Annotated in this window: 52 protein-coding genes (1 of these 52 running past the window's edge); 21 read left to right on the forward strand and 31 right to left on the reverse strand. The window is 45.0% G+C overall.

Annotation, left to right across the window (positions count from 1 at the left end; translation table 11 throughout):
* Nucleotides 1-379 (forward strand): IS3 family transposase (locus GMES_RS08765; RefSeq protein WP_039987016.1); only part of this gene is annotated, 379 nt, incomplete at its 5' end.
* Nucleotides 380-447: 68 nt separating this feature from the next.
* On the opposite strand, the gene GMES_RS08770 is transcribed toward GMES_RS08765, so the two are convergent.
* Both GMES_RS08770 and mpl read right to left on the reverse strand, forming a co-directional pair.
* Complete coding sequence (locus tag GMES_RS08770; protein WP_006992289.1) at nucleotides 448-1218, reverse strand: S1/P1 nuclease; 771 nt, start codon at nucleotides 1216-1218, stop codon at nucleotides 448-450.
* A 60-nt stretch (nucleotides 1219-1278) separates the two neighbouring features.
* On the reverse strand, nucleotides 1279-2625 hold the full coding sequence (gene mpl / locus GMES_RS08775; RefSeq protein ID WP_006992290.1) for a UDP-N-acetylmuramate:L-alanyl-gamma-D-glutamyl-meso-diaminopimelate ligase: 1347 nt from the start codon (nucleotides 2623-2625) through the stop codon (nucleotides 1279-1281).
* 225 nt (nucleotides 2626-2850) lie between these two features.
* Between mpl and GMES_RS08780 the strand changes: the two genes are divergently transcribed.
* Nucleotides 2851-3822 (forward strand): class 1 fructose-bisphosphatase, encoded by a 972-nt coding sequence (locus tag GMES_RS08780; protein WP_006992291.1) that lies wholly within the window; start codon nucleotides 2851-2853, stop codon nucleotides 3820-3822.
* A 143-nt stretch (nucleotides 3823-3965) separates the two neighbouring features.
* Here the strand turns inward: GMES_RS08780 and GMES_RS08785 are convergent, their stop codons facing one another.
* The 13 genes from GMES_RS08785 to GMES_RS08845 all read right to left on the reverse strand — a co-directional run bounded on the left by GMES_RS08785 (nucleotide 3966) and on the right by GMES_RS08845 (nucleotide 16200).
* Nucleotides 3966-4709: a type II secretion system protein N gene (locus GMES_RS08785; RefSeq protein ID WP_006992292.1), complete on the reverse strand. Its 744-nt coding sequence runs from the start codon at nucleotides 4707-4709 to the stop codon at nucleotides 3966-3968.
* Nucleotides 4706-5185, reverse strand: coding sequence for a type II secretion system protein M (gene gspM, locus GMES_RS08790; RefSeq protein ID WP_006992293.1), 480 nt, complete (start codon nucleotides 5183-5185; stop codon nucleotides 4706-4708). Before gspM ends, GMES_RS08785 begins: the two co-directional genes overlap by 4 nt.
* A gap of 1 nt (nucleotide 5186) precedes the next feature.
* On the reverse strand, nucleotides 5187-6380 hold the full coding sequence (gspL, locus tag GMES_RS08795; RefSeq protein WP_006992294.1) for a type II secretion system protein GspL: 1194 nt from the start codon (nucleotides 6378-6380) through the stop codon (nucleotides 5187-5189).
* A gap of 79 nt (nucleotides 6381-6459) precedes the next feature.
* Nucleotides 6460-7464, reverse strand: a complete 1005-nt coding sequence (gene gspK, locus GMES_RS08800) for a type II secretion system minor pseudopilin GspK (protein WP_006992295.1) — start codon at nucleotides 7462-7464, stop codon at nucleotides 6460-6462.
* On the reverse strand, nucleotides 7461-8153 hold the full coding sequence (gspJ, locus tag GMES_RS08805) for a type II secretion system minor pseudopilin GspJ (protein WP_006992296.1): 693 nt from the start codon (nucleotides 8151-8153) through the stop codon (nucleotides 7461-7463). Before gspJ ends, gspK begins: the two co-directional genes overlap by 4 nt.
* Nucleotides 8146-8541, reverse strand: a complete 396-nt coding sequence (gene gspI / locus GMES_RS08810) for a type II secretion system minor pseudopilin GspI (RefSeq protein ID WP_006992297.1) — start codon at nucleotides 8539-8541, stop codon at nucleotides 8146-8148. The genes gspJ and gspI overlap by 8 nt, the downstream gene beginning before the upstream one ends.
* A complete protein-coding gene (gspH, locus tag GMES_RS08815) occupies nucleotides 8538-9146 on the reverse strand; it encodes a type II secretion system minor pseudopilin GspH (RefSeq protein ID WP_006992298.1) in 609 nt (202 codons plus the stop codon). Before gspH ends, gspI begins: the two co-directional genes overlap by 4 nt.
* 42 nt (nucleotides 9147-9188) lie before the next feature.
* Nucleotides 9189-9629, reverse strand: a complete 441-nt coding sequence (gene gspG, locus GMES_RS08820) for a type II secretion system major pseudopilin GspG (RefSeq protein WP_006992299.1) — start codon at nucleotides 9627-9629, stop codon at nucleotides 9189-9191.
* On the reverse strand, nucleotides 9629-10849 hold the full coding sequence (gspF, locus tag GMES_RS08825) for a type II secretion system inner membrane protein GspF (RefSeq protein ID WP_006992300.1): 1221 nt from the start codon (nucleotides 10847-10849) through the stop codon (nucleotides 9629-9631). The genes gspG and gspF overlap by 1 nt, the downstream gene beginning before the upstream one ends.
* A gap of 1 nt (nucleotide 10850) precedes the next feature.
* On the reverse strand, nucleotides 10851-12428 hold the full coding sequence (gene gspE / locus GMES_RS08830; RefSeq protein ID WP_006992301.1) for a type II secretion system ATPase GspE: 1578 nt from the start codon (nucleotides 12426-12428) through the stop codon (nucleotides 10851-10853).
* Nucleotides 12429-12430: 2 nt separating this feature from the next.
* Complete coding sequence (gene gspD / locus GMES_RS08835; RefSeq protein ID WP_006992302.1) at nucleotides 12431-14500, reverse strand: type II secretion system secretin GspD; 2070 nt, start codon at nucleotides 14498-14500, stop codon at nucleotides 12431-12433.
* Nucleotides 14501-14505: 5 nt separating this feature from the next.
* Nucleotides 14506-15408, reverse strand: coding sequence for a type II secretion system protein GspC (gene gspC, locus GMES_RS08840; protein WP_006992303.1), 903 nt, complete (start codon nucleotides 15406-15408; stop codon nucleotides 14506-14508).
* Nucleotides 15409-15504: 96 nt separating this feature from the next.
* The gene (locus GMES_RS08845) at nucleotides 15505-16200 is read right to left on the reverse strand and encodes an SDR family oxidoreductase (RefSeq protein ID WP_006992304.1); all 696 of its coding nucleotides are present in this window, start codon (nucleotides 16198-16200) and stop codon (nucleotides 15505-15507) included.
* 158 nt (nucleotides 16201-16358) lie between these two features.
* On the opposite strand from GMES_RS08845, the gene hslR reads away from it, so the two are divergent.
* Nucleotides 16359-16775, forward strand: coding sequence for an Hsp15 family ribosome-associated heat shock protein (gene hslR, locus GMES_RS08850; protein WP_006992305.1), 417 nt, complete (start codon nucleotides 16359-16361; stop codon nucleotides 16773-16775).
* A gap of 32 nt (nucleotides 16776-16807) precedes the next feature.
* On the forward strand, nucleotides 16808-17701 hold the full coding sequence (gene hslO / locus GMES_RS08855) for an Hsp33 family molecular chaperone HslO (protein WP_006992306.1): 894 nt from the start codon (nucleotides 16808-16810) through the stop codon (nucleotides 17699-17701).
* Between the two features lie 53 nt (nucleotides 17702-17754).
* Here hslO and envZ read toward each other — a convergent pair whose 3' ends face one another.
* On the reverse strand, nucleotides 17755-19053 hold the full coding sequence (gene envZ / locus GMES_RS08860) for a two-component system sensor histidine kinase EnvZ (RefSeq protein WP_006992307.1): 1299 nt from the start codon (nucleotides 19051-19053) through the stop codon (nucleotides 17755-17757).
* A 25-nt stretch (nucleotides 19054-19078) separates the two neighbouring features.
* Nucleotides 19079-19801, reverse strand: coding sequence for an osmolarity response regulator transcription factor OmpR (ompR, locus tag GMES_RS08865; protein ID WP_006992308.1), 723 nt, complete (start codon nucleotides 19799-19801; stop codon nucleotides 19079-19081).
* 381 nt (nucleotides 19802-20182) lie between these two features.
* Between ompR and GMES_RS08870 the strand changes: the two genes are divergently transcribed.
* Nucleotides 20183-21085: a phosphoribulokinase gene (locus GMES_RS08870; protein WP_049797709.1), complete on the forward strand. Its 903-nt coding sequence runs from the start codon at nucleotides 20183-20185 to the stop codon at nucleotides 21083-21085.
* A gap of 347 nt (nucleotides 21086-21432) precedes the next feature.
* On the forward strand, nucleotides 21433-22506 hold the full coding sequence (locus tag GMES_RS08875; RefSeq protein ID WP_006992310.1) for a hypothetical protein: 1074 nt from the start codon (nucleotides 21433-21435) through the stop codon (nucleotides 22504-22506).
* A 121-nt stretch (nucleotides 22507-22627) separates the two neighbouring features.
* Here GMES_RS08875 and GMES_RS08880 read toward each other — a convergent pair whose 3' ends face one another.
* Entirely contained in the window at nucleotides 22628-22849 is a 222-nt protein-coding gene (locus tag GMES_RS08880; RefSeq protein ID WP_006992311.1) for a hypothetical protein, read from the reverse strand.
* 377 nt (nucleotides 22850-23226) lie between these two features.
* On the opposite strand from GMES_RS08880, the gene GMES_RS08885 reads away from it, so the two are divergent.
* From GMES_RS08885 to GMES_RS08920, 8 genes are all read left to right on the forward strand, one after another.
* A complete protein-coding gene (locus tag GMES_RS08885) occupies nucleotides 23227-24321 on the forward strand; it encodes a YjiK family protein (protein ID WP_006992313.1) in 1095 nt (364 codons plus the stop codon).
* Between the two features lie 187 nt (nucleotides 24322-24508).
* Complete coding sequence (locus GMES_RS08890) at nucleotides 24509-25213, forward strand: spondin domain-containing protein (protein WP_006992314.1); 705 nt, start codon at nucleotides 24509-24511, stop codon at nucleotides 25211-25213.
* Between the two features lie 10 nt (nucleotides 25214-25223).
* Entirely contained in the window at nucleotides 25224-25943 is a 720-nt protein-coding gene (locus tag GMES_RS08895; protein WP_006992315.1) for a spondin domain-containing protein, read from the forward strand.
* A 106-nt stretch (nucleotides 25944-26049) separates the two neighbouring features.
* Nucleotides 26050-26769, forward strand: coding sequence for a winged helix-turn-helix domain-containing protein (locus GMES_RS08900; protein ID WP_006992316.1), 720 nt, complete (start codon nucleotides 26050-26052; stop codon nucleotides 26767-26769).
* On the forward strand, nucleotides 26769-28268 hold the full coding sequence (locus tag GMES_RS08905; protein ID WP_006992317.1) for a sensor histidine kinase: 1500 nt from the start codon (nucleotides 26769-26771) through the stop codon (nucleotides 28266-28268). Before GMES_RS08900 ends, GMES_RS08905 begins: the two co-directional genes overlap by 1 nt.
* 117 nt (nucleotides 28269-28385) lie before the next feature.
* The gene (locus tag GMES_RS08910; RefSeq protein ID WP_006992318.1) at nucleotides 28386-28511 is read left to right on the forward strand and encodes a DUF2065 domain-containing protein; all 126 of its coding nucleotides are present in this window, start codon (nucleotides 28386-28388) and stop codon (nucleotides 28509-28511) included.
* 81 nt (nucleotides 28512-28592) lie between these two features.
* Complete coding sequence (locus tag GMES_RS08915; RefSeq protein ID WP_006992319.1) at nucleotides 28593-29891, forward strand: adenylosuccinate synthase; 1299 nt, start codon at nucleotides 28593-28595, stop codon at nucleotides 29889-29891.
* A gap of 123 nt (nucleotides 29892-30014) precedes the next feature.
* Nucleotides 30015-30434, forward strand: a complete 420-nt coding sequence (locus GMES_RS08920) for a VOC family protein (protein WP_006992320.1) — start codon at nucleotides 30015-30017, stop codon at nucleotides 30432-30434.
* Here the strand turns inward: GMES_RS08920 and GMES_RS08925 are convergent.
* Complete coding sequence (locus tag GMES_RS08925) at nucleotides 30416-31117, reverse strand: YitT family protein (protein WP_006992321.1); 702 nt, start codon at nucleotides 31115-31117, stop codon at nucleotides 30416-30418. The two genes, GMES_RS08920 and GMES_RS08925, sit on opposite strands and share 19 nt — an antisense overlap.
* A 356-nt stretch (nucleotides 31118-31473) precedes the next feature.
* Here GMES_RS08925 and GMES_RS08930 point away from each other — a divergent pair, with 356 nt between their 5' ends.
* The gene (locus GMES_RS08930; RefSeq protein ID WP_039987036.1) at nucleotides 31474-32670 is read left to right on the forward strand and encodes a pyridoxal-phosphate-dependent aminotransferase family protein; all 1197 of its coding nucleotides are present in this window, start codon (nucleotides 31474-31476) and stop codon (nucleotides 32668-32670) included.
* 205 nt (nucleotides 32671-32875) lie between these two features.
* The gene (locus tag GMES_RS08935) at nucleotides 32876-33898 is read left to right on the forward strand and encodes a patatin-like phospholipase family protein (protein ID WP_006992324.1); all 1023 of its coding nucleotides are present in this window, start codon (nucleotides 32876-32878) and stop codon (nucleotides 33896-33898) included.
* 3 nt (nucleotides 33899-33901) lie between these two features.
* Here GMES_RS08935 and GMES_RS08940 read toward each other — a convergent pair whose 3' ends face one another.
* The 3 genes from GMES_RS08940 to GMES_RS08950 form a co-directional block, all read right to left on the reverse strand.
* Entirely contained in the window at nucleotides 33902-34780 is an 879-nt protein-coding gene (locus GMES_RS08940; protein WP_006992325.1) for an ADP-polyphosphate phosphotransferase, read from the reverse strand.
* Nucleotides 34781-34919: 139 nt separating this feature from the next.
* On the reverse strand, nucleotides 34920-35717 hold the full coding sequence (locus GMES_RS08945; protein ID WP_006992326.1) for a formyl transferase: 798 nt from the start codon (nucleotides 35715-35717) through the stop codon (nucleotides 34920-34922).
* A gap of 198 nt (nucleotides 35718-35915) precedes the next feature.
* Nucleotides 35916-36650: an SDR family oxidoreductase gene (locus tag GMES_RS08950; RefSeq protein ID WP_006992327.1), complete on the reverse strand. Its 735-nt coding sequence runs from the start codon at nucleotides 36648-36650 to the stop codon at nucleotides 35916-35918.
* Nucleotides 36651-36771: 121 nt separating this feature from the next.
* Between GMES_RS08950 and GMES_RS08955 the strand changes: the two genes are divergently transcribed.
* The 3 genes from GMES_RS08955 to GMES_RS08965 all read left to right on the forward strand — a co-directional run bounded on the left by GMES_RS08955 (nucleotide 36772) and on the right by GMES_RS08965 (nucleotide 40641).
* Nucleotides 36772-37368, forward strand: a complete 597-nt coding sequence (locus GMES_RS08955; RefSeq protein WP_006992328.1) for a TetR/AcrR family transcriptional regulator — start codon at nucleotides 36772-36774, stop codon at nucleotides 37366-37368.
* 354 nt (nucleotides 37369-37722) lie between these two features.
* Nucleotides 37723-38613, forward strand: coding sequence for a dienelactone hydrolase family protein (locus GMES_RS08960; protein ID WP_006992329.1), 891 nt, complete (start codon nucleotides 37723-37725; stop codon nucleotides 38611-38613).
* A gap of 291 nt (nucleotides 38614-38904) precedes the next feature.
* Complete coding sequence (locus GMES_RS08965; protein WP_006992330.1) at nucleotides 38905-40641, forward strand: FAD/NAD(P)-binding protein; 1737 nt, start codon at nucleotides 38905-38907, stop codon at nucleotides 40639-40641.
* Between the two features lie 67 nt (nucleotides 40642-40708).
* Here the strand turns inward: GMES_RS08965 and GMES_RS08970 are convergent, their stop codons facing one another.
* A complete protein-coding gene (locus tag GMES_RS08970) occupies nucleotides 40709-41206 on the reverse strand; it encodes a hypothetical protein (protein WP_039987019.1) in 498 nt (165 codons plus the stop codon).
* Nucleotides 41207-41280: 74 nt separating this feature from the next.
* Nucleotides 41281-42558: an MFS transporter gene (locus tag GMES_RS08975; RefSeq protein WP_006992332.1), complete on the reverse strand. Its 1278-nt coding sequence runs from the start codon at nucleotides 42556-42558 to the stop codon at nucleotides 41281-41283.
* A gap of 333 nt (nucleotides 42559-42891) precedes the next feature.
* Between GMES_RS08975 and GMES_RS08980 the strand changes: the two genes are divergently transcribed.
* On the forward strand, nucleotides 42892-44904 hold the full coding sequence (locus tag GMES_RS08980) for a TonB-dependent receptor plug domain-containing protein (RefSeq protein WP_006992333.1): 2013 nt from the start codon (nucleotides 42892-42894) through the stop codon (nucleotides 44902-44904).
* 395 nt (nucleotides 44905-45299) lie between these two features.
* Nucleotides 45300-46292: a LacI family DNA-binding transcriptional regulator gene (locus GMES_RS08985; protein WP_039987038.1), complete on the forward strand. Its 993-nt coding sequence runs from the start codon at nucleotides 45300-45302 to the stop codon at nucleotides 46290-46292.
* A gap of 2 nt (nucleotides 46293-46294) precedes the next feature.
* Here GMES_RS08985 and GMES_RS08990 read toward each other — a convergent pair whose 3' ends face one another.
* The 7 genes from GMES_RS08990 to fadB all read right to left on the reverse strand — a co-directional run.
* Complete coding sequence (locus GMES_RS08990) at nucleotides 46295-47518, reverse strand: oligosaccharide MFS transporter (protein ID WP_006992335.1); 1224 nt, start codon at nucleotides 47516-47518, stop codon at nucleotides 46295-46297.
* 33 nt (nucleotides 47519-47551) lie between these two features.
* The gene (locus GMES_RS08995; protein ID WP_006992336.1) at nucleotides 47552-49627 is read right to left on the reverse strand and encodes a glycoside hydrolase family 32 protein; all 2076 of its coding nucleotides are present in this window, start codon (nucleotides 49625-49627) and stop codon (nucleotides 47552-47554) included.
* A 13-nt stretch (nucleotides 49628-49640) separates the two neighbouring features.
* The gene (locus tag GMES_RS09000; RefSeq protein WP_006992337.1) at nucleotides 49641-50951 is read right to left on the reverse strand and encodes a sugar porter family MFS transporter; all 1311 of its coding nucleotides are present in this window, start codon (nucleotides 50949-50951) and stop codon (nucleotides 49641-49643) included.
* 63 nt (nucleotides 50952-51014) lie between these two features.
* The gene (locus GMES_RS09005) at nucleotides 51015-52736 is read right to left on the reverse strand and encodes a RagB/SusD family nutrient uptake outer membrane protein (protein ID WP_006992338.1); all 1722 of its coding nucleotides are present in this window, start codon (nucleotides 52734-52736) and stop codon (nucleotides 51015-51017) included.
* Between the two features lie 27 nt (nucleotides 52737-52763).
* Nucleotides 52764-55724, reverse strand: coding sequence for a SusC/RagA family TonB-linked outer membrane protein (locus GMES_RS09010; protein WP_006992339.1), 2961 nt, complete (start codon nucleotides 55722-55724; stop codon nucleotides 52764-52766).
* 607 nt (nucleotides 55725-56331) lie between these two features.
* Complete coding sequence (gene fadA / locus GMES_RS09015; protein WP_006992342.1) at nucleotides 56332-57492, reverse strand: acetyl-CoA C-acyltransferase FadA; 1161 nt, start codon at nucleotides 57490-57492, stop codon at nucleotides 56332-56334.
* Nucleotides 57493-57513: 21 nt separating this feature from the next.
* Nucleotides 57514-57671, reverse strand: the 3' end of a protein-coding gene (gene fadB / locus GMES_RS09020) for a fatty acid oxidation complex subunit alpha FadB (RefSeq protein ID WP_006992343.1). 2002 nt of this gene lie beyond the right edge of the window; only the last 158 of its 2160 coding nucleotides appear in the window; the start codon falls outside the window, past its right edge; it ends in the stop codon at nucleotides 57514-57516.

A 57671-nucleotide genomic window follows, 5' to 3' on the forward strand; every position in this document is an offset into this window, starting at 1 on the left:
AAGCACATCCGTCGCGCTACCATTAGTCACTGATATGCTCAAAGCCGCGACGAGTAAGCTAAAGCAACACGAGAAGCCACTGATACACTCAGACCAAGGGTGGCAATATCAAAATAAACAATACCAACGACACCTCAAAGAAAACGGACTACTCCAAAGTATGTCTAGGAAAGGAAACTGCTTAGATAATGCCGTAGCGGAGAACTTCTTCGGCCTATTAAAAACTGAGATGTACCACAACGAGACGTTCAAAGACGCCAATGAACTGATTGAAAACATCGCAGAATACATCGACTATTACAACAACGAACGCATTAAGCTGAAACTAAAAGGCCTGAGTCCGATACAATATCGACATCAGGCCTTGGTTGCCGCTTAGAAATGAGTCCAACTTTATGGGGTCACTTCAAATTGGCTGCCTTTTTACTGCCTGCTATTGACCAAGATTTATTTATAAATCTCGTTCAAGTACGCCGCGATCCGTATCCCTGCCATTTTCAATCTTTGCTTTGCTTGAGGTAAGTGATTGTATAAGTAATCCCAGGATATCTCCTCTTCCTTGGGATAGATTTCATCACGAATTTTAATGCTTTCCGCTATCCACACTTGCGGATCAGTCGTGCTCCAGTCATTTATATTTTGTGCGCTAATTTTGCGATTAAATTTTGCTGTCCATTCGGTATAAGAAAGCTTACGCTGCTCAAGAAGCTCGCTATCCCATACTCTGTGCAAGTTAGAGTCCTGCCAAAAAAAGTTTACTTTAAAATCATTACCACCGCGGTCGGTGCCATTTCCTGCATGTAAAGGCTGATGCAAATCTCCGATAATATGAACGATAAACCGCAGCGCGAGTTGCTTTTCTTCTTTGCTGGTCTGGCTACTTTTTAAGTTAGCTGTAAACATTTTTAAAGCCGATACGCTATCCCCCTGCTCAGGCGCCCCGACATCTGCATAAGTCTGACCTTCAGGAATAGTCACATAATGAAACGGACCAGCTTTTTTCTGCCAAAATTCATCTGGACTTGAGCGCATTTCATCGGGATAAGTCGAGGCTTCGGCCAAGTCTTCAGTTGGCAGCAGAGCACTTATAGCCGCTTGAGCCTGTGGCGTGAGATGTTGCTGCGCAATTGCACCTGTTACTCGATGTCCTATTTGCCCCCAAGCCAACGCATTGATACTAAACGAAGCCATAAGAAGGCCAACTATAAATTTATACATGAATGAAAACGTCCTAAAAGTTTACTTATATAAAAGCAGAGTGTTGATAATGATGCACTTCTACTGTGACAGCTTTTGTAATAGCCGCTGGTGTATACCACCGAATCCACCATTACTCATAATCAACACGTGATCGCCAGGCTTAACATAAGACAAAATAGATTTTTCTAATATGTTCAAGTCATTGTGCAGTAATGCCGTCACATCGCTTTGAGCCAATAGCGCATCCATAGACCAACTAAGGTTACTTGGCTCATAGATGAAAACTTGGTCTGCCGCTGACCAAGACTTCGCCAGCGTTTGTTTATGAACGCCCATCTTCATTGTGTTCGAGCGAGGCTCAAGCACCGCTAAAATACGTGCATCGCCTACTTTTGCTCGCAGCCCTTCCAAGGTTGTGGCAATAGCTGTCGGGTGATGAGCGAAATCATCGTACACTGTGATGCCATTGACTGTGCCCAATATTTCCATACGTCGCTTCGCATTCACAAAACCGCTTAACGCCTCTATAGCGACCTCTGGTAACACACCTGCGTGCCGCGCAGCAATGATGGCCATCATTGCATTTTGCACATTGTGTTGGCCTAACAACGGCCATTTCACCCTACCAAAAGACTTACCCTTATAGATCACATCAAATTCACTACCATCTGCAGAGCCGTTTTCTACTTTCCAATCGCTACCTACAAATTGCACGGGCGACCAACAGCCTTTATCTAACACTTGAGTAATCTGGTTATCTGTCTTTGGCGCAATCACTAATCCGTTCCCGGGTATCATTCGAATAAGATGATGAAACTGCTTTTGAATATCCGCGATGCTGTCAAAAATATCAGCGTGGTCGAACTCGATATTGTTAATCACTAAGGTACGCGGGCGATAGTGAACAAACTTCGAACGTTTATCGAAAAAGGCACTGTCGTATTCATCTGCTTCGATAACGAAAAACGGCGTTTCACCCAAACGAGCAGAAATATCAAAATTCTGTGGAATACCACCGATCAAAAAACCAGGTGACATTCCCGCAGATTCTAATATCCATGCCAACATACTTGACGTACTGGTTTTACCGTGAGTACCTGATACCGCTAATACCCAGCGGTCTTTAAGAACGTTTTCCAGTAACCATTGCGGGCCACTAGTATAGGGAATTCCCCTGTTGAGCACGTATTCAACTGCAAGATTGCCTCGGGAAAGCGCATTGCCGATCACCACCATATCAGGCTGTGGCTCAAATTGGTCTTCACCGAAACCTTGGGTTAGCTCGATACCTAGTGCCTCGAGCTGAGTGCTCATTGGCGGGTAAACATTATTATCAGAACCGGTAACTTTATGACCCATCGCTTTAGCTATTGCTGCAATGCCGCCCATAAACGTCCCGCAAATACCTAAAATATGTAGATGCATATAATCTTTTCTGGGATAAATAGGGAGGTAGATTACCAGATTCCTATACTAGTTCGCACTGACAAGATGACAAATTCATCAACAAGTCTACAAACAGGATTATTCGGTGCTGAGTTTTGCGAAAAATCCAGTTACACTGGTCTTTACGTACTTAGCGAGCATAAAAACAACAATATTCGCCGGTATTTCTGTCCCTACAATCATGATAAAAGGTCAAAATAACACATGAAAAGACTCAACTCGCAATTGCAAGAAGACGGCGCTCCTATGGAGCTCATCCTGCTACTGAGAACACTTTTAGCCGGGTGCAAGGAAATATCATTTAGGGTCAGCCAAGGGGCACTAGCTGGTGTATTAGGCTCAACACTAAGTGAAAACGTACAAGGCGAGACACAGAAAAAACTAGATGTTATCTCCAATCAAATTTTAAAAGACATACTCAGTGAATCTGGCTATGTAAAAGCCATCTCATCTGAAGAAGAAGACGACGTAGTGGCTTGTAACCCTAACGGGAACTATTTAGTCAGTTTCGATCCCCTTGATGGCTCATCAAACACTGATATCAACAGCTTGATCGGTACGATTTTTTCCATTACCCACGCTCCGCAGTGGATGGATGCCGATGACCCATCCGCATTTCTGCAGCCTGGTACGCAGATTGTAGCTGCTGGCTACGTGTTATACGGCCCAAGCGCCATGCTCGCGCTTAGCACAGGCCGCGGCACGCATTTATACACGCTTGATAAAACCCATGGTGGTTTTTTGTTAACTCAAAAAAATATTCAAGTACCAGCACAAACCTCTGAATTTGCTATCAACGCATCTAATCAGCGCCACTGGGAAGACCCAGTACAGAATTACATTGGCGATCTAATCGCCGGTGAAGACGGCCCTAGAGAGAAAGATTTCAATATGCGCTGGGTCGCGGCTATGGTAGGCGATATTCACCGGGTGCTTAGTCGTGGCGGCATTTTCATGTACCCATTTGATAGACGTAACCCTGAAATGCCGGGGAAGTTACGTTTACTATACGAAGCAAACCCAATGGCTTTTTTGATGGAGCAGGCCGGCGGCTTAGCCTCTACAGGTCAAGGGCGAATACTAGAAGTCATGCCCACTGAAATTCACCAACGAGTACCTGTTATTCTAGGCTCTAAAGAAGAAGTAGAGACCTGTTTGAGCTATTACAAAGCTTAATACCAATAAATTTTTGCTGAATGGCTAAGTGTTTAGAGGGCTTGGTATAAGTCTCGTTCAAACTGTCTTGTGAAATATGGCAAATAGCAAGGAGGCGCTTTTAAGCGCCTTCTTTATATTCGTTGCGCATCCTCGCCAGAGCACTAGAATTTTACAGGATAGTAGCCTTGAGCATCTTTCTTTCCAAAAAATTGCGCCGCTTGATGCACTTCTTCCGGTAAATTTTCATCTGGTTTAAAACGGCCATTGATGCGAAATGCCAAGTTGCTAGGAATATGCGCAACGGCACTTAACCCAAAGCTATTTGGCTCATTAATCGTCATCACCACTTCTTTGTTTTCACACTTTAGGCTAGCTTCAAAATTACCCAACTCTATATCTTGCTGAGTGCCCTGCACTTTCGCTTTAAGCCATAAACCTTGACCGGTAAGTACTTGGCATTGCTCTGTGTAATCCAATTCCTGCAGGGCTATTTTGAAACGCCCACTGGCATTCACTGGAATAGGTAAAGGCAAGCTAGTGATCACTAAACTGGTAGGCAAGAAAACTTGAATATCTTCACCTTGCAAATGTCCATTCGATATTGCTACATGACCATTGACCGAGATATCGTCCACTTCGCGAATATTACCTGCATCAACATCGATGGCGGCTGTGCCAGTGAGTAACGGCCAAAATGCCAACTGCCACTTAACATCTCGTATGGGTAAACCCTGCAATGTGACGGTTTCTGCTTGTCCATTCCAAATGGTGCCTGACACTCCGCTTACGGTAATATCAGGTGGCAACTGAACCTTAGCAATAACGTGTACTGCGGGGAGTTTAGCAATTAAAAAAACAACATAAATAATCAGGCAAGCAATTACCCACTTCACAACTAACTTCATGATTTACCTAATTTCAAACGGCGAATTTTTACTTGTCCTGGGGCATCGGCTTCAGCAATATCTAAATCCAAAATACTGACTCCCATCTCTTCAAGCGACTTAAGCCAATCTAGCACCCCGTTAAACGGCGCCTGATCGACCCACACTTGCAGCTCATCACCTTGTGGCTGCATGCGCGCAATAGGAATATTAGCGTTCGCAGCAGTCTGGTTTGCCGCTTGGGCAAGTGAACCATTAAATCCTGCACTTACCCCTTTAGCCGCCCGTAACTGTATTGCACGATTGGCATTTTTCTGAACCCAGCTTAATAAAGATTTTTGCGAATCAAGCGCCTTTTGGTCTCGTTCGATCGCTTGGTTCAACGGTGACCACACCAACCAATAAAACATTCCAACGACCACTACCACGGCTGAAATAAGCACCAAGCGCTGTTCTCGTTCGGTCAATTGACTAAATTTTTGCTTAAGGGTATTCATCTTAACTCCTTACCAACAATGAACCATAAACCAGATCATTGCGGTTATTGATGGCGCCCTGCTCTACTTCAAAACCTTGCGCTTCGGCTAAACGCTTGAACAGCTCTAAAGACTCAAAGTTAGCTGCCATCGCTTGCATGCGCAGTTCTCTTCTTGATGCATCGAACTTTACGCTAGAGGGCTTTACTTGGCTTTTAGCAAAGGCATTTGCAAGCTGGTCCATCATCACCAGCATAGATGAGCCACCTGTGCCTTGCTCAAGTGCAGCGAGCTTGGCGCGCATAGTTGCGCGAACATCACGATAAGCCCCTGCGTTTGGGAAGGCCCGCGTAAATTCCGTCTTTATCTGACTGGAAACCAGCGCTCTTTCGCTACTTAATTGCTGTTGTAAAGCAACCTTGTCTATCAACGTTGTGCACAGCGCGACAATCGCCAATACCGCGGCTAAACGCCATTTCTTGAACTCCCCACCTTGCTTTTTACGCGATTTAAATTCGCCTTGCAGCAAGTTGAACTGCGTTGTTTGTAAACCACTTGCCAGTATTTTCATCGGCATATCAATATGCTGCTCTTGCAGCAGCACGTTATTTAATTCTTGCGAAGACAAACTACTGAAGTTGTCTAGCGGCAAGGGAGCTGGCAGCTGTTTTGCGTGATGGTTAATAGCCTGAACCAACCAGTTTTTCTCGCCTTGAATACCGGCCCACTGATCTTGTCGAATAAGTAACTGCTCACCCAATTCGAGCGCTGCCCAGCCTGATGTAGGTTCAGGCACGGCCAAGATATCAGGTACAATCCGCTCACAGTGTAACCCTGCATCAGCCAATTGAGTTTGCCACGCTTGCAGACGTGCTTTACTCACCACTGCAACAGCTTGTTGATTATCTTTACGTCCGCCGAGCGCGAAAAACTGGCTGTCAATATCACCGCTGATTTCATCCTCAAGCATAAAAGGAATAGCCGTTAGTGCTTTGCGCCCTGCCTTACTGGGAAGTGTGACCCATTTAAGCAGTACATCGCTAGTCGGTACCAATGCGGTGATGGGCCGATGACCCGCTCGGTCTTTTAAAGATGATAAGTGTGCTACTCCCGGAAGCTCACCACTGGCTATGACGTCATCCTCGGTGGGCGAGCAAACAATCCAATGGATCACATCATCATCATTCGAACCCAATCTAACTATTAACTGTTCCATTATGCTGGCCTGCTTTGGTCATTACACATTTTATTGTTCCCACTGCTCACTGCCTGTGGATTTTCATTTTTCGCGTTTATCATTGTATGCCAAACTCTCTTCGCAATATGCTCACGTTCTGGCTGTCATCTACAGTGAATACAGTAACCATGGAAAACGTGGCGTTATTATACGTAGTCTTTACCTTCAATAAGAAGTGCTGTGTGGTGACATCAAACCAATCTTCTCGCTCGGCAGGCATATTCAACGCTGACACCGTATTGACTGCCAAAAAATCATCTTTGGTTTTATAACCATCATCTGGGCGATTAGAGATAACATCCTGTGCACCTGACTCATCTAACCCCGTTAAAGCAGCTAAGACCGTCGCGCTGTCTTCATTTATGGTGTTCACATTGATTTTTAATTGATCATCACCGGGTATCACACAAACCTGCTCTAAGATGTCGTCGAGCCATTCGGTATTGACCCCATTCACTAAGCGTAATTCTGATTTATGTGCCATTAAACTGTTTGCCGCAAGGTATGGAAACTGACGGGATTCATATTCGCTATCTTCTGCGCCTTGTGGGCTCATTTCGCTGTCTACGTCGAGCCAGTCGACGAGCGAATCACTGAAGGTATCAATGTCATAGGTACTGATATCGCCGTTAATGTTAGTCATTAAACGCTTAAAGGCTAGCTGGCGCTCACTGACACCTGAATTTGAATCAGAGCCTGTGCTATTTTGCGCGCCTGCTCGTAGACTATTGATATTGAAGCAGCTCTGCATATCAAATAGCTGAGCCTGGATCCCTCCACCTTCAAGCGGGTAAACAAAAGGCTCTGACCATTGCTGGTCTAGATGAATGACTCCGTCGCTATTCTCAAGTAAAAACTTTATCGACTTTTGAGCGTATTGCTCAGCCCCCATGGCATACCAGTATGCTTGGTTATTATCCTTGATATTCGACGCCCGTTTTACTTGTAGCTGTAGCCTTGAGCCCATTTGCGTCGCTAATACGCTTACTAGGGCAACAATTAGCAGTACAATAATCAGCGCGACGCCTTTTTGGTGCTTGATAGCTGCAACGTTAAACCTCATGAACTCGCGCCTGATAACAAAAACTCACGGCGAATCAGCCCAAAGTCTTGACTGGTAATTTCTATGGCGACAGCCTTAGGCAAAACCTCATCGCTGTAATCATCTTGCCACGCAGAATCGCCCTCTTCATCTTCATCAACCGGTATAAAATACACCTTAAAATCATCGATGTTTTCAAGTAGCACTTTTACTTTGGGCTCATAGCCAATGACGTTATCCACATAGTTGCCGTACAAACGCTGCAATTGGCGCTCCTGCACCCGATAACCCACACCTTGCAATGTGCTTCGAGGCAAACGTAGCTGCGGGTTATGCCAGCCGCCATGCACAAAGACTAATCCGTCATGGTAGCTGTCTAGCACTCCATCGCCACCTAGCATGACGCGCTCATTCGCTTCACCTTCCACTCTAACAGGACGCGCAACAGCCTGTAATATATCACGCTCCAGTGTCAGCATTGCTCGCTGCAATGTTTGTAGTTTCTCGAAACGTTCAGTGGAGAGCTCGTCGCTATCGATTACGCTTGTCAGTACACCTGTGCTGGCGATACCGATTAAGGTAAAAATCGCCATGGCGATAAGAATTTCTAATAAGGTGAAACCGTGTTCTGCTCTACGCCTTACTGATGTTTTCAAATATCCCGCAGGTGAAACGAGTTCAAAAGTATTGGCGAGAGCTGTCTTACACATCATTATCTCGCTTAGCCACAAAGGTGACCACAGAAGTGATCGGTGCTGATAGCTTCGCATCAAGGGCAACGCTAACTTCGACCGACATAAGCTCGCTGTCATTCGTTTTGGTGACTTTTTGCTGCCAATACCACGTACGATCTGCCATGGTTTGCTCACCCTTGGCATTATCTTTTGGGGGCCACTGGCTCGACAGCTGTAATTGTGTCAGGCGATTATTCGCCACCCAGGTGGCAAAGGTAATTTCTTCAATTTGGCCAATACTGCCCAAGTGATCACTCGCAGCCTTCATTATAGCGGTGGCTGTCATAGCAAAAATCACTAAGGCAACCATTACCTCTAGCAGTGTCATACCCCTTTGATGGTGGCCTGTGACGAATGCGCTCATAAATTTTCCAACGGCCCTTCAACCGTTACCGGCAGAGAGTCTTGCACGTTCACTCGAAAATAGCTGGCGGGTTCAGAGGAAAAATCAGGCTCAAAGGAAAATGCCAGTGAAAACGGGGTGATATCACCGCTGGACAACAAAAAAACTTGAGGAGGCGGCAATTTCTTTTCTTCTTCATCACCGATACTTATTTCATCATCACTGAAAGACAATTCAGCATCGATAGATGACTCATTAAACAAACTCTCGTCTGTATCCCAAGGGAGGTCGTTTAGCTCTAACTCAAAGCTGAACTCATCAGGCAAGGCATGCGCTTCAAAGGTTTTATCACCCGATATTAATTGCCAGTTTTGTTCTTCATCCAGCACTACAAAGCTGTATTGGTTTTTGTCTTCATCCACATACAGGCCAAGCTGTTGTTGGTTCAGAACCGCATAATCTGAGGCCATACTAAACACGACTTGAAATCGTTGTACTTGCTGTTTTAGCCGGTCTTGCCCGCTTTGACCACTAATATTGAACACCACGGTGCCAGCCAAAAGCCCCATAATGACTAACACTAACATCACCTCTAATAGAGTGAATCCACGTTGAGAGCGAGTCATAATGTTGTTCGTTTTGTATGAAGCTGTCTGGGCACCTGCTAACTAGCCTAAATAGTCATTGAGATTCCAGTTACCAATATCGTCATCAGTGCCGGCTTCGCCATCAGGTCCATTTGAAAAGATATCTATTACACCAACTTCTCCTGGGCTAATTAGCTGGTAAGGGTTGCCCCATGGGTCTTCTGGTAAACGCTTGATGAATCCTCCGTCTTGATAATTACGAGGAATGGGGTCTATCGTAGGAATGGTAACTAGGGCATCAAGGCCTTGTTCACTGGTCGGAAACACGTTATTTCGCAGTTTGTACATTTCTAGTGCGCTTTCAAGCTGCTGAATATCCACTGCTGCTTTTTTCAGTTGCGCCTGCTCTTGATTACCTAAAATAGACGGGGCAATCATCGATGCCATAATGCCGATAATCAGTAAAACCACCATGACTTCAATCAAGCTAAAGCCGCGCTGTGTACGTTGTAACGTTTTCATTAAAGATTCACCATGTTGTTTAAAGCTAAAATAGGTTGCAGGATGGCCATTACGATAAACAGCACAATACCCGCCATAGAGACAATTAAAAGAGGCTCGAACACTTTCAAAGACACCCCAACCAAGGATTCAAACTCTCTGTCTTGGTTGTCCGCTGCACGCCCTAACATTTGGGTCAGCTCACCACTGCGCTCCCCCGATGCAATCATATGCATCATCATGGGTGGAAACATTTTGGTTCGCTCTAAAGCAGCGCGCAGGCTTGATCCTTCTTTCACATTGACTGATGCACCTTTGACCTCGTCTCGAATGTACAAGTTCGCCAGTACATCACTGGAAATTTTCATGCTCTCAAGTAACGGCACCGAACTGGACGTCAGAATACTTAACGTTCGAGCAAAACGTGCGGTGTTTAACCCTTTAGAGACCTTTCCCAATAAGGGCAAACCCAGAATAAAATGATGGTAGCGCTTTTTCATCGTAGGTTTTTGCAGCACGCGACTTAGGACAACTGCCAACAGTGCAAAAATCACAATCAATAGTAAACCGTAGTTTTGCATCCATTCACTGACGCTTATCAGCACCTTGGTAATGGTGGGTAAGTCTTGTCCCATGTGATCAAATTGGCCAACAATTTTGGGCACTACCACAGTGAGTAATAAGATCACTATCCCCATGGCAAAAAACATCATAAGTGTGGGATAGACCATGGCTTGGGTTATTTGGCTGCGGGTTTGTTGGCGCTTCTCAGTGTAATCCGCTAAGCGATTAAGCACTGTGTCTAAGTGGCCAGACTTTTCACCCGCCGCGACCATTGCTCTAAAAAGCTCATCAAATACATGGGGGAATTCCGCCATGGCATCCGCTAGGTTATAGCCCTCTACCACTTTACTGCGTACCGCCATCATCATGTTTTTCTGACGAGGTTTCTCAGATTGCTGCGCCACAGCCATTAACGCTTCTTCAATGGGCAATGAGGACTCAACCAATGTCGCTAATTGACGCGTCAATAAGGCTAAATCAGAGGCGGAAATTTTCGGTTTGAACAAAGAGAACTGTTTGGCAGACTGGCGCTCCTTTTCCGCGACTTGGTCGACTTCCAGCGGAATAAGGTGTTTTTCACGCAACTGCTGGCGTATCTGGCGCGCGTTATCACCTTCTAGTACACCACTTTTGTTTTTTCCGCTTTTATCAATCGCTTTATATGCAAACGCTGCCATTCTAGTCTTCTCGCGTTACGCGCAAAACTTCTTCCAATGAAGTTTTACCGCTCAAGACTTTTCGACAACCATCATCACGAATGCTAGGCGTGTTTTGACGTATATATTTCTCAATGGCTTGCTCACCGTGACCGTTATGGATCAGCTCGCGAATGCCTTCATCGACAATCAATAATTCGTGAATACCAGTACGCCCGCGATAACCAGTGTGGTTGCACGCAGCACAGCCTTTAGGCCGGCACACCTGATGACTGGCTTCGCTGCCAATGGCCACACCTAAAATGCTACACTCTTGGGCACTCGGTTCGTAAGTGGTTTTACATTCAGGACACAAGGTTCTTACTAAACGCTGTGATAAAACAGCCAACAAACTGGATGACAACAAGAATGGCTCTATACCCATATCTTCCAGTCGGGTAATCGCGCCTGCAGCGGTATTGGTGTGCAGTGTCGACATCACTAAGTGGCCTGTCAAACTGGCTTGAACACCAATTTGCGCGGTTTCTAAGTCCCGTATTTCCCCGACCATGACCACATCAGGATCCTGTCGTAAAATCGCCCTTAGCCCCCGTGCGAATGTCATGTCAACTTTGGCATTGACTTGAGTTTGCCCTATGCCTTGTAAATCAAATTCTATTGGGTCTTCAACGGTAAGAATATTGCGATCTTTGGAGTTAATTTCACTTAAGCCTGCGTACAAGGTAGTGGATTTACCAGAGCCAGTAGGGCCAGTTACCAAAATAATGCCATGGGGCTTGCGAATAAGACCTGAAAAATGCCCTCGGTTAATCTTAGTCATGCCCAGATCTTCAAGATTTAAGCGAACATTGTTCTTATCGAGCAATCGCAGCACCACGCGCTCACCATGGCTTGATGGCATGGTTGATACCCGCACATCAACCGCACGACCAGCAATGCGTAAGGTAATGCGTCCGTCTTGGGGAACGCGCTTCTCGGCAATGTCCATTTTCGACATAACCTTGATACGAGACACCAACATGGAAGCCATTTTACGATTGGGCTTTAAAATTTCACGTAAAACACCGTCCACCCTAAAGCGCACCAACAACTGGGTTTCAAAGGTTTCAATATGAATATCGGATGCGCCTTCTTTAATGGCTTCGCCCAACATGGCGTTAATCAATTTAATGATTGGTGCATCATCTTCACTTTCTAATAAGTCTTCTGTGTCAGGTAATTCTTCGGCAAGAGCAAATAAATCACTTTCGTTGCCAATATCTTCCATTAACTGTTTGGCCGCTGAAGAATCACGTTGGAATGCGCTGGTCAGTAACTTTTCAAATTGGCCACTTTCAATTTCTCGCAATTGAAAAGGCTGGCCTAAAAAGCGCCTTACTTCAGCGAAAATGGTAAAGTCTGTCTCATTAGTATGATAAAGCAGTGCAGGCGTTTCCGCTGTTTCTAGCAGTACCTTGTGGCGTTTAGCGAAACTAAAAGCGAGCTGCTTATGCTCGGCGTCTTCGATGGGAGCATCTACATCGGTACCCGCAGCAACAAGGGCCTGCTCTTCGGCTTCTACTGTACTTATTGATTCTGTGATCGTTGGATCAGAGCTCATGGCTACTCGTCATCCTTTTGCTGTGACGCTTTTTCAGATAGAGCTCTTTTTTCCATATACTCGCCATAGGAAGGCGGCAATGCTAAGCCATCGTCCCATTCCGGTAACGCTGGGTTCTCAGAAAATGGCATTAACGGGATGCCCTCTGACTGGCGCTTAAGCTGCTCGGCGCGAATGTAGTTGTACTTTTTACGACTAATATCGTTTGCAGTTACTCCATCGCGAATAATCGTAGGGCGAATAAACACCATTAAGTTACGTTTAGACTTACTGGTAGTGGTCGACTTAAACAAGTTTCCGATATAAGGGATATCACCAAGAATAGGCACTTTAGACACGCTCTCTTGCACATCATCATCAATTAATCCGCCCAGTACAATTGTGCCACCATCATCTACAATAACGGTGGTTTTGATCTCACGTTTATTAATCAGAATATCTACTGAGGTTGCGCCGCTAATACTTGATACCTCCTGCTCTATAAGCAGTTGTACTGCGTTACCTTCGTTGATTTGCGGAGTGACTTTCAGCTTAATACCTATTTCTTGACGCTCTACTGACTGAAATGGGTTGGTGTTATTAGAACCGGTTGTGGAGCCTGTGATAATCGGTACTTCTTGACCCACAATAAAGAAGGCTTCTTCATTATCAAGAGTCGTCAAATGAGGTGTAGACAGTACATTAGAGTTAGTATCTGTGCTAACCGCTTGCAGCACTGCACCCCAACCGTCTTTTACTGCACCCACCAAGAAACCATTTACGCCACCAAGCAATGAAGCAAGCGCGGTATAGTCTCCTTCTGTTGTTTCATCAAACGAGTATGGGTCGCCATCGTCATCAAAACCCACTGTGGTTGTAGTCGTATCCTCTGCTTGTTCTGCTGCAACAGCTAATGAACCAATACCTACCACGTTACCATTGCTAAACTGCTGGGCACCGTATTTTTCACTTGCCCACTGCACACCAACCGTGGTGCCATCGCCTTCAAAAACTTCCACAATTATCGCTTCCACTTGTACTTGTGCGCGGCGGATATCTAGTTGGCGAATAACGTCTTCTAATGAACGCATCATATCTGGCTGTGCAGTGATAACGAGGGCATTGGAATCTTCGTGAGCTTCAATGCTGATATCACGAGCCGCTTTGCTGGTTGATTTAGCCGCACCTTGCTCTTCTGCTTGAATACTGGCGCTAACTCCTTGTAATACTTTGACTAGCTCTTCCGCTTTGGAATATTTAAGGAAAATAACTCGCGTATTCCCGCTGGTTTCTAATTCTTGATCCATGCGTTCGATCAGGTTCACAATTCGCTGGCGTGCTTTGATGTCGCCACTGACCATAATACTGTTTGTTCTGTCATCAGCCACTACGCGAGGAGCATCTTTGCCACTTGCGCTGGCTTTACCCGTAGTTTTATTAATACTCTCAATGATGCGTACCAATTCTGTGGCCGAGGCAAATTTTAGCTTAACGATTTCCACTTCTTCATCGCCGGCTTTATCTACGCGCTCAATGATTTCCACCAATCGATTTACCACTGCGGCTCGCCCAGTTAGCATCATAACATTTGATGCATCATGGCTGACGACGTTTCCGCCGCCTGCTTGGTCATTTAGCTGACGCAAAATAGGCGCAAGTTCACGTACCGGTACGTTATACACCGGCATTACCCGGGTGATCATTTCATCCCCGTCAAACGGTGTGCCTTCTACAACGGGCAAGTTTGATGTTTTTGCGTCTTTTGAACGTACCACTTTGACTATACCGGTCGGCATTTCAACCACGGCGTAGCCATACACTTGCAACACGTTTAAAAAGAATTGGTAATACTGCTCCTCGTTTAACAGATCGTAACTGCGAACAGATATTTTGCCGCGCACATTAGGGTCAACAATGATGGTTCTTTTGAGGTTTTTACCCACGATATTAATGAATTCACCGATATCAGTGTTTTTAAAATTAGGTGAGTATTCGTTGGCTGCTACATAAGTTGACGCAGAGAAAAATGCGGCTCCAATAATAAGGCACAAGCTGGGTAATATATTACGGCTTGTTCGCTGGATAAAATTCATTCTAGTTATTCCTGTTCCGCATAGGGTAATTCTAAAAACAAGGTCAGCAAATCGTTGTCTCGACTGACGGTAATTTGTAAGGATTGCGCACCACGCAACTCGCCCATGGCCTCAACAGCTTGCTGAGGATCGGTTAAATTCAAACCATTAATATCAGTAATCACATCGCCATTTTGTAAACCTGCCGCTTTAAATAATGCAGGCTTTTTACCTGGACTGACGCGATAGCCTAGTAACTCACCATCAGCACTATGGGGAGCGACCGAAATAAAATCAGTAAAATTAGCAGGTTGTTGCTGAAGCATACGCGTGGCGTCTACCACGTCATCAGACAAGGTAATCACGTTATCTTGCATCGGCGAGGGAGAAATTGCAGGTGCAGGGCGTCGAGGAGTACTAGAGCGTTTTTTATTGGCTTCATCAAAATCAACACCATCTAACATAAGCGTCTCATTCACCACCCCGTTACGAATGATAACTCTGTCACGAAACACTTCACGTAACGTAGCATTGGTGCCGATGATTTTTTCGCCTAGGCCGTAGGTGTCTTGACTACCTCGGTTTTCAATAATTGCGGCACCTTGTTCTTGCACTGAGCTGGTGACTACACCGGTCAGCGTCAGATTTAGTTTTGTTTCAGGTGCATCAGTAACGGTTTGTTCAGCCACTGGTGAGGCTTGAAAATCGCCAAATAAATTAAGTCGTTTTATGGCATTCAAATTCAGTGTGGAATTATTACCAGACGCTATCGGGGCAAGGCGCGTTAATGGCGCATCATTATGTGCCAATTCGCTTTTAGGCCATAAACGCCACGTCAACTCGGCTAAATACGCTAATAAGAAAATCACTAATATCGCCACAACAACGCGATTTATCAGCTGCTGATACTTAATTAAGCTTAGCCACAAGTGATTGAAATTATAGTTAGTGATAGTTCTTTTCTCGCAGTTGAATCTTATAAATCATCGGCTGAGCCATACTCAGGCGTGTACGCACTGAATAGTTTACCATGGGAGCTGAGCCCCGTTTTCATCAAAAAAATGACCGGTATCCGCTATGGTTAACCGCTCAATTAAGGTAACTATTTTTCTCGATGCATCTTGTACTGTACTCGTTGCATCTTGTCCACCCATATCAGTTTGAACCCAACCTGGGCTTAGCGCGCAAACAATTTGCTTGCTAGCCTGACACTGTAATGCAAAACGACGCGTAAACATATTCAGCGCAGCTTTACTCATGGCGTAAGCGTCTAACGGTGCTTGAGCAAATTTGTCACTTTGGGCGATAGATGCAACCCCTGAGGATAACTGAATAACGCGCGCCTGTGAGGTTAACGTATCGTGCAATGCTTGGCACATTAAGCTGGGCGCCACACTGTTCACTAAAAAATTATCCATAAAGGCGGTTTGCGTCCATTCACCGAAGGCTTCATTAGCGCTTACCCCGGCGTTATTAATCAGCACATCAATTTTGAACTGGCCTTGTACGCACTCTGCCAATTGTTCGATTGATGCCTGTGAACAAAGATCAGCATGTAAAATGTGCATCCTATCTTCTTCTTGCGTTTTTAACGCGAGTAAGTCTGCTTGCTCAGCATTTGCTCGGCAAACGCCAATCACGACATCCCCCAGGGAAAAATATTGCTGGCATAGCCCTAAACCCAAACCACGGTTAGCACCTGTGACAAGCACAGTTTTCATCGGTTAAGTTTTCCTTTTAGGGGCTGTGGGCGTAACATAAACCACTTATATTTTATTATTATTTTTAAATTTCTTTCCATCAATGATAACGAGTCGCCATCGGGGTCACAACTCTATTAAGCATTCGTTACGAAAATATTACATATCGGCCACTCTTTATGTCAAACAACATGCAAAACCGCAAAAATTCTTTTACAGAACAAAGTGTTCGCTTAGATAAATGGCTTTGGGCTGCGCGCTTTTTTAAAACCCGTGCTCTGGCCAGAGAAGCAGTGATGTCAGGCAAGGTCAGTTACAATGGCCAACGTTGCAAACCAAGCAAAGCGGTAGAGCTCGGAGTTACAATAAAAGTTCCCCAAGGATACGATGTAAAAGAGATCGTCGTGGTAGAATTAGCTGAACATCGTCGTTCTGCTCCGTTAGCCCAGCTGATGTTCGAGGAAACCCCGGAAAGCCTCGCACAACGTGAAAAAAATGCTGAGATGCGAAAGTTAAGTGCTTTTCATAGCCCCAAGCCTGATCAGCGCCCTGACAAGAAACAACGCCGACAAATTATCCAACTTAAACATCAGTAATCAGCGAAAAGCTGCTACATAGAGAAATTATTATGTCTTTTGACCAATTGCATCGCTACCTTTTCAATCAAGCTCATGTGCGTGGTGAGCTCGTTAGATTAGAAAACAGCTACCAATCTATTTTGGATTCTTACGCTTACCCACCTGTCATTCAAAAACTGCTTGGTGAATTAATGGCAGCCACATCACTACTGACTGCAACATTGAAATTTGAAGGGGATATTGCCCTGCAGTTGCAAAGCGATGGCCCGGTAAACTACGCCGTTATCAACGGCACTCACAATCAGCAGTTGCGCGGCGTAGCACGATGGGATGAGTCGTTGGCTGAACTACCCGATGACTTTAGTCAGCTGTTTACAAAGGGTATTTTAGTGATCACTATTACCCCTGAAGACGGTGAACGTTATCAAGGAATGGTAGCTCTGGATAAACCGACCTTAGCAGAATGTATCGAGAGCTATTTTCAACAATCAGAGCAGCTTGCAACCAAAGTTATTTTGCGCACCCAGCAAACTGATAGCGGCGCAAAGGCCTGCGGCATGTTCTTGCAAATTCTACCCACCAGCAGTCAGGCAACAGCGACCGGCGACACAGGATTCGAGCATTTAGCTAAGCTAACCGAAACCATTAAAAATGAAGAACTATTTAGCTTACCTGCTGAAGATATTCTTTATCGCCTTTACCATCAGGAAGAAATTGAAGTTTACCCGCCAGCTGACATTATTTTTAAATGCAGCTGCAGCCGAGAGCGCAGCGCGAATGCACTAGCCGCAGTGCAAAAAGAGGAATTATTGGATATTGTTGCTACCGAGGGCGCTATCAAAATGAACTGCCAATATTGTCATCGCGAATATCGCTTCGATGAAATTGACGTGCACGCCATTCACGCAGGTACTTTTGCGATGGACACACAAAGCGACCAATAACTGCAGGCCGCGCAAACAAGTCTATCAGCGCAAACCTTGCTTGCCCTTTTTCGTTAAGGGCAAGTGTGAGGAATATAGATGCTGGCGATTAAACCACCTTCAGGGTGGTTTTTTAATGTCACTTCGCCGCTGTGCATATCGACAATTCGCTTGATAATGGCAAGCCCTAACCCTGAGCCCAAACTCCCTCTGGCCTTGTCGCCTTGAGTGAAGGGTTTGAACAAACCTTCAATTTGCGTATCAGGAATACCTGGGCCGAAATCCCGGATAGAGAAAAACAGCAAATTACGCGCCTTATCGTAGCCAGAGCGAATTTCAATGTCTTCGCTACCATAGCGAAAAGCATTTTCAATCAGGTTGTCTAACACCCGCTTAAGCGCGACCCTGCGCATACAAGCAGTCGGAATAGGTTTGAGGTGCAAGTGAATATTGTGATGCTCTTCAATGTTGCGCACTTGAACTGCATCACGGATAAGATCGTTCACGTCCACGCTAACCATGCTCTCTTGTTGATCTTGGCGTACATAATTAATGAACTGATCGATGATTTCGTTCATATCTTCGATGTCATTCACTATGCCTTCCTTTAACCAATCTTGGGCTTCAGGGAGCATTTCAGTGGCTAAACGAATGCGGGTCAATGGTGTGCGTAAATCATGAGAGATACCGGCCGTTAACAGCGCCCTGTCATCTTCAAGTTGCTTTATTCCCTTGGCCATTTGATTAAATGCCTGAGTAACAGCCATTAATTCAGTTGAGCCTTGCGCTTCAAGCGGCGGCGGTATATTCCCGCGCCCAACTTCAATTGCCGCATGTTGCAAGGCTTGCAATGGTTTATTCAGCCTACGCACGAATATCCAACCACCGGCGACACTTAAAATACCAATCACCAATAAGTAAATGGTCAATGGCGAAATATCCGACTCACCGTGGCTCAGCATAGGAATAGTAACCCACACGCTAGGATCCTGCGGCGGTTTAACCCACACCAAATACGGATTACCTTGAGTAATACGCACTTCCGCGTCGCCGCCGAGTTTCAAACTCATTTGGCGAGACAAATAAGGATAATAAATCGCCTGTTCTACCCCTTCCACTTGCGCTTTTTCATTACTCAATAAGCGCATGCCAGTAGCAGCAAAAAAGCGCTTATGCAGCTCGGGATCTTTATGGTCAATTTCTTCGATAAAAACTAGGTTGATCTGCGTAGCCAACAAGTTATTAATTTGCTGGTAACTGGGGCGGATGAAGTAATAGGTCACAGACAAATACGATACCACTTGATTGATCAGTAACAACATACCAATCAGCAGTACCGTTTGCCCGAAAGCACTTTTAGGAAGGAATCTCACGTTTTATAATTTACGCTAGCGACGGCTAGGCTCCGCCACCGTCTGGTACAAATACGTAACCTAAGCCCCACACGGTTTGAATGTAACGTGGGTTCGCAGGGTCTTCTTCAAGCATGCGGCGTAAACGAGATACTTGCACATCGATGCTACGCTCAAGAGCACTGTAGTCACGGCCACGTGCTAAGTTCATCAATTTATCCCGCGATAACGGCTCGCGTGGATGGGTAACCAAAGATTTCAGCACAGCAAACTCGCCACTGGTCAATGTCATGGGCGTACCTTCGCTAGACATTTCACGCGTACCCAAATTCAATTTGAACTTGCCAAACTCAACAATCTGCTCAGCGTGAGACGGCGCACCAGGAGCTTCAATCACTTTACGCCGTAAAACCGCTTTCACCCGTGCCAATAACTCACGAGGATTGAACGGTTTGGGCAAATAATCATCTGCGCCCATTTCAAGGCCAATAATACGATCAACTTCATCGCCTTTGGCTGTTAGCATCACGATAGGAATTTCATTTTCTTTTTGACGTAATCGCCGGCAAATAGACAAGCCATCTTCCCCAGGCAACATTAAATCAAGTACCATCAAATGGAAGTTCTCACGCTCTAGCATGCGATCCATTTGTTCTGCATTGGCAGCCGCTCTTACCTGATAACCTTGCTCGACTAAGTAACGTTCAAGCAGGCTGCGTAAACGCATATCATCGTCTACAACTAAAATTTTTGTGGTTTCTTGTCCCATTATCGGATCCCTTTATCACAGTAAAGCCACTATAAGGTAAAGCGCTGAAATTCCAAAGCATCCTCTGGGTTTGCAACATTTTGGTTTGTTACAAAGTTTGTCCCGTGGCACACGTCACATCAGCCATTTAGCTGATGTAGTGTTGCATTTTTAGCACTAACGCAATTCGTTAGTTGATTTGAACTGCTTAACCTAGCAAAACAATCTATGTGAAAAAAACACCACTCACTAACTCGTGTTGGCGCGCGCCCGACTCGCTTTTGCACAGCGCAAACCCTGTCTTCTACAACGCCAGTATTTATCACTAAATAAGAATAGCGCTTGACCCTAACTAGCCGCTTGCATTTAAATGGTATTCATTTTTTCCATCAAGAAACCTACATGTCTGTAAAACACCCAATTATTGCAATCACTGGTTCTTCTGGGGCTGGCACCACTTCAACCACCAATGCGATCCGTCATATCTTTCGTAATTTGTCGGTGAATGCTGCTGTTGTGGCTGGCGATAGCTTTCACCGTTTTACACGCCCAGAGATGGAAGTCGAAATTCGTAAAGCCCAAGAACAAGGCCGACACATTAGCTATTTTGGCCCCAAAGCCAATGATTTCGTAATGCTCGAACAATTGTTCAGTGAATATGCTGAAACGGGTCGCGGCAAACACCGTCACTATTTGCATTCATTTGACGAAGCGGTGCCGTTTAATCAAATGCCCGGTACTTTTACGCCATGGCAGGAACTGCCAACCAATACCGACGTATTATTTTACGAAGGCTTACATGGTGGCGTAGTCACGGAAGAGGCTGACGTTGCGACACACGTAGACTTATTGGTCGGTATGGTACCCATCGTAAATTTAGAATGGATCCAGAAAATAGTGCGCGATACCGCAGAGCGGGGCCATTCACGAGAAGCCGTCATGAGTAGCATAGTGCGCAGCCTAGACGATTACTTTCAATATATTACACCGCAGTTTTCTCGTACCCATGTAAATTTTCAACGTGTACCAACCGTTGATACTTCAAACCCCTTTAGCGCCCGGGAGATCCCCAGCCAAGACGAGAGCTTTGTTGTCGTGCGTTTTCGCCGAGAAATGAAAACCGTTAATTACCCGTATTTACTGCAAATGATCGACGGTGCTTTTATGTCTCGTATCAACACCTTAGTGGTACCAGGTGGTAAAATGGGCTTGGCGATGGAGCTTATTCTCACGCCTTTATTAGAAGAGATCCTCGACAAAAAACGCCGAGCGGGTTTTCAAATGGACTGGGTCTCAGATAAATAATTCCAATCATTAGGGCGTGTTGATTTTTTCTGCTCATTTTTGCAGCGATCTGTGTGCTGTTTAGGCAAGGCGAATGTTTGAAGGTCTAGTGGGCTAAATCAAAAGTATTCAACGCGGTATAAACAGTACACAGGCGCTGCCCGAAGGGGGCGTCATGGAAGTATTTTACTCTTTGTCACAGTCCTTTGACTTAGCCCACTAAGCCCGCAGGACTGTTTTGCGATTAAAACGCTTCCATTTAGACCAAAATTCGTTCAGCAAAGCTCAACACGCCCTAACTAACATGGTATAACGCAATCTTATTCATTTAGTTGCCTTACAGGCAAAACAGAATTAGGTCGTACGTTATGCCCCATCCCTTTGCTCAAGCCGATTTGCCAGCCAGTTTTATTGAATTGCTCAGCAGCCTAATGCGCAGCCCCAGTGTGGTCGGCGCAGAGCATTCATTTTTTCGCGTGTTGCAACGTGAATTAGAAGAACGAGGTGCAAAAGTTACTTGGTATGAAGGCTTGCTTGTGGCTCAGGGCAACGCCCCAGATAGCATGATGTTTTCGGCGCATATTGACCGCCATGGTTTAGTCTGTACAGGCCCAAATGAATTCCAGTACGCTGCTTTTGTGGCGGGTGCTCGCTCTGATTTGCTAGGCAACTCTGTCAGCGAAAGCTTAATGCGTAAAATAGTCGACCGTTTCGATGATGAGTCGGTTTACGCTTACGAGCCTTGGTCCGGCGCATATCGTGGGCGCGGCACCATCAAAGGAGCTTATATCTGTGAGAATCGCAATAACCTTATTTTTGAAGTCGATGGATTAGAACACGTTGTAGCAGGCACACCTGTGGCCTTTACCGATAAGCTAAACATTACAGATCAAGCGTTAGTAGGCCAGCTCGATAATATATTGACCACTGCTGCTCTTGTGCATTTATTCGAAGGTGGGTTCCAAGGAACAGCTTTTTTCACAGCTCAAGAAGAAGCTGGAAAAAGTTGGCGCTATTTACTTGAATGGTTCAGACGCTTCGGTGGCTCAACTAATCAGTTAATTGTTGTAGATACCAGCCCCTACCCGGATTTACCTACTGCAGCACAGCAAAACCTTATATTGCGTCACAAAGACGCCAACGCTGTGTTTAACCCGCGTTTAACTGAACGTTTGATGGCTGAATGTCAAAATCTGGGTCTTAGTTATCAATTTAAAGACACCTATGTAGAAGCGCAAAATGCCAAGCTGATCGCCAATGGCGACGCTCCTTATTCCCTAGGCGCCACCGAGTTAGGTCGAATTATCTCTGCATCTAATGGCTTGGTGGACGGCACAACCCTACAAATTCCATCGTCGGGCTATCACACCATGCAGGAGTCGGCGCCGTTGTCTTCTGTTGCAGGTTTTTTGCGTATGCTAGCGGTGTTGGCTAAAGGATAACTAAGTGGCAGGGCTAAAGGCTAAGATTTCAATTCAAACAAAGAACGCATAATACCGAGCGAATTTGCTGTTAAACTGCCACGCCTAAAGGCGTGGCTAGAACAATGTGCCAAAGATTGGCTTAGATTTTTTCTACTTTTTGATAACCTTCGTTCGTTAGCTCGTTGTTTACACATTCAAGCAAAAACGTATTTAGGTTTTGTCCACCTGTACCATCTTCTTCAGCAATGTCATTACAGTACTGTTTTAATTCTGCAATCAATGCTGCATCGGCAACTTCGCCTTCATCAGCAACCGCACCGAACAATGTCAGTGATAACACCAATCCTAGTAAAAATTTCATAAATTCCTCACCAAAATAAGGATGCCTTACGGCGATAGAAACGCTTATTTCTTGCAGCAGTTTTTGTCTGCAATCGGCGGATTTTTACGCCCAATTTCAAATCTCGTCAAGAAAATTTAACCTTAAGATTGAAAATAATTAACAGCTTAAATAATGACTTTTTAAAATCATAATTTTCAATAACTTAGTTTTACCTCAACTACGCCTCATATAGGCAGGTTCTGTCGCAGTTTAACGACATATTGGCCCTTTAATCACGGCTTTCAAATGGTGTCACTAGCAAGTAACACTTTTTTGCACTTTGCTGAGCAATATAGGCACCTTTTTTGGGCCTATAACGGTATACTTAGCCCAACACTCAAACTCTACGATTTTTCATGCTGACCAAAAAATCCATTACTTATCTCGTATTGGCGACCACAGCCATATTCATTGCGGTGCAAGGTTACCGCGTGTGGTTGCTCAATAGTGTTAAATTCATTAGTTTTGATAGCCGCTTAAAAGAAATTTCCGGTATTGAGTTCGATAAAAGGCAACGTTTGTGGGCAATCAATGATGGTGGCGATGAACCCCGCTTGTATCAACTTGACGATACAGGTGACATCGTCCGCAGCATCAAAATCACCAATGCCAAAAATTCTGACTGGGAAGACATGACCCAGGACTATTTTGGCCACTTTTTTATTGGTGATTTTGGCAACAACGACAATGATCGCGAATGGTTAACCATCTACAAAATTGAAAACCCTATCGATATAAAAGGGGATACCACCACTGCTGAAATCATTAAGTTTACCTACCCCAAATTCAAGGCCGTAAACGGTGAAAAACCGCGTAAAAATGTACATTATGATGTTGAGGCCTTTATCTATTTTAAGCGCAATTTATACCTGTTCACCAAAAATCGTACGAGCCCTTTTGATGGGAAAACACGCATTTACAAAATTGGTGATCACGCAGCAAATTTTGACGCTGAATACATTAATGAATTCTCGACCTGTACCATCATAAAAGAACTGTGCTGGGTGACTTCAGCTGCGCTTAGCCCAGATCGCACCAAGTTGGTATTACTCGATTCAGAACGATTGTGGTTGTTCGAAAATTGGAAAGATGATGACTTCTTTTCCGGTGACGCTTATCAAATTGATTTAGGCATAGTCACTCAAAAGGAAGCAGTTACATTTGCTGCGGACAACAATACCATTATTTTTACTGACGAGGTCTTTAATGGCATTGGTGGCAATGGTTACAGTATCCAATTAGACAAAGCGAAGAAAATTCCCGTTAGAAAACAAATGAAAAAATCAATTAAAGTTAAGCCCAGACCTAAGCCTATAGCACCACCCCCTAAATTGGACACACCCGCGGTTCCTCTGTCGTCACCAAAGCCCGTCCCTAAATCGCCACCCGCTAAATTGGCCCCCACAATAGAGCCAAAACCCGTTCAAACAGCCGAGACTGAACCGGCATAGTAAACCGCTATTGAGTCACATCTAGGGGCATCTATTGCTCTCCTAACCCATCTCAAATTTCTTTTTTTGTGAAATATCTATTGTTTGTCCAGTAGAACAAAATCGTGTTTTTTCCGTGATACTTTCGGGATATTTACCTCGCAATATTGATTGTGCATTAACACAAATTCACTATTGAGGAACGATCATGAAGCGCACAACTATTCTATCTGCGGCAGCAATGCTAGCGTTATCAAGCCAACAAAGCTTGGCCGCCGACATCAGTGTCGAAGTACAAAATTTAACCCACGGTTTATATTTCACCCCCATAGCGGCAGTTATTCATACCCCAGATGTCAGCTTGTTTGAAGTAGGCGAAGCAGCCAGTACAGAATTACAGATGATGGCTGAGGGTGGCAGCATCGACGGAATCACCACAGTAGCGACAGCTGCTAGTGCTGACATGATTGCAAACCCTGCAGGCGGATTACTTGCCCCTACAATGAGCGCCTCAGGGGATGTCATGACCACAGACGGTAACGTCATGTTGTCTGTTGTGGCCATGGTTTTACCCTCAAACGATGGTTTCGTGGGTCTCGATAATTGGGAAATCCCAACCGAAGCAGGCACTTACACTGTATTTCTAAATGCATATGATGCAGGTACAGAAGCCAACGACGAACTGCGGGGTAGCGGCGCACCAGGTATGCCAGGCATGCCTGTTCCACCTCCACTTGAGCCACTGCTAGGCACTGGCGGTAGCGGCGTTGCAGGTGCAGACACCAATGCTACTGTACATATTCACCGCGGTAACATCGGCGATGACTCGTTAACAGACGGTGTTAGTGACGTAGACAACGCGGTTCATCGCTGGTTAAACCCAGTCGCAAAAGTAACAGTAACCGTCAGATAAGGAGACTGTTATGCCAAATATAATCAGACATTATAAGAAAGCCATTTTGCTGGCATTGCCATTAGCGCTTAGCGCCTGTGGCGACGACACCAAAGAAGTGATTGTTGAAGTTGAAGTACCCGCCCCAGTGCCTACGCCCGTTGACGTAAGCTACGATGTAACGGTTATCAACCTAACCAACGGACAACCTGTATCCCCTCCCGCTGTTGTTTTGCATGCTGACGGTAACTTGTGGGCAGTAGGTCAGGTACCTTCTGTTGAGTTAGAGCGAATAGCAGAAGTCGGTGACTCTGAGTCGTTCCTAACCCTAGGGATGACAAGTGCCGGTGGCGAAGGCCCAATCATGCCTGGCGACCAGCAAACTATCAGTGTAACCATCCAAGACATCACTGATGCTAAGTTGACTATTGCGGCAATGCTAGGCAATACCAATGATGCGTTTACCGGCTTAAACGCATGGGATTTATCTCAATTAGAGGTAGGTGACAGCTGGACCAGCAACCGCCCTGCATATGATGCAGGCACTGAGAAAAACTCCGAAAGTGCCGCAACTGTACCAGGCCCTGCTGCAAGCGGTGAAGGCTTTAATCCTACCCGTGATGACACTGGCTTTATCTCCATGCATCCAGGTGTGGTTAGTGCTGACGATGGCTTAAGTACCTCAGCTTTAACCGTTGAGCACAAGTTCGACAACCCTGTCATTCGTGTGCGCATTACGCGAACGGAATAACAAAAAATAATGTGAGGAGATAGGTGTATAAAGTAAAAAGCGCTGATCGAATGAAAGATAAGCGCTTTTTTATCGCTCTATATGTTTTTAAATAGTGGTACTCCCTATGACAGATAGCATCCTCATTGTTGAAGACGACCTTGATATAGCCAACCTAATGCGGGTTAATTTATTAGAACTTGGTGTTGAAATAGACCATCAAGTCGACGGCAAAACTGCGCTACAACAAGCACTAAGTAACGAGTATGACGTTATTTTACTAGACGTCATGCTACCCAACATGAGCGGCTTAGATATTTGTCGTAAAATTCGCGATGAACGCCCGATGCAAATCATCATTATGCTGACCTCGAAGAACTCTGAAACCGATAGGGTACTGGGGTTAGAGTTAGGCGCAGATGATTACATGACAAAGCCTTTTAGCGTGCGTGAGCTACAAGCTAGGGTGCGTTCACAGTTACGCAAAGTGCACGCTTTGCGCCAGTCCCACGTACCGTCACAGCAACCAGATGAAGCACTAAATACTGGCAATTTACGAATAGACCAAAAAACCCATCAGGTGTTTTTAGCAGAGCAAGAACTGGTGCTCACCGCCACCGAGTTTGAACTATTGCATCATCTTGCCAGCCACCCAGGCCAAGTATTCAGCCGAAGCCAATTGCTAGAATCGGTATGGGGTTATCACCACCGCGGCTATGAACATACGGTGAACTCTCATATCAATCGACTGCGGGCCAAGCTCGAAAACGATGCCACCTCCCCTAAAATTGTGCAAACCGTCTGGGGTGTGGGCTACAAATTTAATCCTCAAGGGGTATCTGGCTAATGAAAATCTGCTTCTATCAACGTTTAGCTATTTCACTGGTGGCGGTATTTATGCTGGTCATGATTGCCTGTTTTTACTCCACTAATGAGTTGCAAAAACTAACCCAACAAGAAGCGGAACAAAAACTACACATAGGCCTAGCCGAGCACCTGGTGCGCGACAATCCACTGTTAAAAGAAGGCGTATATGACTACGACGCGTTAGGGAACCTTTTCCATTCTTTGATGATATTGGGGCCTAACTTTGAGTTTTACTACCTAGACCCGCAAGGCAAAATACTCACCTATTCGGCGAAACCAGGTAAGGTAAAGGCCAAAACCGTAGACATCGGGCCGATTAAGCATTTGATTGGCGACAATCGTAGCTTTCCCGTTGAAGGAGATGATCCTAGGCAACTCGGTCGTCATAAAATTTTTTCCGCTGCGCCTGTCTATAATGACGACAAACTGCAAGGTTATTTGTATGTCATTATTGGCGGTGAGCGTTATGACTCCATTCTGGCCAGTTTAAAAAACAGCCAAAGCATGCGTGAAATTGCCATATTCCTAGTAGTCGGTTTAATGCTGTTACTAGTTGCTTTGTTAGTGATGTTTAAGTACTTCACCACGCCACTGAGGCGCTTAAGTGACGACATGGAAAAGGTTCGCGAAGCTGATTTTCACCGCGATCAAGTACCCCGTGATTTAGCCGTTTGGAATAAAAACAGCCACAACGAAGTTGACCGCCTTGGCTGTGCATTTACCGATATGCTGACTCATATCGATAACCAATTTGAGCAGCTGAGCAAAATCGATACCCAGCGCCGCGTGCTTTTAGCCGATTTATCCCATGATTTGCGCACACCGCTGGCCAGTTTGCAGGGCTATATTGAAACACTAGCGTTAAATGGTGAGACCTTATCCAAACAGGACCGGGATCATTTCGTTGACGTGTCCCTTAAGAATGCTAAAAACCTTAAACACCTTATCGACCAAATCTTTGAGCTCGCTTATTTAGAAGGCGGGCAAGTCACCTTGCATCAAGAGCCCTTCCCTCTTGGAGAGCTACTTCATGATGTAGCGGCTAAGTTTGCCTTAGACGCACAAAACAAAAACATACAGATTCGCGTCATCCCTAATCACTTCGAGTATCACGTGTTTGCAGACATAGGTAAATTGGAAAGGGTGCTGACTAACTTAATTGCCAACGCCATTCGCCACACGCCACAAAAGGGCAAAATAGATTTAGCTGTTGCGATACACAACGACAAACTCAGGGTGGATATTCGCGATACTGGGGTTGGTATCAGTGACAAAGAAATCGCTTTTATTTTTGATGCGCGCTATCAAGCAAGTAACACTGAGAAAGACACCTGCAGCCACGCTGGTTTAGGCTTAGCCATTTGTCAAAAACTAATGGCGCTACTCAATTCAGACTTAACGGTTGAGAGCAAACTAGGCAAAGGCACCTGCTTTAGCTTTGAGTTAACACTGGTAAACAGCAATGCATTAGCTCATTAGGGTGAGGGATCAATTTGCTATATCATATGCCGCTTGTTTCGTTTTAGAGCGTTTTTTATGTTGCATACCCTCTTTATTGCCTTCGCAATAGTCCTTATCCTTTAAGGCATCGGCCCTATGTTGTTTCCTAATAAATGGCGGAATTACCTGCAGCAAATGGTAGAACAGCCTGTAAATCAATTACGTAGCGTCGATGGCGTGCTTGTGACCATAGGTGTCGTCAGCCTGTTTTTCCTGATATAAAAATTAAGCGCATTTTTGTATTCAGATGCCGCTTGAAATTTGATAGGATCCCCGCCTAATTTTCTGACACTTCTCTAATCCATGGCTAAAAATGTAGTGGTACTCGGAACCCAATGGGGTGACGAGGGTAAAGGTAAGGTTGTAGATCTTTTAACTGATAAAGCAACCTATGTTGTTCGTTATCAAGGTGGACACAACGCAGGACATACACTGGTCATTGACGGCGAAAAAACCGTTTTGCACCTCATTCCTTCTGGTATTTTACGTGAAAACGTAACCTGTGTTATCGGCAACGGTGTTGTCCTTAGCCCTGAAGCATTGCTGAAAGAAAGCGCGATGCTTGAAGAGCGCGGCGTACCTGTAAAGGAGCGCTTGCGTATCAGTGAGGCTTGCCCACTTATTCTTCCCTTTCACGTCGAGCTTGATTTAGCCCGTGAAAAAGCCCGTGGCGACAAGCCAATCGGCACCACTGGTCGCGGTATTGGGCCAGCATACGAAGACAAAGTCTCTCGTCGTGGCTTACGAGTGGGTGACTTGTTTAATCCAACCGATTTCGCTGTAAAGCTAAAAGAAGTGCTTGAGTATCATAACTTTATGCTGACCAACTATTATAAAGTTGAGCCAGTAAGCTATGAGAAAACACTGGCTGATGCATTAGCTGTGGCTGATATATTAAAAGCCATGGTGGTTGATGTAACTGACGTATTAGATCGCGCCCGTAAACGCGGTGACGAAATTATGTTTGAAGGCGCTCAAGGCACCTTGCTTGATATTGACCACGGTACTTACCCTTATGTAACCTCAAGCAATACCACTGTTGGTGGCGTAGCAACTGGCGCTGGCTTTGGCCCGCTTCATTTAGATTACGTACTGGGCATTGTTAAAGCTTACACAACGCGTGTTGGTTCTGGCCCATTCCCAACGGAATTAGATTGTGATGTAGGCCAGCATTTAGGCATTAAAGGCCATGAATTCGGCGCAACCACTGGGCGTAAACGCCGCACGGGTTGGTTCGATGCCGTTGCCATGAAACGTGCTGTGCAAATTAACTCTATTACTGGCTTTTGCTTAACCAAATTAGACGTACTTGATGGCTTAGAAACTCTGAGTATTTGTACTGGCTACAAGCATGCAGATGGCACAGTAAAAGATGTTCCGCCTATGGCTGCTGATGATTATGAACTCATCACACCTGTGTATGAAGAAATGCCGGGCTGGAGTGAAAACTCTTTCGGTGTGACCGAGTATGATAATTTGCCTCAAGCCGCCAAAAACTATATCAAACGCCTAGAAGAGTTAACGGGCGTACCAATCGATATTATCTCAACGGGCCCTGACCGCAACGAAACCATCGTTCTGCGTCACCCATTTGAGGTGTAATAGCCAATTGTTGTATTCTGAAAGCCGCTTTTAAGCGGCTTTTTTTATGCCTGCGCTTTTGCCATAGTTTCGCCAGCGCGTATTCGATAGTACATTGCTCACGTAGACCCAAAAGGAAACACCATGTCAGTTATGCCTTTTCATTTAGCCATTCCCGTTACCAGCTTGGTGGCAAGCAAAGCCTTTTACGGCGAATTGCTCGGCTGCGAGCAAGGCCGCTCTTCAGAAAACTGGATAGATTGGAACTTCTTTGGTCATCAATTAGTGACGCATTTGGTTGCGGCAATGCCAAGCCAACCTGCACCAAACAAGGTCGATGATAAAGCCGTACCTGTGCCGCATTTCGGGGTTGTGCTTAAGATGAAAGATTGGCAAAACTTAGCTCATCGCCTGCAAGCCGCTGAGGTGAGTTTTGTGATTGAACCCTATGTGCGTTTTAAAGGGCAGCCTGGGGAGCAGGCTACACTTTTTTTACTCGACCCGTGTGGCAATGCTCTTGAATTTAAAGCATTTAACGATATTGGTCAGCTGTTCGCCGGTTGATCAGAAACCTTAGCAGTTTGGATCTGTCGGATAGTTTTAGCTTCCTGGGAGGTTTCTGAGGTTAACTCGGCCATGGTTTCTGCATAGTTACTGTGATAACGCCCAGGTTTATGATTCACCGCGAGTATTACGTTGGTCGTCACCATCCCTGCCAATGAAATGGCCAATAAAATTGGGTTCATAATGAACAGTGCCCCAACTACGATTAAAGTGTCTACCACTAGCTGAAATGTACCTGCGCGAATACCTCGGCTGCCTTGTAAATAAAATGCCAGAATACCCAAGCCACCCAAACTGGATTTGTGTCTGAATAAAATTAGCATGCCCATACCAATTAGCATTCCTCCCACAACGGCACCAAAAACCGGCTGAATGTCACTCAGGGATATGAACAAATGCATGTTTTCCACCAGCAAAGACACCAGCGTAATGGTCACAAAGGTATTCAGGGTAAAACGCCAGCCTAACTGTTTCAGCGCAATGTAATAAAACGGCAAGTTCACAATAAAGAACAGTAAACCAAATTTAACCGGTACAAACTGGCTCAGCAATAGCGCAATACCTGCCGTACCACCAATCAATAAACCTAATGCTTTGAAGATGGCTAAACCTAAGCTAACGAAGACCGTACCGCTTAATATGGCCAGTACATCTTCGTAAAATCGATGTGTTGAGGAATGCATACCTGAATTTCTCCTAGATTTTTCCAGTGTCTAAACGGGTTTCAAACTCGTTACTGGATATATTTTGAGCAAGTCTATGCTTTCGAGGGGCGGCATTGTACAGTAAAAAGACTCCCTCACAAGCCTTATTGCCACTCAGGTTAACGCCATGTAAATTATTGATATTACTTGTAAAAACAAGTTGGCATTTAGACGATTTAGCCAACTATTTTTGTATGAATAATCTGCGCATTTATAATTGCAAAACCAACGATTGATTAAATATATTTGTTTCAATTTTGCACTATGCGTACCTGCTGCTTGGCGATATGCTAGTGACCCACTTTTTTAAGCTGTCTAATGACTCAGGAGACCCAGTGTCGATTTGTGTGCCACAAGGAATTATTTCGCTAGATAACATTTTGCCCGATGAACCCTTACTGATGATGGGGGCAGGACCGGTACCTATTCCGGCCAAAGTAGCAGCGGCGAATGGCATAGTGATCAACCATCTCGGCGACACCATGGCGCAAATTATCGAACAAGTTAAAGTCATGTCGCGCTATGTTTTTCAAACTGAAAACGGCTTGATTTTAGGCGTCGCCGGCCCAGGTTCAGCCGCTATGGAAATGGCAGTTGCTAATTTAGTTCGCCCTGGCGATAAGGTGCTGAGCATCTGTAATGGGTTCTTTAGTAGTCGCTTGGCTGAAATGGCTGGGCGTTTACAAGCTGATGTGACCAAGGTTGTGATCGATGAGCGGCAGGCGGCAAGCGCCGAAGCCATCGAACAGCATATCATTCGTAGTCAACCCAACGTATTGACCATAGTGCAAGGCGAAACCTCAAATACCGTGCATAACGCCGAGCTAGAGCAGATTTGCCGCGTGGCCAAAAAGCATAACTGCATGGTCATTGTCGATGCAGTTTGTACGTTAAGTACCATGGCATTAGACATGGACGATTGGGGTATTGATGCTGTGATCACTGGCGGCCAAAAAGGCTTGTCGTGTATCCCTGGCATATCCTTAGTGGGTTTTTCAGAACAAGCCTGGGCCTTTATTGAATCTCGCACCGATCAACTTCGTCATTGGTGCCTCGATGCTAAATTAGGCCATCAATTTTGGTACAAAAAGTCTTATCACTACACCGCGCCCGTGTCTGGTATTTTAGCTATTCATGAAGCTCTGCGGTTGGTGTGTACAGAAACGTTACCGGTGCGATTTGACCGCCATGAACGATGCTCAAAAGCGCTGCAAGCTGCAATCGAAGGCATGGGGCTAGAATTGTATGTGGAGCCACATGCGCGTCTTGCGTCGGTGGTAGGCATTAGCCTACCTCAAAATATTATCGGCAAAGACGTTCTGAGTACCATGTCAAACCGTTATCGAGTTGAAATATCCGGCTCATTTGGACCGAATATTGTGCGCATAGGTCAAATGGGTGAACAGTGCCGCACTCATAACTTGTTTCGCACCATTCATGCACTAGGCTCTGCCTTTATCGATTTAGGTCACAAGTTAGATTTACCCACCGGTATGGCTGCTCTTGAAAGCACTTTAGACGATATGCGCTAACCACCCTTAATCACCGTGCATGGCGATGCAATATCGCTTTGCACATGTGTTATTTCATGTAAGTTTTGTTGTCCATGTTATGCGCTCTAATCTATGCTTAAATACCAATAGGGATAGTCAATTCTCACTGTCATTTTGCTGTATTTCCCTTGTGTTAAAACGGACTTATTAACAACGCTATTAGGCGAAAATAAAGGAGAAGAGCATGTCTAAGCTGATACTTTCACTGGATGGCGGCGGTATTCGCGGCGCAGCCACAACGCAATTTTTAACCCATGTCGAGAAAGCCCTTCAAGTAAAACATCAAAAATCCTTACGAGATTGCGTGGATTTTTATGCGGGTACCAGCACGGGCAGCCTTATTGCTTTAGCACTTGCCACCACCGACATGGGCATACAAGATATTAATAAGCTGTATAGCTACGCGAATGCGAAAAAAATCTTTATCGAAAACCGCGGTGCATTTGAACTAGACGGTATCAACGCGCCTAAATATGAAGCCAAGGGTAAAACTGACATTCTTAAAAAGTCCCTCGGTCAGGCGAAAATAAAAGATGTGCCCGAAGGGAAGCATATACTTGCTATAACCTATGGTGTCGAGAAACATCGCCCTCACGTGATTAAGTCAACCCGTAGCGAATTTCAAAACTTACTTTCGTATCAAGTAGCTGACGCCTCAAGCGCAGGGCCAACCTACTTTCCCACCCAAGTCATGAACCTCCCTCCAGATAACGAACAAACATGGTTAATTGATGGTGGCGTAGTAGCGAACAACCCAACCATGTGTGCTATCGCCGAAGCCTGCCGATTATGGCCAGATGCCAATAGACGCGTGTTATCGATTGGCACGGGTACCCAAACACGAAAAATAAATGGACCTGATTCACGTAGTTGGGGAGCACTACAATGGATGCTAAAAGGCTGTATTATTGACGTGTTATCGGATGAAAAAGTCGTTGCTTATCAGGCAATAACCATTACACCACCTGGAAATTATATCCGCGTTAACGCTGAAATGCGCACTCAACCAGGCTTAGACAAAGCCCCCGATGATGCCATGGATGACATTAGCCAAACCAATATTAAGCGCTTAAAAGGCATGGGGGATTTTTGGTATAGCCAGTATGGTGACGCCGTGGTCGAACTGCTTAACGATAGTTACAACGGGCCCTCCCTTGACAGGATTGATGCAACTACAGGTCAGCCCATTCAATACAAGCCAGGGTAACGATTATTTGGCTTGCGCCGCTAACAACCCGCGCATACGTTGCAATTCTTGTTTGCGCTGCTCATCAACTTCAGGGTAATGCATATCCAGTGATTCGAAGGTTTCTACTATGGTTTTGGCAATGATCAGGCGTGCGTTACGCTTGTCATCCGCCGGGATAACGTACCAAGGGGCTTCATTGCTGGTAGTAGAGCCAATACAATCTTCGTAGGCGTGCATATACTGCGGCCAAAACTCCCGCTCTTGTATATCGGCATCGCTGAATTTCCAATTCTTATCTGGGTTGTCAATACGAGCTAAAAAGCGCTTACGCTGCTCTTCTTTAGATAAGTGTAAAAAGAATTTAATCAATCGAGTGCCATTGCGATTCAGGTGTTGCTCTAAATCATTAATCGAGCGGAAACGTTCACGCCATATGTGCTCTTTGTGCATTGCTTCATCAGGGATGTGTTGGCTGTGCAAAATTTCGGGATGCACACGGGCAATTAGCACTTCTTCATAGTATGAGCGGTTAAAAATCCCGATACGTCCCCGCTCCGGTAATGCTAGATTCGAACGCCACAAAAAATCGTGCTCTAGCTCATTTTGACTAGGGTGTTTGAAGCTATGTACTTGACAACCCTGGGGGTTAATTCCCGACATAACGTGCCGAATTGAGCTGTCTTTACCTGCTGCGTCCATGGCCTGAAAAATGATCAACACCGAATGTTCATTAGCTGCGTATAGCATGCGCTGCAAATCACTCATTTTACCAATTTGTTTTTTGAGCTTCTGTTTATAATGCGCTTTTGACGTATACAAAGGGGCAACAGCGGTGGGACGCTGGCTCAAATCACATGACTCGCCCTGTGGTGCTTTAAAATCTGCTGGGTTAACTTTCATTTTGGCCCCTATTTATTAGCATTAATCAACCTCATTGTAGCCCTTACCTTCTGCCTCATAAGGAGCTGTGTCAATTAGGTAGACGAAAGTAAACTCAGTAACGTTCACCTAACGATTAAATGCGCGGCGAGGCTTTAACCTAGTGTATGTAATGCTCAAGCATAAATGCGGTCAGTTCGTCTTCATTGACCAAGCACAACGGCTTATCTGTAAAGCGTTTTAATGCCTCAGTGTCAGGAAATGAATAGTATTGCCCCCCTTGCTGCTCGGTGGTTGTTAACTGTGCGCCGTTATCAAGGGTAACAACGGCGTCAATTAGCAGGTTTACCCCGCTGGGATATAACTGCAATACGTGCCACAAGTAGGACTTTTCCGGCTGTACCTCAAGGTGAGAATGCCCAGCAATACGCCCAGTATCGATACTGGCATTATCGATATAATGCAGCGTTGTGCCGATTTTCTTCTCGCCATTTAACATCGCCCAAAACGTGGCCATGACCCCACGATAATCAGGTAACAAACCTGAATGTAAATTCAATACGCCAAAGCTCGGTAATGCCAGTACATCTTCTTTTAATATACTGCCATATCGAATAGACAGAATGAGTTCCGGTTCTAGTTTAGCTATTTTGGCTAAGCTGAGTGGACTGTTGATATCGTTAAGCTCTGTCACAGGTTGCTGCAAAATGCGGCTCATTTGGGAAAACGTTTTAAAACCTTGATAGTTAGGTAATTTTTCAAATAAGGGGGATAGTATTTGGTTAAGCAATTTTTGCTCAAAGAAAGCGAGGCTATTGAGCTCAGCAGGTTTACTGCCACTACCGCCTACCTTGGCAGATAGAAACACACTCACATGGTGTTGCGATAAGTGAGGTAGCAGCAAATTTAGCGCATAGTTACTAGCAAGATCGCAGTTGGCTAAGATAACGATATTCATTCATCTCACTTCTTTATTACTGCAATGACAATGAGTAAACCATTTATTCAATAAAAAGAAAATTGGCTTTAGCAGCAAATATGAAAAGAGATAAAAATCAAAAAGAAGGTGTCTAGAATACATTACCAACAACACGGAGCTGAGCGTAAAACTCAGAACCGCGCTGCTGTGATGACTAACGCGAACTTACTTTGAACCTTACAAAGATAAGTCGCTGGTGATAATCGCATCTGAGTAGCTTTGGTAAGCTGTTTCAAGCTGCTTCGCCACAGGATCTGGGAACGAGTGGAAGTCACCGCTTTCGAGTGCAGTAACAATCGCTTCTGCTACCACAGTTGCATCAGGTGCACCTTCAAAACCTGCTGAATCACCCATTTCAGTGCCAATTGGGCCTGGGTGCACACTTAATACACGAATACCTTTATCAGCCCACTTATCTTTTAAGCCTTGAGTAATCGAGTACGCTGCCGCTTTGGATGCGCAGTACGTAGCAATATCGCCGAAGGCTTTAATCGATGCAATAGAATTCAACTGTACCAACACGCCTTTATTGCGCTCTAGCGTTTCAGCGAATGCATTGGCAACACGCATCAAACCAAACACGTTCACATTGATTTGCTCCATCAATGACTCTTCTGCGTTTTCAGCTAAAGGTGAAGTCACGTGCATAATACCCGCGTTATTCACCAAAATATCCACGTCGCTGGCTTGAGTAGCCAAGCGCTGAATTGACGCTGTATCGACTACATCGGCAGTCAATGTGACAACTTTATCACCGTATTGTGTTTCTATTTCTTTGGTTGATTCTGGGTTGCGTACCGCTAAATAAACCTTAGTCGCGCCATTTTCGATAAGTGAATCGACGATTGCTTTACCAATACCGCGATTTGCGCCTGTAACGAGTGCTACTTTGCCTTGAACTGAATTAGTCATTGTTTGCTCCTGTTGATGTGCCGAGTATTTAAAAAAGTAAATAAGAAAGCATTTAAAGTTGTACCGATCGGTAACATAGGTCAAATAAATCCCTAGATTCATTTTTGCGAGGTTCATAGCAATGAGTGGTAAACGTACTTTTGACGATGAAAAGGCACTTGAGTCAGCTATGGGCGTGTTCTGGAAAAAGGGCTACGCGGGTGCATCGCTAGCGGAGCTAACCCAAAGCATGGGGATCAATAAACCCAGTATGTATCGCACGTTCGGTAATAAAGAAGCCTTGTTTCTAAAGGCGACCCAGAGATATATTGAGAAAAATGCCCAACCTCATTTTGTGCATTTACAGCGGAAAGGCATTCCGTTAGCACAGCGTATTAAAAATTACATGACATCAGTGGTAAGCGAGCAGTGTACTGCTGAAGATCCTAAAGGATGTTTCATATTTTTATGCCAAGGGGAGATTGCCAGTGGCGATATGCCTGAGTTGCCGAGCAATTTACTGAATCAGGCGAGTCAAAAAATTCAAGACGCGTTAGTTGATATCTTCACTGATGATCCACAAGCGATTAAACTTGGGTTAAATACTCGCGCAGAGAGTATCGCATTATGTATCGCTACTACCCTCAGAGGTACAGCCTCTATGGCTCGAGCAGGTGTACCGTTAAGTGAATTGAAAACGGTCATCGAGCACAGTCTTCGTGGTATAGGCTTATCTTAGTAACGGTCAAAATGGCTGTCATTTTGACTTAATAGGCACGCTTCCGTGCATTTTTACCAAGCGTGAATAAACACTTCTTCAGTCTTTTCGCAGCAATCGATTCTCATTAGGTGTCGATTGAATAAACCTTCTGCGTTAAAAGACAAACCAGCCTTTTAGTTTCACTCTTATCGTTTATCTCACTCTGACTTGTTACATTTCAAAACAGTTATCCCAGGGCTAGCGTTGTATAACTATTGAATTCTCAAGCATATCAGCAGATAGTAAATTGATTTGATTGAATATTAATCAAATGATCAATATTCAATCTTGCCACTTTAAAGCAGCGCATTATCAACTATCAGGAGAAACACCATGTCACATATTGACCCCAAGCAAATCCCCCAGCAAGCCTTTGACTGGTATGACGAATATGCCCATGGTGATATGGACCGGCGCACCTTTATGTCACGCTTAGCGACCTTGTCGGTGGCAGGGTTAAGCATTGGCACCCTAAGCGGCGCACTGACGCCTAATTATACTTTGGCTGAACAGGTGTCCTTTAATGATGAAGCCATAACCGCCAGCTACCAAAAATTCCCGTCGCCGGATGGTTACGGCGAAGGCCAAGGTTACCTAGTTTTGCCCAGCAAGATATCAAAAGCCGTCCCTGCGGTTTTGGTGGTGCACGAAAACCGCGGCTTAAACCCTTATATAAAGGACGTGGCCCGCAGGTTAGCCAAACAAGGTTTTATCGCCTTTGCCCCCGATGCTTTATTTCCCCTTGGTGGATATCCTGGTAATGATGAGAAAGGCAAAGAAATGCAGCGTAGTATGGATCGCCAAAAGATAGAAAATGACTTTATCGCTGCAGCCAATTTTATTAAACAGCACGAAAAAACAACTGATAAATTAGGTGTGGTCGGTTTTTGTTTTGGGGGTTACATCAGTAACTTTTTAGCCGCTAAAATACCCGACGTAATTAATGCAGCGGTGCCGTTTTATGGTACTCCCGCCGCCGAAAACTTAGTGAGTCAGGTCAAAGGACCAATATTGCTTAATTTCGCTGAAAACGACAGCCGAGTAAATGCAAGTTGGCCAGCATACGAAAGCACATTAAAAGCCAATGGCGTGGACTACGAAGCGCATATTTATCCCGACACCCAACATGGTTTTCATAACGACTCCACCAGCCGCTATGACCCAAAGGCAGCGGAGTTAGCATGGACTCGTACCGTGGATTTCTTTAATACACATCTTATTTAACCGATAAACTCTGCATTATGTGGCAAGACAGTGCACCATGAAGTGCGCTGTGTTTCTCGGTCGTCTGCGACTCACTTTTTGTAATGTAATTTTTACTTGCCATCAAGAACAAATGAGAGAACTTTCAACAGGTTACTTTTCGATATCACCGATACACCTTTCAAAATCGAGTTATAAGACCTTGTTTTTATTGGGCGTTATTTTCACCGGTTGAGAAATACGAATAGGCACAGCCCATGCTTTAGCGATGATAGACAACCACGTTTAGTTGTTAATTGCAGAGGTGTGCATATGGATAAAATACGAATAGCGTTAGTAGGCGGTGGCCCTAGTGCTCTAGCTATTGTTAAAAAATTACTTTGCTGTGAACCAAGCCGATTTAGCGTCGATATTTTCGAGCGTAATACGTCTTTAGGTAAAGGAATGCCCTACAGCGAAGAAGGGGCATCAGCTGAGCACATTACTAATATATCCTCAGACGAATTAGCCCCATTTGATGAGACGTTAGCCCAGTGGTTAGGTAAGCAAAGTCACGCTTACCTTGCAAGCTATGGCATCGATAAAGGCAGTTTACACGTCAAGCATGTTATTCCGAGACTCCTATTTGGCGACTATTTAAACGCCCAGTTTGAAGTGCTTATACTCAAGGCTACGAGCAAAGGCCTGAATACCAATGTGCATCTAAACAGTAACGTTTTAGACATCAAACGCAGTGCTAACAAGCAGACTAGCGATGTGCAGACCGCGTCTGGTTGGGTAACAGGATTCGATAAAGTCATTGTTTGTACCGGACATTCATGGCCGCGTAGCAACGAAGGAAACGTTGCTGGCTATTTTGACTCTCCTTATCCACCGCAAAAATTGCACCATAAATACAATCATCCGGTGGCGTTAAAAGGCAGTTCTCTGACTGCAATTGATGCTATTCGTACTCTTAGTAAAGCGAATGGACGTTTTTATCACGACCATGAAAAGCTGAAATTTAAGCGAGCAGATGACGTACCGAATTTCAAAATGAAGATGCATTCATTGGACGGGTTACTACCGAACATACGCTTTCATCTAGACGACCCATTAGTGTCTGACGAAGGTATGCTCACCGAGCAACAAATTGCAGAGCATAGGGCCAATAACGACGGATTTTTAAGCCTAGACTTCATCTTCGAGCATAATTTTAAGAAGGTGCTCGAAAAGCGGGACAACACTTTTTATCAGAAAATAGCTGATAAAAACTTGGAGCAATTCACCGACTGGATGCTTGAATCGAGAAAGGCGTTCGACCCTTTTACCTTGTTTAAAATTGAATGTATTCAGGCTGGACAATCCATCAAACATGAGCAAACCCTGCAATGGAAAGAAGTCCTTGCCTTGCTCAGTTTCACCATAAACCATCCGGCTAAATATCTCTGTGCTGAAGATACGCTGCGCTTACACAAAAAATTACTGCCGTTGATTGGTTTAATGATAGCCAACATCCCACAACCCTCTGCAGAGCAACTATTGGCTCTGTACGAAAGTGGCGTGCTGGATGTGATCCCCGTTGATGAAAACAGCAGCCTGCAAATAAAAGGCGACCATTGTTTTGTGTATCACTATGAAAATATTGCAAAAAAATCCATCGCGACCCAATATCAGACCTTCATTGATTGCACTGGGCAGAAGCACCTACCCATGAAAGCGTTTCTGTTTAAATCAATGTTTGGTATTGACGATACTGAAAAAGTCTTGCCTGCTTGCGTACGCTTTAAAGATAAAGCTCAGGGAGAGAAACACCAAACTACAGATCCTGAAAAGGTGAAAGTAGGTGCCGACGGTGAATACTATTTAACGCTTCATGGGTTCGCCATAAATGATGAATACCAGCCCATTTTAGTCACTGGACAACCGAGCGAGCGCTATTTCATGATGGCAGTGCCTTTTATTAGTGGCTTCAACCCAGACTATTCGGGTTTCGATTTTTGCGAGCAGGTATCCACTATCATAGTGGATAAACTCTGCGCTGACGTGCCTTTACGCCCTGGGAGTTAACGCTGTAATCCACTGATCTTAGATAATAAAATCAAAGAGCATATAAGTACCTCGGGCTAGGAAAGTACTAGCCGACATTCGATACTGTGGCATTCATAAGGCTGATGTCGTCCAACGATGAAACGCGCATGTGGGTTTGGTAGTAATATTTGTTGCTGCGCTTGCCATTTGAACTAAACCAAATCTTCACTTGAACGAGTTGCCCTTTTACTAGAACGCGCTTTTTTAAGAAGTAAGCTTCAGGCGACATTTCATACTTTTTCTCAAACTCGGTAGCGATTTCAGGTGAGAGTACTATCGATATATTTCTTGGGTCGCGGTAATCGTATTCGGTATTTAGAAACACCCGTCCCTCAAGACTGCCTGTTGCTTTCACTCTGAATACACCCCCAGTCTCAAAAGATCTTGGGTAAATAACAGCCGCTAAGTTGCGATACGCCATGGTATCTGTGGTTACGCTCTTGTCGTCAATTTTCGCAGTTTGAGGTAGAGAACTGCCACTATTTTGAGAAGTGCTGCTGCAGCCCGCGAGCAATAATATTAACAATGCTGTCCATAATCTCATATCTTCATCTCTAATCATTGATGTACAAAAAATACCCGTCTAACTAAATCGAAACGTGGAGGTGACCTCCACCATCATGACTTATTGAGCGACTCGTCTGTATTTATCGTCTGAACTTTCATATCCGATGGCTCTTCAGACTCCTCACTTTCAAGACCCATCTCGACGACTTCTTGCGTGGTGCTGCGCATACTCACAAAGGGCTCGTAGTGCTCTCGCGCCACATCGTGGAAGCGAATACGATATAAGGTCCAGCAGGCTAAAATTGACAATGCTACACCTGAGACAACAAATAACGCCATATGGGTATACCCCAATAAAAACGAAACAATAAGTGGCCCAAGAATACTGCCGACGCTATTCATCATAAGTACTCCACTGCCTACTTCCATAATCGATAGGTCAGTGTTGTCATTCGCATGAGCTAAGCAAAGAGAGTAAAGGGGAAAGCTCAAACCACCGAGTAAAAACATAGTCACATAGATAACTTCAGGCGTGCGGCTATCAAGCGTAATCGCGGTAATACTGGTGAGCACAGCAACAACGGCTAGACCAGTGATTACATAACGCCTATCGATTCGATCAGACAAACGCCCAACGGGCAATTGCAATGCTGTACCACCTAATATAGTCACCGCCATAAACACACCCACTTGCCCTGCACTCAACTGATTGGCATCGGCTATCACTGGCCCTAACGCCCAAAAGCCACCGGTTACTAACCCACCAAAAAACGCTCCCACCATGGCCACTTGCGATACAGCAAATAAGCGCCTAAAGCTGAAGCTAACAGCCGGTATAGGCTGCGGAGCAGCTCGCCTAGTTAGGCCAACAGGTACAATACCCAATACCAGTAAAGCAGCCGCCAACATAAATAAACCGGCGTAACCAAGATCAAAGCCAACCAATAACTGCCCCACGCAGATAGCTGAAAGCGAGATCACGGTATACACAGAAAGCACACTGCCTCTGTATTCAACGGATGTTTTATCGTTAAGCCAACTTTCGATCACCATATAAATGCCCGCAATGCCCCAGCCAATTAGACAGCGAGCCACCAACCAAAGCACGAAATTATCCACCAAGCCGATAAATAACAAGGATGAGGTAAACAGCGCAATGAGTACCGTAAACACCCTAATGTGACCAACCCTTGCCACAAGGCGCGGAACCGTCAAGCAACCCAAAACAAAACCAAGGAAATAGCTCGAGCCGATATAGCCTATTAAATCAGCCTCCCACCCTAAGCTAATAGCGTAAAGCGGCACAATAGTCAGTTGTAAACCATGGCCCACGAGCAAGATGGCGGCCGAAAACAACAAAGAAAACATGGACTTTAATAAGGTCGGCATAGCACGGTCCAATTTGAAAATTTATCTTAAGCCACCGACAGTGACAGGTACAAACACTGACTCAAACAAGCTAAAGCAAAGTTGAGAGCGTTGAAATATTGAAGATCTACATAGTGGTGGTTTCGCAATATGATGTCCAGAATGAATTGCTATGCTCGGCAGGTTTTATCAGCATCTAAGATCAAACTTGCGTCTCATGCTCATAACAGTTGTTAGCATCTCAATTTATTCCGAATTCAGATAATAAGTGCGCATTCATTTTAGCTTGACCTTCCAGTGGCAAGAACCTTTAAGATTGCGCAAATTTTTATTCACACGTTCAAGAATTTATTTATGCCTAGCCCCTCTTTGTCTACCACATTTGCTTTTACCCTGAGTTGTATCCCTTTAGCTTTTACTCCGTTTAGTCAGGCTGATGAACTACTCGCAGTACATGATGATGGCGCTCACGCAGACGAGCATGAGCATACAGAACAGGTTGAAAAGATTGTTGTTCAAGCAACTCGCTCTGGGCGTATCGCCGATGACCAGCCTATACGTGTGGAGCTTATCGACAGAGAAGAAATAGAAGAAAAGGCAGCCATGCGCCCGGGCAATATCTCAATGCTGGTCGCTGAAACAGGTGGTGTTCGAGTGCAAACCACCTCCCCAGCTCTTGGCAGTGCAAACATTCGGCTACAGGGTCTGTATGGCCGTTATACTCAGTTGCTGGCCGACGGTTTGCCTCTATATGGTAACCAAGCATCATCAATTGGCTTATTACAAATTCCTCCGACTGATCTTGGCCGCGTTGAAATTATTAAAGGCTCCGCATCTTCACTTTATGGCGGCTCAGCATTAGGTGGGGTGATTAATCTTGTATCTCGAACGCCGGGAGATACCTTAAACGGCGAAGCCTTACTCAATGTAACTACGCGCAATGGTCAAGACCTAACCTCATATGTGGAAAGCCCCCTGAGTGACGATGTGAAAGGCTCTCTCACGGTGGGCGCTCATCATCAAAACAAAGAAGACATAGACGATGATGGCTGGATAGATTTGCCCAGTTACGAGCGATATAGCGCTCGCCCCCGATTATTTTGGGAAGGGCAAAATGGTGAAACGCTTTACGCGACGGCAGGCTTTATGACCGAGCAACGCGAAGGCGGCACTATGCCCGGGGCGGTCGTTGCTGACGGTAATCCCTATGAGCAAACCCAAGATTCCCAACGCATAGATGGCGGCTTGGTGTTTAATATGCCGATGCTCGATACGCTAACCCTCAATGCCAGAGCCTCTGCTATGGTGCAAGATCACGACCATACTTATGGTGACCTTGCAGAAGACGACCAACACGAAAGCTACTTATTAGAAAGCAGTATTGCCGGTTATAACGGTGCTGCTGACTGGCTAGTGGGCTTAGCTTATCAAACAGAACAGTTCACGTCTGATACCTATAACGAATTCGATTATACCTACGAAGTACCCGGCATATTTACTCAGTTAGACTATGAATGGAACGAGCAACTGACTACCTCAGTAAGCGCCCGAGTAGATGATCACAGTGAATACGGCACCCAATTTAGCCCCAGAGTCTCCATGCTTTACCGCCCCGGTGACTTAACCATCAGAGGGTCATACGGACAGGGTTATTTTGCCCCAACGCCATTCGTTGAAGAGATTGAAGCCGCTGGTTTATCACGCCTCGAGCCTTTGCAAAACTTGGAAGAAGAACAAGCAGAAACGGCGTCACTGGATGTAACCTATCGATTCGAGAGTATCGAAGCGAGCGTGACAGCATTTGGCTCTAATGTTGAAAACGTGACTGAGTTACAAGCCTTTTCATCGAACAACACAAATGAACTTGACAGAGTAAGACTCGTAAACGCCGAAGGCGAAACACAGATCCGTGGCTCAGAAGTATTAATAAGATACTACTGGCGCGACGTAAAACTGACCGCAAGCTATCTATACCTAGATGCAACTGAAGTGTCACCGGACAACAGCGGTAGAAGAGAGATCGCGCTCACTCCAAGGCATTCCGCTGGTCTTGTTGCCATGTGGGAGCAACACGGAAACTTCAGGGTCGGCTTTGAAGCCTATTACACTGGGCCGCAAAGGCTGAACGACAACCCTTACATAGACGAATCGAATCCCTATTGGCACTTAGGCCTCATGGGGGAGATCACGGTAGGCAGAGCAAGCTGGTTTCTAAACCTAGAAAACCTATTAGATGTAAAACAAACCGACGAACACCCGCTATTACTGCCTTCACGAGCCGCAAGCGGCCAGTGGACCACAGATATCTGGTCACGAAACGACGGCTTCATCGCCAATGCGGGGGTTAGGGTGAAGTTTGGAAACTAGTTGGTTTTGAGTCAGCATCAACATATCAGCCCTGTTAATACTGGCTTAAAAAACTCATGCGCTCTGCTTATGGCATTCATGCCTATTTTATAAGAGGCCTCCCTGACGCGTTTCGTAGATTAGAGCTAGGGATGTTTTCTGTGGAGTAAAACTTCTCCGTGGTTCATTTACTAACTCACGTGCCCACGCCTCATATAATGAATAGCATCCATAAACTACAAGAGTAATTCAAGGAACAAATAAACACGCCTCGCTAATCTAACCGCACTTTGCTGACAGAGTAAAAAGGTTGGACGGTGCAGAATATTTTGTCGCAAGGGATTCAAGTATGGAATTACGTAAAAAACGGGTATAATTTCATTTTTAAGAAAAGCAATGCGAGAATATATAACGACATGGTTACCATTAAAGATGTACCCGCGCACGCTGGCGTAGCCTTTAAAACCGTATCTCGTGTTGTAAATAACGATCCTACTGTTAAACCTGTCAACCGAAATAAGGTATTAACATCTATTGCTGCGTTGGACTACCGCCCAAATCGTGCAGCTCAAATGACAAGACGTAAAAAGTCAGGGGTTATTGGGTTTATTGCCGATGAACTTTTACGGGTGCCTTACACGTTTGACCTTATTCGCGGTGCACAAGATTTAGCGTGGAAAAATAATAAAGAGCTCATGGTGCTCAACGTAAATGTGGATAAATATAGTATAGAGGGAGCCATAAACCACCTACTTGGTCACAGAGCTGAAGGTATTATTTACGCCGCCATGTACCATCGAGAAGTTGAACTTCCTCAGCAGCTCACTCCTATCCCAACAGTTCTTGCTAACTGCTTTGACGCTTCTGGCCGCTTTGCCTCTATCGTGCCTGACGAAAAAGAAGCGGCCAGGGAAATTACCTCAAAAATGCTTAATAAAGGCTACCGTCGAATTGCCTTTTTAAACTTAAACGAAAATATTATTGCTGGTCAACAACGTAAAGCGGGCGCTGAGCAAGCTTTCGCCGAGCACAAGGGTAAAGATTGTGAGCTACATATAGAATCTGTCATTATTGATGATGGAGCAAACGAACGATCTGTCACTCGCTTGCGTGCTGCTGAACTTATCCAAAGCTTTAAGCCCGATGCAATCTTGTGCGGACAAGATCCTATGGCGGTTGAGGTGTACTTCGTAGTGCAATCTCTCGGATTAAAAGTAGGTGAAGACATTGGTATTGGCAGTTTCGATGACTGGGACATCATACCGACATTACTAAAACCCGAACTTACCACTATGGCGCTTCCTCATTATGACATGGGCCAATGGGCGATTAATTACCTATTAAACGAGCGTACCGACTTAGTAAGCCAAACGGCCAAATTTAACTTAATTAATCGGGACTCATTTTAAATTTACTTGAACTGAGATGCACATTTAATCTTGCCATTACCCTCTAGCACTAACCAAGAGATGACAACGTTTATAGTCACCACAGTGCCTAATACCAAATAGGCATTAGCAAAACCCAACGTATCGTACATTTCGCCCACGACCGATGACAACGCCGTCGTAACTGCCTGCGACACGACATTGAACCCTATCAAATAAATAGTCGCGGACAGCCTAGAATCGAAGTTAGCGGATATATATTTGAATATACTCACAAGCAGAAGTGGTAATTCTACCGCATGCAGCAGCTTTACCAGTGATATCGAGATAGCGTCGTCCACCATACCAGATGCCAAAATACGCAGTGCCATAATGGCGCCACTGAGTAACAATCCTTTTTTTGCTCCAATTTTATTTACTACACTCGGCGCAATGAACATCAAGCCCGCTTCAATAAAAACTTGTACCGAATTTAAGTAGCCATAGAACCGGTTACCTTCCTCAACATTTGGGAACATCGAGGCAAAATAGATGGCGAATTGCTGGTCGTAAATTTGATATAGACATGATACGCCCATAACGTAAAAGCCTAGACGCCAAAAAGAAGTGAGTTTCAGAAGCGCAAATACATCTAACGCAGTAATGTTATTTGTATGTAGAGTTTTTGCAGTAATATTTTCTGTTGGTAGACGAAGCACACAAACAAAAAAGACAACGCCACTGATACTCGCAATCCAAAAATTAAGCTGCGGGCTTATGTTAAACATCATCCCCGCTGTAAATGTGGCAACCGCCCAACCTAGCGAGCCCCACAACCTTACTTTACCAAATTCAACGTCATGCTGGCGTCCGATACGCTCGATTAACGCCTCTAAGGTCCCCACCGCAGCACCAAATGCGGATGCACTGTAAATAGCGCCAATGCAAACACCAATATAAAAATAATGGGTCAATAGTGGTTGATAGGCAAACACAAAAAAAGGCCCAACACCCACGGTTAACAATGCCAAAATACGTAGCAATTGCTTACCAGTACCTAACCTATCTTGCACTACGCCGTAAACTGGCATGGCAAAAAGTGCTGCTAGCGCATTTGCCGCAAAGACAATACCGGTTTGCTTACCCGATAGTTGTAATGTTTGGTTAAGCCACAAAGGAAACAGCGAATAGGCGAACGACCACGTTAGGAAAAACGTTAACAGCGCCATCGCTGAAGTCCAGTATGCGGTGCGAGGTCGTGGGTTCATTTCCACGACCATCCTGCTGGAATTAGATAGGCGTTATTTACTAGCATAAATGGATGCCAAGCGTGCACCGGAAACTGAATGGATCACCGTAGTATCATCATTAGTTCGCAAGGTATTGTAAACTGATTCCGGAAATACTAACGCTGTCACGACCGTTAGCCCATCGTCAATAAACACTTCAACTGAACCTCGGTCAGCTACAACCGTAACTTCTATTTCATCGCCTTCGTAACTAAGCAGTGCATTTTGAGTAGTACCGAACTCACTGTGGAAATCTATTTTTCCCGATAGACTACGATCTAACCTTACTTCGTTTGCTTCAGTATCAATAGCAAGATTAATACTTTGTCCTTCGTCATTTTCCAAAACGATATGACTCACAGTGTTACCTTTAAGATCTACCGTAAAATAAAATATGGAGGCTGGATTATTTCTCTCATCCGCCGCACTTTCTAATGTAAACGTTTCACCAAGAGTTAGTGAAGGCTTACTTTTACTCTGACGTTTCAACGTATTAATTTCATCTACCAGTTTGCTTTGAACCCTTAGCCCTTGAGCGCTATTTACTAATCGTAACTCCCTAGGCAAAGTCATGGCACTTCTAAAATTTTCCGAGGGAACTTCGTTTGCGTATAACCAGTTACTCATCCATCCCATGAATATGTGGCGTCGCTCTTCACTATCAGGCTTTTTGAAAAAGGTAACGCCTGCGTAGTTGTCGGTTCCATAATCTAACCAAATAGCTGGCTCAATTTGATTACTGGCAGGCTTCGGTGAAAACACAAATTGATCGACTAACACGTGCCCCCAACCACCAGATTCATGATCAATAATTTGGAGCTGTGCTTTTTTACCTACATAAGCCGATACATTCCAGCTTATGTTGCGTAGGATATTGCGGTTTTTCCCGGTAGCCGATATAACCACTTTATTGTCTACCAGCAGGTTAACACCAACTTTTTCTGTATGCTGCCCACCCGCTAACTTGAAATTGATGTATGCCTGCTCGACTAAAAATTCCGGTGACGTGAGCGAACCTGTAGAAGCGTCTCCATCTTTAAAACTATTGATGAGATATTCACCTTCAAAGCCTACGGGCTTAGGCTGAACCCCATGCGAGCCAGCTGTTGGTGCCCCTTCGAAAGCATTCCCGTTAGCCTGCCAGCCATTTACACCTCGTTCAAAATCGGCAAACACGGTTCCGGCTGGAAATTCTGCCGGTGCTTGGGTTAATGTTTGTTGCCACTTGTCGTCCAACGTGAAGTTTTTACCATCGAAATCTCCCACGAAGTACTGAGTTGCTGAGCCTCCGTTAGGTCCGCCAGGCATAATGCTTACGAGCAATACATATCGGTATTCATCTGTGCCTTCAATAGGTAGAAGAATTAACTCAGGACATTCCCATACACCACCGTGACTCCCTATGTTTTCACCAAAGGTACTTTCTAGCTGCCAATTTTTCAGGTTCTTGGAACTATAAAAGCCGATATGGTCTTTTTGCGCTAGCACCATAATCCATTGATCACTTCCTTCATGCCACATGACTTTTGGGTCTCTGAAGTCGCGAATACCCGGATTTTCAATGATGGGATTGTTAGCATATTTCTGCCATGTACGGCCTTTGTCTAAGCTGTACGCCATGGCTTGTGTTTGAAAGTCGATTCGTCCTTCTTTCTCTAGCTCTGAGTTGTGATAGGTATAAAATGCAACGATTGGTGGATTTTCCTTTGACCCTAACCCGCTTGAATTATTCCAGTCGACCACAGCGCCACCCGAGAATATCGTCCCTTGTTCATCTGGATACAATGCAATGGGTAGATGTTCCCAGTGAACCAAGTCTCGGCTAACCGCATGTCCCCAGTGCATAGGCCCCCATACAGATGCATCAGGGTTATGCTGATAGAAAAGATGATACTCCCCATCAAGGTAAAACATACCGTTTGGATCGTTCATCCATTTTTCTGGCGGTGTAAAGTGGGCCTGCGGCCTATATTTTTCATTGTACATAAGGACAGATCCTATCGTGTCTGTATTGACGGTTGTTACCGGACTTTGCATTGAACAACCAATCAACGCAGTTAAAATTAAAACACTGGCTATACTTTTCATTAAATACGAGCTCCTATTCCGACAACTCTGAAGCCACATCTTCAAGAGTGCGACCTTTGGTTTCAGGCATCATGAAACGTACAAAAATCAATTGTAGAAACATGGCAAAGGTGAAAAAGAAAAAGACGTGATGTGCGCTAAACGTCGCCAGCACCTGGGGCATAATTAGCGTGATTATGGCAGCAAATATCCAATGGGTTCCGCTTCCTAAAGACTGCCCTTTTGAGCGAACTGAATTAGGGAATATTTCAGCAATAAACACCCATATGACGGCTCCCTGTCCCAGCGCGTGGGATGCAATGAAAACAAAAATGGCCAGCACAACTACAGCGCCACCTATTCCGCTGTAAAAGGCCCAAGTAACCGTTGCTAAAGATAGTATGTAACCGAGCGAGCCAACGTACATAAGTAGCTTGCGGCCACATTTGTCAATTAAACTCATTCCCACCATAGTGAAGACTAAATTCACTAACCCTACGCCAGCTGTGGATAACAACGCATTGCTTGCATCAAGCCCTGCCATTTCAAACACTCTTGGGGCGTAGTAAATAATAAAATTGATACCGGAAAGCTGATTAAACGCAGCAATTAAAAATGCTAGCGTTATAGGCAACTTATATTCGCTTTTAAATAGCGAGGTAGTGGGTTGCCGCATTGCCGATTCACGCACTTGCGCAATAGTAATATCAATATCTTCGCTACCAAGCTCTTGCATGACTTCTCGCGCTTCACGCTCATTATTACGCTTGAGCAGTAACCAGCGAGGGCTTTCTGGAGCTTTAAGGAGCAGAATTAAATAAACCAGTGCTGGAACTGCCTCAACACCTAACATGACCCGCCAGTCTTGCGGGATAATATCGGTAAGTAGGTAGTTAGATAGAAAAGCAATAAGAATACCGAAGACTATTTGGAACTGATAAGTTGCCACTAAGCGACCACGCAAATGAGCCGGGGCAATTTCAGAAATATAAGCAGGTACCACAATTGAAGAAATACCCACTCCGATCCCCCCAATGAAGCGAAGAATGGCAAAGGTATATGGATCTTGTGCGAGGGCAGAACCGATGGCTGATAGTAGGTACAAGACACCTATAATAACGAGTGTCTTTTTACGACCTAATTTATCGCAAGGAATGTTTCCCGTTAACGCACCTAGTACCGTTCCCCAAAGCGCTGAAGACATGACAAACAATCCATGCACCAGTGGAGAAGTGTCCCACAGTGTCTGTATAGCTTGATCGGCACCAGAGATAACAGCGGTATCAAACCCGAATAAGAATCCGGCAACCGCGACAGTCACCGACCACGTGATAATTTTGTTCATAATAATATTTATTCACTTTAAGCGCCTATATCGATATGCATACCGATATAGGCACGGCTGTTGTTAGTAGCCTGGGTTTTGAATATAAATACCGCCACTCAAATTAATCTGTTGATTAGGAATTGGTAGGTACTCATGTTTGTTTTTAGTAAATTTTGCTTCCACTAAATACGGTTTGCGGTTTTGTTCTACGCTAAGATACGAATCGATAGTTTCTTTAGCGATACCCCAGCGAACTAAGTCAAAGAAACGATGACCTTCTAGCCCAAGCTCCAAACGACGTTCAAAATGAAGCGCTTGGCGTGCTTGCTGTTTTGAAGTGAACGCCGTATAGGTGCTAATACGGTATAAACTGGCGTTATTGAGTCGCTCGGTGCTGTTGGCGGCACGCTCACGAATTCGATTAATTATCGGTAACGCTTCAGCAAACCTATCTAGTTCAATTAATGCCTCTGCTTTCCAAAGTAAAACGTCTGAATAACGAATAATAGGTGTATTCAACGAGAAGATTGGGAAGGGGCCGTTCGCTCCGCGGCAATCACACTCAGGGTTTTCCATGTCTTTTATAGCGTTAAAATTGCCGTAAATAGCAGGCGCACGAGCCCAAGAGTCGCCACCGTGAATGTAATTCTCATCATATTTGAAGGGCTTGCCTTCCATTGCAACGGTGTGATCTAAGCGTGGATCAACATAATCGGTCTCTACACGATAATTTGCATCGTTGTACGAATCGAACTGTGGCAAGCCTTCTTGGTCGGTTTTAAACGCATTAACAAAGTTTTCGGTTGGCACATGAAAGCCACAACAACCAAACCCACTTTCGCTTGAAATAGGAGCATTTAGCGCACTAGGCCAACTGCCTCGGCCATCTGGTGAGCCATCATTAAGCGAGCGCTGGATTGCAAATACCGACTCTTGCCCATTCTCAAATTCAAACAGAAAATTCTCTGCATAGTCATCGGCCAAACTAAAAACAGCACTGGCTTCAATTTCATCAACTAAGGCAACCACTTCATTAAGCTTGTCTTGATTGATATTGATCACGTTGTGCAGATCGTCTTGCTCGTACGCTTGATAAAGTAAAGTTTTGGCTAAAAATGCTTTCGCAGATAACGCTGACGCTCGGCCAACATCCACTTGAACATCTGGCAATGTTTCAGCACCTACACGGAAGTCTTCCGCCATTTTGTCCCACAACTGCTGATCGGTAAGATCGCGGTTGCTAGCAGACAGAATATCTTCCTGTGTCATGGTTTCATCAATCCAAGGGATATGTTTATGATGAATTTTCAAGTCAAAATAAAAGAAACCCCGAATAAACCTAAGTTCTGCAGACTGCAAATTACCATTAGGTAGTTCGGCGGCAGGCGTTTCATTAATAATTTTAAGCGCCGCGTTCACGCGAGAAATACCCGTATAGTTTCGCGTCCACTTCTTATTATTTAAATCAATAAGATCGGGTGGAAAAGACTCCATATCTGGCACGATGGGCTCGTATAGCGACAAGGCATGGTAGGCGAATATATCTGAGGGACCATTCCCGCCTTTATGTGCATCGCCCGCGCGTAAGTTTCCGGTAGGCCAGAGAAAATTAGGTGCTGTATAGTGATCATTGCCTATATAGGAATACGCCGCTATCACTAGGGCATCAACGTTTTCTGCGGTAGCAACCTGCTCTTCAGTGAGCACTGCTTGGGGTGCCGTATCTAATTGATCACTGCCGCCGCAAGAGGCGACCGACAGCGCGACTAAACTACTTGCTAATAACTGTGTTACTCGTTTCATAATTCAAATCCGTAAAAATAGGGGCGCTTAGAAAGACAAATCCATACCAAGGGTGATTCGACGCGGTACTGGGAATACCTCATTTGGCGTTTCAGGATCTTGGCTTAACGTGCCATCTGGCGTGATGGTAAGTAGGTTTGAGGCTTGCACATAGAAGCGAGCATTGCTCAGTCCAAAGCGCTCAACAAAATCAAGTGAAGGGGTGTAGCCAACGCTGATGTTACGTAGTTTTAGATAAGTGCCATCTTCCCAAAAGAAACTCGATTGACGGCCTTCACCGTTGTTATCCACCAAAGTGAGGGCCGGCACTGTGCTGTCGGCATTCTTAGGTGTCCACGCATCTAACGTTCGAGAACCATAGTTTGAACCAATGTTAAGCGAGGTAAAGTCGGTAAATAAGCGCCAGTTGTTGCGAATTTGTCCACCTTTTACGCCCTGCCAAAACATGTTGAAATCCCAGTCTTGGTAGCGGAAAGTAAAGTTCATTCCATAAATGAAATCTGGATCGGTGTCGGCAAAGAAATCTTGATCGTTCTCGTCGATAACACCGTTTCCGTCAAGATCTTTCCAGCGAATACGACCTAAGCCAGCGCCTGCTTGTGCGGCGTGTGAATCTATTTCTTCTTGGTTTTGGAAAAGTCCGTCTGCTACGTAACCATATACAGAGTTAATGGAATGCCCTAAGATGGTTTTATCTTGACCATTACCGCCAAACGAATTCACCACATCTTCCGGTAAAGCCGTTACCGTGTTTTTGGCGCTAGAGACATTGAAGCTAATATCTACTTGCACTTCATCTTCTAGGAAATCTATGTCTACCCAGTTTTCATAGCCAAGTACTAACTCAATGCCTTTGTTCTCAATGGTGCCGCCATTTACCCAACGTTGAGCACCTTCGCCAAGGGTAGCGATAGGTTGAGTCAGGGTTAAAATATCGCGAGTTTCTTTTTCGAACCAGTCCACGCTGCCATAAACAGTTCGCCCAAATAATTCAAAATCGATCCCGACATTGACCTGAGTGGAGGTTTCCCACTTTAAGTCTTCATTACCCGTTTGTGCTTTTACAAACCCAGATGGCAATGTTCCGCCATTGGCACCCGTTACATCGTATGCGGTTCCTTCGTCTTGAAGATCTGTGAAGAGGGATTGAGTTGCATAGCGTGGAACATAGGTAGTGAATGTGGCATTTGACGCAATTTCCTGGTTTCCGGTTTCACCTATACTCGCTCTAAGTTTCAACGTATCAATAGATTCAATATCGAAAAACTCTTCGTTTGTGATAACCCAACCTACCGATGCCGCTGGGAATGTTCCGTATTCATTGTTTTTACCAAACCGAGATGAACCATCTCGTCGCACCGTTGCTGATGCTAGATAGCGATTGTCGTAGTTATAATCTACCCGCGCAAATTGTGAGTCTAAGGCCCATGAATCGCCCTCTCCTTCAACACGAACATTTTCTGTTGCTTGAGACAAATAAGCGAACGCGCGGTCATCAGAAGCAAAGCCAGAACCAAACCCTCTAGACAACTCGTTTTTAGCATCAATTTGTTCAACGCCAGCTAAAAAATTAAACTTATGTTTATCATCTAAAACAAGCTTGTAAGTAGCCGTAGCGCTGGTAATAATACTTTGGTTCCAGCTGTCTTCTACGCTGAGTAAATCATCTGAAGATAAGAAGCCTGCAGTAAATTCTCGTCTGAAATTGCGGAAGTAATATTGTCCATAATCAAGTCCGACTGAGCCTTTCAATACTAAATCTTCAATTGGTTCATACTCGACATAAAAGCTTCCCATTATCTTGTTGTAAGTACTTTCGTTGTCACGGTTTTGCTCGATGATTCGAATAGGATTGTCTCTGTCGGTAATACCCGGAACTGGCCCGCCCCAGTTTCCTAAATCGTTATAAACCGGCACGATAGACTGTTGCTCTATCGATAGACCAACAATTTGACCAGCCAAGTCATTGATGAGTGTTTGCTTTTGGTCAGTAATTAGAAAAGTTTGGCCGACGGTTAACTTATCTTCCATTATTTCGTAATCGGCATTAATACGAAAAGACATGCGTGAAAACTTTGAACCATCTACCACGCCTTCTGCGTCGTAATAGCCGATAGAGCTATAAAAACTAGCTCGGTCGTTACCACCTTGTAACGACAGGTTCATGTCTTGGATGTCAGCAGTTTGGGTTACTTCATCGAACCAGCGGGTATCAGCCGCTCGTTGAACGCCTTCAGGATCAGTGTACTGAGGTATGATCACGCCATTCAACTCAGGGTTAGAAAAATCACCATTCCAGTCGTATGAGTAAAGTGGGCTTGCTGAGTTAGGTTCCGTCCCATCGTTAACTGCTGCTCGCCATACTGCTTCGCCGCGTTCTTGAGTGTTTAAAGGATTTAGGTCAAAACTGTATTCTTCAGACGACTGATTGAAACGAAAATTAAAGTCGAGACCATCGCGACCTCGCTTAGTGGTAACAACAATAACCCCGTTTCCTGAGCGGGCACCATAGATGCTGGCCGCTGCAGCGTCACGTAGGACTTGTATATCAGCAATGTCATTACTGTTTATTTCTTGAAGACCGGACTTAGTTGGAATACCGTCAATTATATAAAGAGGGTCGCTGTTCCCCAAGGGACCCAGCCCTTGTCCACGAATACGCACTGTGGCTGAAGAGCTGGGGTTACCATTAGTTGTAATTTGAAGGCCTGGTACGCGCCCTTGAAGATTTTGCATGATGTTGCCAGAAGGTAAATCGATGACATCTTCAATATCTACAGACGCAATAGACCCAGTCAAATCTGTCTCATCTACTGCACTGTAACCATAAGAGACTTGAATAACTTCAACGTCGTCCTCGATAGCAGCGCTGTTGACCTCGGCCTCTTGCGCCATTGAAAGAGGTGCATGCATTAACCAAAGCATCGAGCAAGCGGGCAAAGCCTTGCGGATATGCTGAGTTAATGGGTGTAATTCGATATTTTTCATTTCACATTCCAAATCTGTGGTTGTGTGCTAAGTTAAAAATAAACAACGTTGTCTTTTTAACTTATATAACTTCAAAATATTATTCAACATAAATTTAACAAATAATTACATATCTCTACCTTTAACGTTTAAATTTCGGTCTAATCAATAACTTAATAAAAGTGATTTGCAGCCGGACCCCCGCCCAGTAAAGAAGAAGGTATTTGAGGAAACTGTTGGAGAGCTCGCAAAAGCAGTATTAGTGAGGTGATTGGGAAATAGTCTTCTCATTGCATGGCAAAACACACCGCATACAGCCGTCAAGCTAGTTTGTCGGAACAAGGGGTTCACACCATCCTTCAGATGTTCAAAATGGTTCCCAACCATTTTGTCTTGGTGACTCTTTCTTAGCTGTTGAAGAAAGAGTCACTAGAGCCGCGTGGCAACCGCCTCTGGATGAGGTTTGAAACTCAGCATGAATGCTGGTACGCGTAGCGTATATTTCGTGGCCGCAGACCATAACTAAGCAAAGCGTATGCTTTGAGTGTACGCAGTACATAGCGTGGCTAAAAGCCATAAAAAAGGGCGCCAGTTAAGCGCCCTTCTTAATATTGAATCAAAACACGCGTTATACGCGTTCGAACACAGTTGCAATACCTTGGCCTAAACCAATACACATGGTCGCTAAGCCGATTGACTTATCGTTCGCTTCCATTAGGTTGATTAAGGTAGTTGAGATACGCGAACCAGAACACCCTAGTGGGTGACCAAGCGCAATCGCACCGCCGTTTAGATTTACTTTATCTTCGTAAGTATCTAACCAGCCTAGCTGCTTAATACATGACAAGGCTTGTGCGGCGAAGGCTTCGTTAAACTCAGCTAATTCGATGTCAGCCATTGTCATGCCAGCACGTTTAAGCGCTTTTTGCGTGGCAGGAACTGGGCCAAAGCCCATGATAGCGGCATCACAACCGGCAACGGCCATGGCACGAATTTTCGCTCGTGGGGTTAAACCGAGTGCTTTGGCTTTTTCAGCAGACATAATCAACATGGCTGATGCGCCATCTGATAACGCTGAAGATGTGCCAGCCGTTACGGTGCCGTTGACTGGGTCGAATACTGGGCGCAAGCCAGACATGCTCTCAGTGGTTGAATCAGGACGAATGGTTTCATCTGCATCAATCAACTTTAAAACGCCGTCAGCGTCATGGCCTTCAGTGGCAACAATTTCATTCCAGCGACCTTCCACTGCAGCTGCATGAGCTTTTTGATGTGAACGGGCACCGAATGCATCTTGCATTTCACGGGTAATACCGTTTTGGCGACCCAGCAATTCAGCGGTCATGCCCATGCTACCTGAGGCACGAGCTGCAGTTTTGGCAATGCCTGGGTGAAAATCGATGTTGAAGTCCATGGGTACGTGGCCCATGTGCTCTACACCGCCAATCATGTACACATCACCGCGGCCACTCATGATGCCGCTTGTTGCATCATGCAAAGCTTGCATAGATGAGCCACATAAACGGTTAACCGTTACGGCAGCCACACTGCGTGGAATGTCAGTTAATAACTGCGCATTACGAGCGATGTTGAACCCCTGCTCTTTGGTTTGTTGTACACAACCCCAAATAATGTCTTCAATCTCGTTTGGATCAAGATTAGGGTTACGTTCTATCAGCTTGCTCATTAGGTGTGCTGATAACGTTTCAGCACGTACATTGCGGAAAATACCGCCTTTCGAGCGCCCCATTGGGGTACGAATACAATCGACTACTACGACTTCTTTCATGTTCTTGTCCTCTGGTGCAATTTAGGCTGATTGAGAAAAATAAGATTTACCTGAAGCGGCCATTTCGCGCACGCCTTCAGAAATCCGATAAATCGGACCTAAATCCGCGTATTTGTCGGCTAGGGCTACAAAGTTAGCCAAGCCCATGGTTTCAATGTAACGGAACACGCCGCCTCTAA

The organism is Paraglaciecola mesophila KMM 241, from assembly GCF_000315015.1.
Classification (GTDB): Bacteria; Pseudomonadota; Gammaproteobacteria; order Enterobacterales; family Alteromonadaceae; genus Paraglaciecola; species Paraglaciecola mesophila.

Excerpts from the sequence above, each read along its gene's own strand:
- gspG (WP_006992299.1), bottom strand. The coding sequence starts at position 9,629 with ATGAAAACGTTACAACGTACACAGCGCGGCTTTAGCTTGATTGAAGTC.
- mpl (WP_006992290.1), bottom strand. The coding sequence starts at position 2,625 with ATGCATCTACATATTTTAGGTATTTGCGGGACGTTTATGGGCGGCATT.
- GMES_RS08965 (WP_006992330.1), top strand. The coding sequence starts at position 38,905 with ATGGATAAAATACGAATAGCGTTAGTAGGCGGTGGCCCTAGTGCTCTA.
- GMES_RS08980 (WP_006992333.1), top strand. The coding sequence starts at position 42,892 with ATGCCTAGCCCCTCTTTGTCTACCACATTTGCTTTTACCCTGAGTTGT.
- ompR (WP_006992308.1), bottom strand. The coding sequence starts at position 19,801 with ATGGGACAAGAAACCACAAAAATTTTAGTTGTAGACGATGATATGCGT.
- GMES_RS09000 (WP_006992337.1), bottom strand. The coding sequence starts at position 50,951 with ATGAACAAAATTATCACGTGGTCGGTGACTGTCGCGGTTGCCGGATTC.
- GMES_RS08925 (WP_006992321.1), bottom strand. The coding sequence starts at position 31,117 with ATGCATTCCTCAACACATCGATTTTACGAAGATGTACTGGCCATATTA.
- hslO (WP_006992306.1), top strand. The coding sequence starts at position 16,808 with ATGTCTTTTGACCAATTGCATCGCTACCTTTTCAATCAAGCTCATGTG.
- GMES_RS08955 (WP_006992328.1), top strand. The coding sequence starts at position 36,772 with ATGAGTGGTAAACGTACTTTTGACGATGAAAAGGCACTTGAGTCAGCT.
- GMES_RS08900 (WP_006992316.1), top strand. The coding sequence starts at position 26,050 with ATGACAGATAGCATCCTCATTGTTGAAGACGACCTTGATATAGCCAAC.
- GMES_RS08845 (WP_006992304.1), bottom strand. The coding sequence starts at position 16,200 with ATGAAAACTGTGCTTGTCACAGGTGCTAACCGTGGTTTGGGTTTAGGG.
- GMES_RS08885 (WP_006992313.1), top strand. The coding sequence starts at position 23,227 with ATGCTGACCAAAAAATCCATTACTTATCTCGTATTGGCGACCACAGCC.
- GMES_RS08880 (WP_006992311.1), bottom strand. The coding sequence starts at position 22,849 with ATGAAATTTTTACTAGGATTGGTGTTATCACTGACATTGTTCGGTGCG.
- GMES_RS08935 (WP_006992324.1), top strand. The coding sequence starts at position 32,876 with ATGTCTAAGCTGATACTTTCACTGGATGGCGGCGGTATTCGCGGCGCA.
- GMES_RS08780 (WP_006992291.1), top strand. The coding sequence starts at position 2,851 with ATGAAAAGACTCAACTCGCAATTGCAAGAAGACGGCGCTCCTATGGAG.
- GMES_RS08985 (WP_039987038.1), top strand. The coding sequence starts at position 45,300 with ATGGTTACCATTAAAGATGTACCCGCGCACGCTGGCGTAGCCTTTAAA.
- GMES_RS08915 (WP_006992319.1), top strand. The coding sequence starts at position 28,593 with ATGGCTAAAAATGTAGTGGTACTCGGAACCCAATGGGGTGACGAGGGT.
- GMES_RS08945 (WP_006992326.1), bottom strand. The coding sequence starts at position 35,717 with ATGAATATCGTTATCTTAGCCAACTGCGATCTTGCTAGTAACTATGCG.
- gspE (WP_006992301.1), bottom strand. The coding sequence starts at position 12,428 with ATGAGCTCTGATCCAACGATCACAGAATCAATAAGTACAGTAGAAGCC.
- gspJ (WP_006992296.1), bottom strand. The coding sequence starts at position 8,153 with ATGTGTAAGACAGCTCTCGCCAATACTTTTGAACTCGTTTCACCTGCG.
- GMES_RS08920 (WP_006992320.1), top strand. The coding sequence starts at position 30,015 with ATGTCAGTTATGCCTTTTCATTTAGCCATTCCCGTTACCAGCTTGGTG.
- hslR (WP_006992305.1), top strand. The coding sequence starts at position 16,359 with ATGTCAAACAACATGCAAAACCGCAAAAATTCTTTTACAGAACAAAGT.
- GMES_RS08910 (WP_006992318.1), top strand. The coding sequence starts at position 28,386 with ATGTTGTTTCCTAATAAATGGCGGAATTACCTGCAGCAAATGGTAGAA.
- GMES_RS08785 (WP_006992292.1), bottom strand. The coding sequence starts at position 4,709 with ATGAAGTTAGTTGTGAAGTGGGTAATTGCTTGCCTGATTATTTATGTT.
- gspD (WP_006992302.1), bottom strand. The coding sequence starts at position 14,500 with ATGAATTTTATCCAGCGAACAAGCCGTAATATATTACCCAGCTTGTGC.
- GMES_RS08940 (WP_006992325.1), bottom strand. The coding sequence starts at position 34,780 with ATGAAAGTTAACCCAGCAGATTTTAAAGCACCACAGGGCGAGTCATGT.
- GMES_RS08905 (WP_006992317.1), top strand. The coding sequence starts at position 26,769 with ATGAAAATCTGCTTCTATCAACGTTTAGCTATTTCACTGGTGGCGGTA.
- GMES_RS08950 (WP_006992327.1), bottom strand. The coding sequence starts at position 36,650 with ATGACTAATTCAGTTCAAGGCAAAGTAGCACTCGTTACAGGCGCAAAT.
- gspI (WP_006992297.1), bottom strand. The coding sequence starts at position 8,541 with ATGAGCGCATTCGTCACAGGCCACCATCAAAGGGGTATGACACTGCTA.
- GMES_RS08870 (WP_049797709.1), top strand. The coding sequence starts at position 20,183 with ATGTCTGTAAAACACCCAATTATTGCAATCACTGGTTCTTCTGGGGCT.
- GMES_RS08990 (WP_006992335.1), bottom strand. The coding sequence starts at position 47,518 with ATGAACCCACGACCTCGCACCGCATACTGGACTTCAGCGATGGCGCTG.
- gspK (WP_006992295.1), bottom strand. The coding sequence starts at position 7,464 with ATGAGGTTTAACGTTGCAGCTATCAAGCACCAAAAAGGCGTCGCGCTG.
- GMES_RS08995 (WP_006992336.1), bottom strand. The coding sequence starts at position 49,627 with ATGAAAAGTATAGCCAGTGTTTTAATTTTAACTGCGTTGATTGGTTGT.
- GMES_RS08890 (WP_006992314.1), top strand. The coding sequence starts at position 24,509 with ATGAAGCGCACAACTATTCTATCTGCGGCAGCAATGCTAGCGTTATCA.
- GMES_RS08975 (WP_006992332.1), bottom strand. The coding sequence starts at position 42,558 with ATGCCGACCTTATTAAAGTCCATGTTTTCTTTGTTGTTTTCGGCCGCC.
- GMES_RS09005 (WP_006992338.1), bottom strand. The coding sequence starts at position 52,736 with ATGAAACGAGTAACACAGTTATTAGCAAGTAGTTTAGTCGCGCTGTCG.
- fadA (WP_006992342.1), bottom strand. The coding sequence starts at position 57,492 with ATGAAAGAAGTCGTAGTAGTCGATTGTATTCGTACCCCAATGGGGCGC.
- GMES_RS09010 (WP_006992339.1), bottom strand. The coding sequence starts at position 55,724 with ATGAAAAATATCGAATTACACCCATTAACTCAGCATATCCGCAAGGCT.
- gspL (WP_006992294.1), bottom strand. The coding sequence starts at position 6,380 with ATGGAACAGTTAATAGTTAGATTGGGTTCGAATGATGATGATGTGATC.
- GMES_RS08970 (WP_039987019.1), bottom strand. The coding sequence starts at position 41,206 with ATGAGATTATGGACAGCATTGTTAATATTATTGCTCGCGGGCTGCAGC.
- gspH (WP_006992298.1), bottom strand. The coding sequence starts at position 9,146 with ATGACTCGCTCTCAACGTGGATTCACTCTATTAGAGGTGATGTTAGTG.
- GMES_RS08895 (WP_006992315.1), top strand. The coding sequence starts at position 25,224 with ATGCCAAATATAATCAGACATTATAAGAAAGCCATTTTGCTGGCATTG.
- GMES_RS08960 (WP_006992329.1), top strand. The coding sequence starts at position 37,723 with ATGTCACATATTGACCCCAAGCAAATCCCCCAGCAAGCCTTTGACTGG.
- GMES_RS08875 (WP_006992310.1), top strand. The coding sequence starts at position 21,433 with ATGCCCCATCCCTTTGCTCAAGCCGATTTGCCAGCCAGTTTTATTGAA.
- GMES_RS08770 (WP_006992289.1), bottom strand. The coding sequence starts at position 1,218 with ATGTATAAATTTATAGTTGGCCTTCTTATGGCTTCGTTTAGTATCAAT.
- gspF (WP_006992300.1), bottom strand. The coding sequence starts at position 10,849 with ATGGCAGCGTTTGCATATAAAGCGATTGATAAAAGCGGAAAAAACAAA.
- gspM (WP_006992293.1), bottom strand. The coding sequence starts at position 5,185 with ATGAATACCCTTAAGCAAAAATTTAGTCAATTGACCGAACGAGAACAG.